Source organism: Gordonia phosphorivorans (assembly GCF_042432625.1).
Taxonomy (GTDB): domain Bacteria; phylum Actinomycetota; class Actinomycetes; order Mycobacteriales; family Mycobacteriaceae; genus Gordonia; species Gordonia phosphorivorans.
Genome location: NZ_JBHLWV010000016.1, coordinates 166,583 through 222,874, shown reverse-complemented (window position 1 = coordinate 222,874; position 56,292 = coordinate 166,583). Strand labels below are relative to the sequence as shown.

The window sequence follows — 56,292 nt, the reverse complement described above, 5'->3', positions numbered from 1 at the left end:
GACGAGAACATCGACGAGTTCACGTCGCTCATCGACGAAGCCGGACCGATCCTGGCGACGCAGAATCGCACCGCCGACGAGATCCGGGCCTGGACCAGCAACTTGACCACGGTCACCGACCAGATCCGGGCGCACAAGGCCAACGTGACCGGCATCCTGCAGAAGGGACCGGGAACGGCCACCGCGGCGGGCAAGCTGTTCGGCGACATGAGCCAGTCGTTCCCGACGGCCGTGTCGAACTTGAGCGTGGACGCGCGCACGATGGCCGTCTATCTGCCGAATCTGCAGCAGACGGTGGTGCTCTACCCCCGCGTGCTGGCGGCGCTCATCACGGCCATCAACAACGGCTCGAGCGCCTACGGTCCGAACGTGAACTTCACGCTCGGCTTCCAGGATCCGCCCACCTGCACCGTCGGCTTCGTGCCGCGTGACCAGTGGCGCTTCCCGAGCGAACAGACTCCGCAGGATCTGCCGCCGGGCCTGCTGTGCCGACTCCCGCAGGACGCGCAGTCCACCGTCCGCGGTGCTCGTAACTTCCCGTGCGTGGAGTACCCGGGACGTCGTGCGCCGACGCCGGCCGAGTGCCGCACCGGCTTCAAGCAGTCGCCGGAGGACAACGTGGCCTTCCCGAATGGTCTGCCGGGTACCGGATTGCCGAGGCAACCCGCAGGTCACGTGGTTCCGGGCAGCCCGACCGCCCATGACCCGACGCCCGCGACCTATGCGACCACGTACGATCCTGTGACAGGGGAATTCATCGGTCCGGACGGCAAGATCTACAACGCCGGACTGGGCGAGCAGGCAGGTTCTAAGAAGACCGAATGGTACGAGCTGATCACGAAGACGGTGCAGTCCTGAATCCGGACGACGAGCCCGGCACGGACGACACCGCAGAGGTAGAGACCGCACAGGTAGACGACGCGGCGGGCGAGCAGCCGACCACCGCGCGTCCACGCACGCCGGTGGTGCGCAAGAGCAGCCCGCTGGGGCGCAAGCCCAAGGCGTCGGCCGCGAAGCGGACGGACCCGGCGACCGACGAGTCGGACGACGACGGGCGCGACGCCGACGCCGCGACCGACGACACCGTGCCGGTCGAGGAGGCCGCAGGCACGACCGGCGGCTACCGCGACAAGCGCATGGCCACCCAGCGTCGTCGAACCGCCCGCGAAGCGGCTGCGGCGGCCAAGAAGAAGCCGGCCAAGAAGGCCCCGGCCCGCACGGCGGGCGGGCGATCGGGCGCGAAGCTCGCCGCGCTGATGTCCGGCGTGGTGGTGCTGATCGTCGGCCTGGTGCTGTCGATATTCTTCGCCATCGGCTACCAGCGCATCGACCGCGACCGCGAATTGCGCGCCGAATACGCGACGTTCGCGCGGCAGGTGGTGGTGCAGATGACCACGCTGGACTCCGAGAACGCCGACAACATGTACAAGCTGGCGATGGAGAAGACCAGCGGGCGTGCCCAGCAGGTGTTCCGGGACAACATGAAGCAGGTCACGGATCTGATCCGTCAGGGTGACGCGGTCACCACCACCACGGTGCTCACCGACGCGGTCAGCAAGGCGACCGAGGACGAGGGCACGGTCCTGATGGTGGTCGGCTGGGAATCGCGGACCAAGGACGGCAAGCAGGAGCCGCTCTTTCAGACCTTCCGGTACAAGGTGGGGCTGACGCGCATCAACGGCGACGTGAAGGTAACCGATCTGGAGTTCGTCTGGTGAGTGTTCGCAGAGTGGCAACGGCCGTGTTCGCGGCGCTGGTGGTGGCCTCGGTGGCCGCAGCGGTGGTCTTCGGCGTCATGTTCGCGCGGGCCAACGCGCAGGAGAAAGCCCGCGACAGCGCCCTGCAGGCGGCGCAGCTGTACGTGCAGAAGATGTTCGCCTGGGATGAGAAGACCATCTCCGACAACATCAACTTCATGATGGCGCACATGACCGGTAAGGCGAAGGAAGAGTACGAGCGCAACGTGATCGGTGAACGGATCGCCGAACTGGTCAAGGAGCAGAAGTCGGTCGCCAAGGTCACCGACCAGGGGTCCGGCGTGGTGACCAACACCGCGGACACGGCGACGGTGCTGCTGTTCATCAACCAGTCGGCCTCGAGCGCGACGTCGGCGGAGATCCAGTCCAATCCGAGCCGGATCCTGTACACCATGGAGCGCCGCAACGGGACCTGGCTGATCAACGACAGCCAGCTGATCGACGATCAGACGCTCAAGGACGTGGTGGCCGAACGCGACGGTACGCCGCCGCCCAGCGAGGGGCTGATTCCGGTGCCCGCGCCGTCGACCTCCAGCGAGCAGGCGCCCACGAGCACCCCCGCTCCGCTCCCGACGGGCTAGCGCGCGGCGACGGGGAAACCGACCCGTAAGACGAGACAGGGGTCGAAGGCACAGTGTGCCTTCGACCCCTGTCGGCGTCGGTGGGTCCGGGTCAGGACGAGTAGCCCATCGGCATCAGGATGGACTTGTGCTCCAGGTACGACTCCAGGCCCTCGCGACCGTTCTCGCGACCGATGCCCGAGGCCTTGTAGCCACCGAACGGCGACGACGGGTCGATGGCGTACCAGTTGATGCCCATGGTGCCGGTGCGCACCTGCTTGGCGATCTCGATCGCGGCCGGCACGTCGGCGCTCCAGACCGAGCCGGCCAGGCCGTAATCGGAGTCGTTGGCGATGTCGATGGCCTCGTCGACGTTGTCGTAGGCGATGACGCTGATGACCGGGCCGAAGATCTCCTCGCGCGCGATCGCCATGTCGTTGGTGACACCGGTGAAGATGGTCGGGCCCACCCAGTTCTCGGTGCCGATGGCCGGACCGGCCACCTCGAGGACGGCGGTGGCGCCGTCGGCCTTGCCCTGGGCGATGTAGTCGGTGACCTTCTGGTGCTGGCGGTCGTTGATCAGGGGACCGATCTTGGTCTCCGGATCCTCGGGCAGGCCCGGGGTGAAGGTGGCGGCGACGTCGACCATGGCGGCGACGATCTCGTCGTGGCGCGACCGCGGGACCAGCACGCGGGTCTGGGCGACGCAGGCCTGGCCGGAGTTCAGGATTCCGGAGAACACCAGCATCGGGGCGGCGGCGGCGATGTCGACGTCCTCGAGGACGATCGCCGCCGACTTGCCGCCCAGCTCCAGCGAGCAGCGCTTGAGGTTCTCGCCGCAGCGCGCGGCGATCGCGCGACCGGCCGCGGTGGAGCCGGTGAAGGTGATCTTGTCGACCTCGGGGTGCTCGACCAGGGCCTGGCCGGTGGCGATACCGCCGGGAACCACGGAGATGACGCCCTCGGGCACGCCGGCCTCGGTGAAGAGTTCGGCCAGCAGGTTGGCGTTGATCGGGGTCTCCGGCGCGGGCTTGAGCACCACGGAGCAGCCCGCGGCCAGGGCCGGGCCGAACTTGTTGCACAGCAGGAACAGCGGCACGTTCCAGGCGATGATGGCGCCGACGACGCCGACGCCCTCGCGCACCACGAGCGTTTCGCCGAACAAGCCGGTGCGCTTCTCTTCCCACTCGTACGCCTCGGCGGCGTCGGCGTACCCGGCGAGCACACCGGTGCCGGCCAGCTGCTGCAGGGTGGCGACATCGCCCGGGGTGGCGCCCATCTCGGCCGAGATCAGACCGCAGATCTGCGCGGAACGCTCGTTGATGAGGTCGGCGGCACGTCGGATCACTGCGGCACGCTCGGCAGGCGGGGTGTTGCGCCAGACGCCGCTGTCGAAGGCGGCGCGCGCCGCGCGCACCGCGGTGTCCACATCGGTGGCGTCGGCACTGGGGACGCTGCCGATCAGTTCACCGGTGGCGGGGGAGAAGACTTCGAGGCGCTCGATGGAATGCGGCGCCACCCAGCGACCGCCGATATACAGCTGATCGGTCTTGATGGGAGTGATGACGGACATGCGTGCTCCTGGTATCGGGGATGTCTTTCCCGATACTAGAACACGTTCTAGTGCCTGGTCAGTACTTGACCGTCCCGAATCAGGACTGGGGGCTCACATCCAGCACGACCTCGAACTCCAGCAGGTCCGCACCGGTGGCGACGGGCTTGCGGTCACCGGAGTGCGCGGCCCGCGCATCGCCGTTGGCCCACGCCTGGAAGCTCTCCTCGTCGGCCCACTGGGTCACCACGAAATAGCGGTCGTCGCCCTTGACCGGGCGGAGCAACTGGAAGCCGAGGAAACCGGGTGCCTGTTCGACGACGCCGGCGCGACCGGCGAAGCGCTTCTCCAGCTCGGCGCCGTGTTCGGCGGGGACGTTGATCGCGTTGATCTTCACAATGGCCATGCCTGCAGCGTACGCGCGCGCAAGTGTCCGGCCTCGGCGCGGCGGGGCCGATACAGTGTGATCCCGTGGAATCGACTCCGAAAGCGCGCGTGCTCGGCGGCCTGCTCGATCATGGCGGCGATGAGGGCGGCTGCGCCGAGCGTGGATTCGGGACCATCGTGCTGCTGCACGGGCTGATGGGCCGGGGGCGCACCTGGCAGCGCCAGATCCCGTGGCTGCGCCGCTACGGGCGGGTGTACACCTACGACGCCGCCTTTCACCGCGGCGCGGACCTGGTGGGTGCGCCGACGGCCGTCGACCTCTCCACCGAACGCTTCGTCGCCGACATCGCCGAGGCTCTCACCTGGATCGATCGCGGCCCGGTGGCGCTGATCGGTCATTCGATGGGCGGACTGCACGCCTGGTGCACGGCGGCGGCCTATCCGGAGCTGGTCGGTGCACTCGTCGTGGAGGACATGGCCCCGGACTTCCGCGGGCAGACCACCGGCACCTGGGCGCCGTGGTTCGAGAGCTGGCCCGAGCGGTTCGGCGATCTGGACGAGGCGGTGGCGCATTTCGGTCCGGTGGCCGGCCGGTACTTCTACGAGGCGTTCGACGACGGGCGCCTGCACGGGTCCATCCCGGTGTGGGCCGCCATCGCCGAGGAATGGGGCGGCCGCGACTTCTGGACCCAGTGGGAATCGGTCAGTGCACCGTCGCTGCTGATCGAGGCCGAATACTCGGTCACCCCGGCGGGTCAGATGCGGCAGATGGCCCAGCGGAATCCGCACGCCGCCTACCTGTCGGTGCCGGGTGCGGGGCACCTGATCCACGACGACGCCCCGGAAGTGTTCCGGGGCGCCGTCGAGGCATTTCTGTCGCGGGTCCGACCCGTCTGAGGGCGGTCGGCCGCGGCCGGGATCAGTGCGGAAGCACCACCGGCTGGTCCGCACTATCGATCTGCACGTCCTCGGCCACCACCTGGGTGATCTTGCGGCGCGGCAGGAAGAAGGCCGGGATGAAGCAGCACGCCACCAGGACGGAAGCCACCAGGAAGGTGGTGCTGAAGCCGTTGGCCGCGTCGACCTTGGCGGCCTCGACCACCGGGGCCGGAATGTCGACGCCGGGCAGGCCGATCGACATCAGGATGCCGCGGGTGTCGGCCAGCAGCAGGCCGGTGAAGATCACCGTGATCACAGCGGTGCCGATCGAGGCGGCGGTCTGCTGCAGGGCGTTGAGCATGGTCGACCCGTCGCTCACGTCATCGCCACGCAGCGAAGCCAGGGCGGCGGACATGATCGGCATCATGGTCATGCCCATACCCAGGCCCTGAATGAACAGGGCGCCGCACAGGTACACGTAGGAGGGCTCCGGCCCCACCGCGATGAACATGGAAACGCCGATGAGGATGAGCACGAGGCCGCCGAGGACGAACTTGCCCGGGCCCATCTTGTCGGTCAACTTGCCCGCGATCGGCATGGTCAGCATGGCGCCGAGACCCTGCGGTGCCAGCAGCAGGCCGGCCATCATCGGGCTCTTCTCGCCGACCATCTGGAAGTACTGCGGGTACAGCAGGCCCGAGCCGAAGAAGGCGACGGCGAAGAAGGCCATGGTGATCACCGAGACGGTGAGCGTGCGGTTGCGGAACAGGCGCAGGTCCAGCAGCGGGTACTTGGCGCGCAGGGCCCAGAACACGAAGGCCAGGATCAGCAGGCCGCCGACGATCATCGAGACATAGACGCGCGGGGCGTTGAACGTGCCCTCCTCGGCCGACGAGGAGACGCCGAACAGGAACAGTGCCAGACCCGGCGAGAGCAGCAGCAGGCCGATGATGTCGAGCTTGCGGCCCGGGGCCTTGTCGTTGGTGGGCAGCACCATCCACGCGTAGACCAGGGCGATCAGGCCCAGCGGGATGTTGATCAGGAAGATCCAGTGCCAGGAGGCGACGTCGATCAGCCAGCCGCCCAGGATCGGGCCGGCGATCGGGCCCAGCAGCATCGGGATACCGAGGATGGCCATCACCGAACCGACCCGGTCGGGTCCGGCCGCGCGGGTCATGATCATCATGCCGATCGGCATGAGCAGACCGCCGCCGAGACCCTGAATCATGCGGAAGGCCACCAGCATGCCGATGTTGGTCGACAGCGCGCACAGCAGCGAGCCGAGCAGGAACAGCACCAGCGAGGCGATGTAGACGTTGCGCGTGCCGAACCGGGAGGCGGCCCAGCCCGCGGTGGGAATCACCGCGGCCAGCGCCAACGTGTAGCCGGTCATCGTCCAGGCGACGGTGGCCGGATTGTCCACGTTGAAGTCTTGCATGAACGGCAGCTGCGCCACCGCCACGACGGTGACGTCCAGAATGGACATGATGGCGCCGAGAACCACGACACCGGCCACGATGAAGACATCGCGACCCAACTTGTCGGGCGCGACGGCCGGGGAGGCCTGGGACATGGGGATTCCTTAACGTCGAAGGGGGTGAAGCGGGGGAAAGCGGGTCAGGCGTGGTGGACCAGCGGCGGCGGCAGGTAGGCGGCGGCCGCGGCCACGGCCTGGTGCAGCCGGTCGCGGACATCGTCGGGGATCGCCTGCAGCGGTGCCCGCACGGAATGGCTGTGCACTCGGAACTGCTCGGTCAGCAGGTCGTGACCGGAGCCGGTGAGGGACAGGCGCTTCACGCGGCGGTCCTGGGCGTCCTCGCGGCGGTCCACGAAGCCGAGGGCCACCAGGCGATCGGCGGCGCGGCCGGCCGCCGGGAGCGACAGGCCCACCTCGTCGGCCACCTCGTGGACCGGGCAGGCCTTGCCGCGGGCCAGGACGAACAGCATGCGCAGCTGGGACACGGTGAGTTCGGTGGCGGCGACGGCCTCGACGGCGGTCAGTTGCGCAGCGCTCAGCAGTCGGTCGATGAAGTCCGCCACGGCGGTGGCGGTCGCTTCGACGGCGGAGGTGGCGGGTGCAGACACCCGGATATGGTTACGCAGGCGCAACTATTGCTGCAACACAACCAATGGTGAGCTTGCTCACTGCACGGCTAGGCTTGTGCACCATGACGCAGAACACGCACGGCATCAAGGACATTCCGGTCACCGCCCTGGACGGCTCGGCGCTCGCGCTGGCCAACTTCCCGGGCCCGTTGCTGATCGTCAACGTCGCCTCCAAGTGCGGCCTCACCCCGCAGTACGCCAAGCTCGAGGAACTGGCGCGCACCTACGGCGACCGCGGTCTCACCGTGGTCGGCATGCCGTGCAATCAGTTCATGGGGCAGGAGCCCGGCACCGCCGACGAGATCGCCACCTTCTGCTCGGTGACCTACGGGGTCACCTTCCCGCTGCTGGCCAAGGCCGATGTGAACGGTGACGACCGGCACCCGCTGTACGCCGAACTCACCCGCGCGGCCGACGCCGACGGCGAGGCCGGCGACATCCAGTGGAACTTCGAGAAGTTCCTCGTCGGTGCCGACGGGCAGGTCCTGGGCCGCTTCCGTCCGCGCACCGAACCCGATGCGCCCGAGGTGATCGCGGCGGTCGAAGCGGCGCTTTAGTCGTCGGCCGGTCCATGCCGGTACAGTGAACGTCGTCGTACGAGCTGTGAGGAGCGGTGCCCAGATGGCGCGTGTAGTGGTCGATGTGATGCCCAAGGCCGAGATCCTGGACCCGCAGGGACAGGCGATCGTCGGTGCCCTCGGGCGCCTCGGATTCTCCGGCGTCGCCGACGTCCGGCAGGGGAAGCGTTTCGAGCTGGAGGTCGACGACTCGGTCGACGACGCCACGCTGGAACGCATCGCCGAAGAAGTGCTCACCAACACGGTGATCGAGAACTTCGCCGTCACCCGTATCGCGGAGTGACGACGATGAGCGCACGTATCGGAGTCATCACCTTTCCGGGCACGCTCGACGACGTCGACGCGGCCCGTGCCGTGCGAGTGGCGGGCGCCGAAGCGGTCAGCCTGTGGCACGGCGACGCCGACCTGAAGGGCGTCGACGCCGTGGTGGTGCCCGGCGGCTTCTCCTACGGCGACTACCTGCGCTGCGGGGCCATCGCCAGCTTCGCGCCGGTCATGGAATCGGTCGTCGAGGCCGCCCGCGGCGGCATGCCGGTCCTGGGCATCTGCAACGGCTTCCAGATCCTGTGCGAGGCCGGTCTGCTGCCCGGCGCGCTGACCCGGAACGAGGGCCTGCACTTCATCTGCCGCGACCAGTGGCTGCGCGTGGAGAACAACTCGTCGGCGTGGACCACCCGTTACGACGCCGGTGCGGAGATCCTGATCCCGCTCAAGTCGGGCGAGGGTCGCTACCAGGCCGACGAGCGCACGCTCGCCGAGCTGCAGGGTGAGGGCCGCATCGTCTTCACCTACGCGGGCGACAATCCCAACGGCAGCCAGCTCGACATCGCCGGCATCGCGAGCGAGAACGGGCGCGTGGTGGGCCTCATGCCGCACCCCGAGCACGCCATCGAGGCCCTGACCGGCCCGAGCGACGACGGCCTCGGCCTGTTCTACTCGGCCATCGACTCGGTGCTCGCGAGCGTCTGAGTCCGCAGAAGATGATCGCCACCTCCGCGAGCGCCGAGGGGCTCGGCGCCTTCATCGACGCGTCGCCGTCGCCCTTCCATGTGGTCGCGCGCGTCGCGGCCGAGCTCGACGCCGCCGGTTACGAGCAGCTGCTCGAGACCGAGCCGTGGGATGCCACCGCGGCCGGTCGTCGCTACGTGATCCGTGGCGGCTCGATCATCGCCTGGAACGGCGGCGCCCTCGCGCCGCTGCGCATCGTCGGCGGTCACACCGACAGCCCCAACCTGCGGGTCAAGCAGCATCCCGACCGGGAGAGCGCGGGCCTGGCGACGGTGGCCCTGGAGCCGTACGGCGGCGCGTGGCTGAACTCCTGGCTGGACCGCGATCTCGGGCTGTCCGGGCGGCTGGCCTACGAGCGCGACGGCCGGGTGGCGCACGCGCTGGTGGCCATCGATGAGCCGGTCCTGCGGGTGCCGCAGCTGGCCATTCACCTGTCCGAGGACCGCAAGGGCGTGCACCTGGATCCGCAGCGACACGTCGACGCGATCCGCGGTGTCGGGTCCGCGCAGCCGCTGATCGAGTGGGTCGGCGAGCGCGCCGGACTGGCCCCGGGCAGCGTCCTCGGCTGGGAACTGATGACCCACGACGTGGCGCCGTCCCGGCTCATCGGCGACGATCGGGACCTCCTGAGCGCGCCGCGCCTGGACAACCAGGGCACCTGTTACGCCGGACTGCGGGCGCTGCTCGACGCCGCTCCGGGCGGCGAGGTGCCCACCGAGAGCACCGCGATGCTCGCCCTCTTCGACCACGAGGAGGTGGGGTCGGGGTCTGAACGGGGTGCGGCGTCGGACTTCCTGGTGACCGTCTGCGAGCGGCTGATCGGCGGCCTGGGCGGCACCCGTGACGACGTCCTGCGGTTGATGGCCGCGAGCTTCCACGTCTCCGGCGACATGGCGCACGCCACCCACCCGAACTACCCCGACCGCCACGAGCCCGGCCACCGCATCGATCTCGGCGGCGGCCCGGTCCTGAAGGTGAACCAGAACCTGCGGTACGCCTCCGATGCCACCGGCGAGGCCGAGTTCGCGCTGGCCTGTCGGGCCGCGGGAGTCCCGCTGCAGCGGTACGTGCACCGTGCCGATCTTCCGTGCGGCTCCACCATCGGGCCGCTCACCGCGGCCCGCACCGGCCTGAAGACCGTCGACGTCGGGGCCCCGCAGCTGGCGATGCACAGCGCCCGCGAGCTGATGGCCGCCGCCGACGTGCCGATGTACTCGGCGGCCCTGCAGGCCTTCCTCACCCGGCACTCGTAGGCCGTTCGCGCTGTCGGACCCGGTTCGCGCTGTCGGACTATTCCGGCCGCGCCGCCGGGATTCGACAGCGGGAACCGCGCGGGCGGCGCGGCGGGGGAACCGGACCCGGCGGCCGGTGCGTCTAAGGGTCATGGACGTACCCGTGGACCGGTATGGCATCCTGCGTCGCACCGCCGTGCTGCGGCACGGCTACACCGACGATCACCTCGCCGCCGAGACCGCGGCCGCCCGGCTGGTGCACCTCGGCTACGGCGCATACCTGCCGTCGACGGCCCTGCCGCCCGGTCCGAGCCGCGGCGACGTCCGCTATCGCTTTCGCTGCCTGGCGTTCGGCACCGCCGGGCTGGGCGACGAACCGCCGGTGCTGTCGCATCAGTCGGCGGCGGCCCTGCACCGGCTGCCGCTCCTGCGGGCCGATCTGGATTCGGTGCACCTGCTCAGCGGACGAGCCGGGGGCGGACACAAACGCGGCCGACGGCACATTCACGCGGGTCTCGCGGGCGAGTCGACGGTGATCGACGGGGTCCGGGTCACCTCGCTCGCGCGGACCGCGGTCGACGTCGCCGCCGCGGGGAACTTCGCCCAGGCCCTGGTGGTGCTCGACGGCGCGCTGCGCGCGGGCGCGACTCCGCGGGAGCTCGCCGACGAACTCGAGGCGCGTCGGCGCGCGGGCATCGCCGTCGCCCGTCGTGCCCTCGCCTGCGCCGACGGGGCGTCGGAATCGGTGGGGGAGTCGTGGAGCCGGGCTCAGTTCATCCTCGCCGAACTGCCCGCGCCGCGCCTGCAGGTGGAGCACCGGTGCCGCACGCAATGCCCACGGGTGGACTTCGACTGGGCGGGTCGCCTGGTCGGCGAGTTCGACGGGTTCGTCAAGTACGGGCGCGAGTTCCTGCGGCCCGGTGAGGCGCCCGCCGACGTCGTGTTCCGGGAGAAGGTCCGCGAGGACGAGCTCCGGGAGAGCGGGCTGATGGTGGTGCGGTGGACGTGGCGCGACCTGGAACGCGACCGCGTGGTGCCGATGATCGGGCGCTGGCTCCGGCGGTGAACTCAGTTCCCGCGGTCGAACTCCGGCCGCGCGGCCGGAATAGTCCGACAGCGCGAGCCGGAGTGGGCAGCGCGAACCGGAGTCGACCGCGTGGGTCGGGGGTCAGGCGGGGCGGAGGACGCTGAGCGAGGTGCCTTGGGTGAGCACCACGTAGCCGCCGACGGCGGAGGCGGTGCCGTTGATGGCGAGGTCCCATGCGAGGGTGCCTGCCGCCGCGTCGTACGCGCTCAGCGTGCTGCGGTTGGCCATCAGCAGCGTCGTGGCCGACGAGCCCACGCAGCGCAGCACGTCGAGGTTGTGGTCGGGGTCGGTGATCGACGGGGCCGGCATGGACCCGAGGGCGGCGCCGTCGCGCAGGTCGTAGAAGCGGCGTGAGCGGTCCTTGAGCGCGAACGCGACGAGGTCGCCGCACGGTCGGGTGTTGCTCTTGGACAGTTCCGGGTCGGCGATCTGCCACAGGCCCGCGCCGGTGGCCGGGTCGATCACCTCGTAGTGGCCGGAGTCGTCCATCATCGCGGACACGCCGGTGCCGGCCAGCACCGGCAGCACCGAGTCCCCGCCGACGACGGTCATGCTGCGTGCGGTGCGCACCGGGGTGGACGCCACGTCGCGCTCGGTGCGCGGATAGACCTGCACCTGCCGCCCGTCGGGGCCGCCGCTCACGGTCAGCACGCCCTGCTCGTAGACGAGCACCTCGCACTGCTCGCAGGCGAGCTGATCGGCGCCGGTGGCCGGATCGAGCACGAAGCCGCGGCCGTCGGCGGTGGTCACCACCAGGAGTCCGCCGCTCACGGTGGCCTTCGCGGCGGCGGCGAAGGTGCGTTCCCACCGCGTGGTCCCGGACGGGCTGCGCAGGGTGACCTGCCGCCCGAACTGGTTGATGCGCAGGAAATCGGCGCCGACGGCGGTCACCTGCACGGTGTCCTCGAGCGGGCCGGCCGGTCGGGGCGTCCCGTCGTCGTCGATCAGATAGAAGCCGTCGGGTCGGTCGCCGAGCTTCACCGCGCAGCCGACGCGGCGGTCGCTGCTGAGCGCGCAGTCGCCGAGCCCGGCGCGCATCGGCGCGGACCAGCGTTGCTCGCCGGTGCGGCCGTCGACGAGGCTGAAGGCGCGACCCAAACCGGACGGGTACGACAGCAACCAGTCGTCGCCGCGCTGGTCGGCCACCGCGATCGGGCCGGACCCGGTGTAGTCCGGCAGCGTCTGGTCGTCGACGCTCCAGGCGACCTCGGGCGCGGCGGAGTAGTCGCGCAGGAGGCCGTCGTCGCCGCGGTACGACGTCTCGGCGGGGCCCCACAGGACCACGCCGGCGATCACCACCAGCAGGAGAGAACCGAGCACGCCGAGCGCGGCGATCCCGGGGCGACGGCGGCGGGAGGAATAGTCCGAACGCGGCATGAGTTCAGTCTTGCACGGCCCATCCGGGCCCACCTTGAGTGTCGTTCGCTCAGGGCGTACGCGGTCGGGAACATCGCCCGGGCATGCGACGTTGACATCCACAGACCCACCGAAGCGAGTCGCTACGGTCGTCGCCGGTGATCTCGCCGTCGCGGTCGGGGTGACGACCACTACAGTGGAGGCAGATGGCTCGCTGCCGGGGCCAGCAACACAAGGAGAACAATGTTCGAACGGTTCACCGACCGCGCGCGCCGGGTCGTCGTCCTGGCGCAAGAAGAAGCGCGGATGCTCAATCACAACTACATCGGCACCGAACACATCCTTCTGGGCTTGATCCACGAGGGTGAGGGTGTCGCGGCCAAGGCTCTCGAGTCGCTGGGCATCTCGCTGGAGGCCGTCCGCAGCCAGGTGGAGGAGATCATCGGACAGGGCCAGCAGGCGCCGTCCGGGCACATCCCCTTCACCCCGCGGGCCAAGAAGGTCCTCGAGCTGAGCCTGCGCGAGGCGCTGCAGCTGGGCCACAACTACATCGGCACCGAGCACATCCTGCTCGGCCTCATTCGCGAGGGCGAGGGCGTCGCCGCCCAGGTCCTGGTGAAGCTGGGCGCCGACCTCAACAGCGTTCGCCAGCAGGTGATTCAGCTACTGTCCGGCTACCAGGGCAAGGAGCCCGAGGCCGCGGGTACCGGCGGGCGTTCGTCCGACGCGGGCACACCGTCGACCTCACTGGTGCTGGACCAGTTCGGTCGCAACCTGACCGCGGCGGCCGGCGAGGGCAAGCTCGACCCGGTGATCGGGCGCGAGAAGGAGATCGAGCGGGTCATGCAGGTGCTGTCCCGCCGCACCAAGAACAACCCGGTGCTGATCGGCGAGCCGGGCGTCGGTAAGACGGCCGTCGTCGAGGGCCTGGCACAGGCGATCGTCGCGGGCGACGTGCCCGAGACGCTCAAGGACAAGCAGCTCTACAGCCTGGACCTGGGTTCGCTCGTGGCCGGTAGCCGTTACCGCGGCGACTTCGAGGAGCGCCTGAAGAAGGTGCTCAAGGAGATCAACACCCGCGGCGACATCATCCTGTTCATCGACGAGCTGCACCAGCTCGTCGGTGCCGGCGCCGCCGAAGGCGCGATCGACGCCGCGTCGATCCTGAAGCCGAAGCTGGCGCGCGGTGAGCTGCAGACCATCGGCGCCACCACGCTCGACGAGTACCGCAAGTACATCGAGAAGGATGCCGCGCTGGAGCGTCGCTTCCAGCCGGTGCAGGTGGGCGAGCCGTCGGTGGAGCACACCATCGAGATCCTCAAGGGTCTGCGCGATCGCTACGAGCAGCACCACAAGGTCTCGATCACCGACTCGGCGCTGGCCGCGGCGGCGACCCTGGCCGACCGGTACATCAACGACCGCTTCCTGCCGGACAAGGCGATCGACCTGATCGACGAGGCGGGCGCGCGCATGCGCATCCGCCGGATGACCGCTCCGCCAGACCTGCGCGAGTTCGACGATCGCATCGCCGACGCGCGCAAGGAGAAGGAGTCGGCGATCGACGCGCAGGACTTCGAGAAGGCCGCCAGCCTCCGGGACAAGGAGAAGCAGCTGATCTCCGAGCGCGCCGAGCGGGAGAAGCAGTGGCGTGCGGGCGACCTGGACGTCGTGGCCGAGGTCGACGACGAAGAGATCGCCGAGGTGCTGGGCAACTGGACCGGTATCCCGGTCTTCAAGCTCACCGAGGAGGAGACCACGCGTCTGCTGCGCATGGAGGACGAGCTGCACAAGCGGATCATCGGCCAGGAGGACGCCGTCAAGGCGGTCTCGCGGGCGATCCGTCGTACGCGTGCCGGTCTGAAGGACCCCAAGCGTCCGTCGGGCTCGTTCATCTTCGCCGGCCCGTCCGGCGTCGGTAAGACCGAGCTGTCCAAGGCGCTGGCGAACTTCCTGTTCGGCGAGGACGACGCGCTCATCCAGATCGACATGGGCGAGTTCCACGACCGCTTCACCGCGACGCGGCTGTTCGGTGCCCCTCCCGGGTACGTCGGCTACGACGAGGGCGGCCAGCTCACCGAGAAGGTGCGGCGCAAGCCGTTCTCGGTGGTCCTGTTCGACGAGATCGAGAAGGCCCACTCGGACATCTACAACACCCTGTTGCAGGTGCTCGAAGACGGTCGCCTGACCGACGGTCAGGGTCGCACGGTGGACTTCAAGAACACGGTGCTGATCTTCACCTCGAACCTCGGAACCCGCGACATCTCCAAGGCCGTGGGCATGGGCTTCAGCAAGGACGACGGCAGCGGCTCGAACTACGAGCGGATGAAGCAGAAGGTCAACGACGAGCTGAAGAAGCACTTCCGCCCGGAGTTCCTGAACCGTATCGACGACGTCATCGTCTTCCACCAGCTGTCGAGGGACGAGATCATCTCGATGGTCGACCTGATGATCGCCCGCGTGGAGCAGCAGCTCAAGGCCAAGGACATGGACCTGGAGCTGACCGAGAAGGCCAAGAGCCTGCTCGCCAAGCGGGGCTTCGATCCGGTGCTGGGTGCGCGGCCGCTGCGTCGCACCATTCAGCGCGAGATCGAGGACCAGCTCTCGGAGAAGATCCTCTTCAACGAGATCGGCGCCGGCCAGATCATTCTGATCGACGTCGAGGGCTGGGACGGCGAGGGCGAGGGCGACGGCGCCAAGTTCGTCTTCTCCGGCACGCCGCGTCCGCGCGAGGTGCCCGACGTGCCCGCCGAGCTGACCGAAGCCGCGGAGGGTGACGCGGGCTGATCCGCACGCACCCGATGACACGACCCGAAGGGCCCGACAGTTCCGCTGTCGGGCCCTTCGGCATCGGTACCCGGCGTGGCGGCGCCCCGATCGCCGTTCGCTGCGGCCGGTCACATTCGCATCGCCCCCGGTCGACGCGAATGCGACCCACCGCAGCGGCCGTCGCCCAGCGACGCGAACAGGGGGATGTGGGTGGCCGGCGGCCCTGTGTGACGGCGCTGCTGCTCATCGTCGGCAGCTTCTTGACCTGGGCTTCGGCAGAGGAGACGACGCTGGAGGAATTCGACCCCGGTGTGCCGCCGATGTCGGTCACGACCTACGCGGCGGTCAGCGGGATGGGCTCGGTGTCCCTGGACCTGGCGGTGACCGGAGCGCCGGAGGGCTTCGGCGACGTCTCGTCGTACCTGGAGCACTCCGCGTCCGACGCCGAGGACGACACCCGGATGTCGGGCCTGTGGACGGTGGCCTGCGGCGTCGTCCTCGCACTCGGCGCCGTGTTGCTGCTGACCGGTCGGTTCGGCCGCGTCGGGGCGGTCCTGGCCGCGCTCGGCGGGCTCGCCGCGCTCATCGCCGCGTCGGTGTTCCTCGCCGATCCGTTGGGCGCGGTGACGGTCGGGACGATCGGCGACAGCGCGTCCGACGACTTCACCGCCGGCGTCGGACTGTGGACGGTGCTGGCCGGTGCCCTCCTGCCGGTGGCGGCCGGCGCGACGAGTGTGGTCCGGACCCGTCGCGGGTAACCACCGAGGATTGCAGTCCTGTTATTCTTGAGACTATTGGTGCCCATGTGACGGGAGTTTTCTGTGCGCTCTGCGATTCGGGTGATGGCCGCGGCGGCCGCGGTGCTGCTCGTCGGGCCGGGCGTGGCCGCTGCCGAGCCGTCGGTCCTCGCGCCGTCGCCCTCGGCGCCCGGGGTGGTCGCGCCGAACGCCGCCGAGCGGCCCTCCCGGATCGTCGCGACCGAGCGGCACACGCCGCAGCAGGAGACCGTCACGGTCTACTCGGCGGCGATGGACCGCAATATTCCGCTCACCGTGCTGCGGCCGCGGAACACCGCCGAGCCCGCTCCGGTGCTCTACCTGCTCAACGGAGCCGGCGGCGGTGAGGACAGCGCCACTTGGCAGGAGAAGACCGACTACGCCCAGTTCTTCGCCGACAAGCATGTGAACGTGGTGACGCCGGTGGGCGGCGCCTTCTCGTACTACACCGACTGGCAGCGGGACGACCCGGTGCTCGGGCGCAACAAGTGGCAGACCTTCCTGACCCGGGAGCTGCCGCCGCTGCTGGATCGCGAATGGGGCACCACCGGGGCCAACGCGCTCGCGGGCATCTCGATGGCCGGGACGTCGGTGCTGAATCTGGCGATCTCGGCGCCGAAGCTGTACCGATCGGTGGCGGCCTACAGCGGTTGCGCGCGGACCAGTGATCCGCTGGGGCAGGCGTACATCCGCACCGTCGTCGAAGATCGCGGCGGCGCCGACGTGACCAACATGTGGGGGCCGCTGGACGGGCCCGGATGGCGGGCCAACGACCCGTACTTCCAGGCCGACAAGCTGCGCGGGACCAAGGTCTATCTCACTGCCGGCACCGGCCTGCCCGGGCAGTACGACAATCTCGGGGCACGGCTGATCCAGGGGGATCCGCTGGTGTTGGCCGATCAGCTCCTGCTTGGCGGGGCGATCGAGGCCACCGTGTTCACCTGCACGCAGCAGATGCGCGAGGCGCTCACCCGCGAGGGCGTCGACACGACGATGCTGCAGCGGCCCGCGGGCACGCATTCCTGGCAGTACTGGGAGGCGGACCTGCACCAGACGTGGCCGTCGATCGCGGCGGACCTGCGTCGCCGCTGACGACTCAGCGTTCGAGCAGCAGTCGGACGGTCTGCGCCATCCGGTTGGTCACGTCGGTGGCCGAGGCGCGGCGGGTGAGCCACTGCACCAGGTTCGACATCCACACGTCGGAGATCACGCGGGCCACGGCCAGCTCGTACTCGGTCGGCTCGCCGGACTCGCGGTCCGGATCCATCATGGCGCCGGCCAGCAGACGGTCGATGATGCCGGCGACGCGGTCCACCTCGCCTGCGGCCGAGGCGTCGGCGAACATGAATGCCCGCGTCATCGCCTCGGTCAGCAGCGGGTCGCGCTGCATCGCGTAGGTGATCATGTCCAGCACGTTGCTGAGTCGCTCGGTGGGTGTGTCGCCGGGCAGGGCGGTCCGGTCGACACGGCCCTCGACGCGTTCGAGTTCGCGGGAGAGGGCGGTGACCAGCAGATGCACCTTGGACGGGAAGTACCGGTACAGGGTGCCGACGGCCACCTCGGCCTTATCGGCGACGGCGCGCATCTGGACGGCGTCGTAGCCGCCCTTGGAGGCCAGGGCGAGCGTGGAGTCGAGAATGCGGCGGCGTCGTTCCCGCTGAGCCGCAGATCCGACCTCCGCGCCCGAGGTCGGCGCGACGACCGGGGGTGCCGGGGTCGTCGCGTCGGCGTCGCTGGAAACGGAAGCAGCCATGCACGCAATCCTTCGCTCGCTGGTATGGGGTGGCGGTTGGCACCACTCTAGATCTTGGTGTACACCCTATCTAAGTAGAACAGGTTCTAATTGTTGGTCACAAGCGCAAATGCGAAGGAAATGCCGTGACAATCGCCACCTCCATTGAACAGCAGGCCGTCATCGAGGCCATCTCCGCCTGGGCTCAGGCGCGGGAAGTGCGCGAGTCGGTGCGCGCCGACGTCGACGAGCCGGCGGCCTCGTGGCGTCTGCTCTGGGAGCAGATCGCCGATCTCGGTGTCTTCGTCGCCGGAGTGTCGGAGGACCACGGTGGTGCGGGCGGCACCTTCGCCGACACCGCCGCCATGCTCACCGCATGCGGCGTGGAACTGGTGCCCGGGCCGTTGGCCGCCTCGGCGGCGGCCGCGGCGGCACTCGCCGAGCAGGGCCTCGAGCCGGCAGAGTCGCTGATGGCCGGGGAGCGGCCTGCCGTGATCCCGGCCTCCGCCGTGGCATCCGGCGCGCCGTTGGCCGTGGTGGACGGCGTCGTGGACCTCGGTGTGGTGCCCGGCTTCGTCCCGGACGCGGTGATCGTGGCGCCCCTGGACCTGACCGGCGGCTGGGCCGTGATCGATCCGACGGCCGGTGCCGTGACGGTGCGCAGCGCCGAGGTCGCCGCGACCGTGGACGGCACCGCGGCGCCGGTGCGCGTGATCCTCGACGGGGTCCGGGCCGACTCGGTGGTCGCTATCGCCGACGGCGACCGGTTGCACGCCCTGCTGATCGGTGCGCTCGCGGCCTATCAGGCGGGCGTGGCGCGCCGCACCCTCGACCTCGCGGTGGACTACGCCAAGGTCCGCACCCAGTTCGGGGCGCCGATCGGTTCCTTCCAGGCCATCAAGCACCTGTGCGCCGACATGCTCTGCCGGGCCGAGCAGCTCGCCGCCGCCGCCTGGGATCTGGCCACCGCGCTGGACGACCGCGACGCGGAGCAGGCGCGGTTGAGCGCACTGGCGACCGCCGCCCTGACCGCGGATCTGTCGGTGGCCAACGCCAAGGACGCCATTCAGATCCTGGGCGGGATCGGCTTCACCTTCGAACACGACGCCCACCTCTACCTGCGGTCGGCGCTGGCCGTGCGCGCGCAGCTGGACGGCGGCACTCCCGCGAAGCGGGCCCTGGCCGAGCTGGGCCGGGCGGGTGCGCGGCGCGAGTTCGCCATCGACTTGGCCGACGTGGAGTCCCGTCGACCGGAGATCGCGGCGCTGGCGGCCGAGGTGGCCGCGGCGGGGCCTGCGGCCTGGCGGTCCGAGCTGGCGCGCACCGGTCTGCTGATGCCGCACTGGGAGGCGCCGTACGGCCTGGCTGCCGATCCGGCGCTGCAGTTGCTCATCGACGCCGAACTCGATCGCGTCGGCGTGCGTCGGCCCGACCTGGTGATCGCCGGGTGGGCGCTGCCGACCATCCTGGAGCACGGCACCGACGACCAGCGCGAACGCTTCATCGCCGCCACGCTGGCCGGCGACATCACCTGGTGCCAGCTGTTCAGTGAGCCCGAGGCCGGCAGCGACCTGGCGGCCCTGCGGACCAAGGCGGTCCGCGTGGACGGCGGCTGGCGGCTGACCGGGCAGAAGATCTGGACCTCGCAGGCGCACGACGCCCAGTGGGCGGTGTGCCTGGCGCGGACCGACACGCAGGCGCCCAAGCACAAGGGGATCACGTACTTCCTGGTGGACATGGCCGCCGCCGGCCTCGACGTGCGGCCGCTGCGGGAGATGACCGGCCGCGCGCTGTTCAACGAAGTCTTCCTCGACGACGTGTTCGTGCCCGACTCCGACGTGGTGGGCGAGGTGAACAACGGCTGGCGCCTGGCGCGCACCACGCTGTCCAATGAGCGGGTCGCGATGGGTGGCGCCGGGCTGGGCAAGGAAGTGGACGCGCTGCTGCGTCAGCTCGACGCCGACCAGACCGTGCTCACCGAGGGCTCGGCCGAGACGCTCGGCGGATTGATCGCCGACGCGCACATCGGCCGCGTCCTCGACGCGCGGGCGCTGAGTCAGCGGCTGTCGGGCACCGATCCGGGCGCGACTTCGAGCGTGCGCAAACTGATCGGTGTGGTGCACCGACAGTCGGTGCCGGAGTTCGCCCTCGACCTGCTCGGCCCGGCTGCGCTGGTGGCGGGAGAGGCCAGCGAGCTGTTCCTGCTCAACCGGTGCCTGTCGATCGCCGGCGGCACCACGCAGATCTTGAAGACGGCGGCCGCGGAACGAATTCTGGGTTTGCCACGGGGATGATCCCCAACCAAGTAGAACCTGTTCTAATATGGAACGTGTTCTTGTTTTGTGCGCGGATGGTGTGAATGGAGGAGCGGGTGGATTTCACCCTGGAAGCGACGGCCGCGGCGGTAGCCGAGGCGACGCAAGAAGTCGTGGGTCGGTTGGCCCCGGACTGGACCGACAAGTTCGACGGTGACGGTTTCGACCGGAACGCGTGGGAGGCGATCACCGGGGCCGGGCTCACGGTGCTCGCCCTGCCGGAGGCTCTCGGCGGTGACGACCTGCCGTTGGATGCGCTGACCCCGCTCGCGACGAGTGCCGGTCGGGCCGCCGTGGTCACCCCGCTCGTCGGGACCCTGGCCGCCTCGGTGGTGCTGGGCCGACACCCGGAGGCCGCCCAGCGGGTGGCCGCCGAGTCCGGTTGGTTCGCGGTGGCGATCGCCGAACGCGGGCGGGCGCTGGGTGCGCCGTCGCGCACCACGCTGCGCGCCGACGACGGTGCTTCGGTGCTCACCGGGGTCAAGACCGGTGTCGCCTTCGCCGAGGGCGCCGCGGCTCTGCTCGTGGTGACCGACGCCGGTGTCGCCGTCGTCGATCCGCGGGCCGAGGGCGTCACGCTGACCAAGACCCCGAGTTCGTCGGGTGCGGCCGAGTACACCGTCGCCTTCGACGCGGTGACGGTCGCAGCCGCCGACGTCCTCGACGACGCAGACCTGCTGGCCGCGGCCTATCGTGCGCTGCTGTCCGCCTACGCTGACGGTCTGCTGGCCGGGGCGATGGCGATGACCGCCGAGCACGTGACGGTCCGCGAGCAATTCGGCAAGCCGATCGCAGCCTTCCAAGCTGTGGGTCAGCAGCTGGCCGACATCTACGTGGTCTCGCGCACGCTCAACCTGATCGCCATCTCGGCGGCCTGGCGTCTGTCCAATGATCTGGACGCCGAGGCCGACCTGGCCACCGCCGACTACTGGTTGGCGTCGGAGCTGCCCAGCGCGCTGCGCACCATGACGCACCTGCACGGCGGGATCGGCGTCGACATCACCTATCCGCTGCACCGCTACTTCTCGCTCGCCAAGGACATGGCGCGGGTGGTCGGCGGTTCCGACGGCGCGCTCGATGTGCTCGCCGACGTCACCGTCGAGGAGGCGGCGTGTTCTTAGATATGACCGACGAGCAGCGGGCGCTGCGCGACGAACTGCGGGACTACTTCTCCCGGCTGATCAGTGCCGAGGACGAGGTCACCATGCGCACCGAGCGCCACGGTGCGGCGTACCGCGGTGTGGTCAAGCAGCTCGGTGACGACGATCGACTCGGCGTCGGCTGGCCGGCCGAATACGGCGGCAAGGGCTTCGGCGAGTTCGAGCAGCAGCTCTTCACCAACGAGGCCGTCCGCGCCGACGTGCCGCTGCCGTCGGTGACGCTGCAGACCGTGGGGCCCACCCTGCAGCGCTACGGCACGCAGGAGCAGAAGGACAAGTTCCTTCCGGGCATCTTGTCCGGCGACGTGCACTTCGCGATCGGCTACACCGAGCCCGACGCCGGCACCGACCTGGCCTCGCTCACCACGCGCGCGGTGCGCGAGGGCGACGAGTACGTGGTGAACGGTCAGAAGATCTTCACCACCGGTGGCCATGACGCCGACTACATCTGGCTCGCGGTGCGCACCGATCCGGAGGCGCCCAAGCACAAGGGCATCTCGATCCTGATCGTCGACACCACCGATCCGGGCTTCTCGTGGACCCCGATCATCACCGCCGACGGCGCCCACCACGTGAACGCCACCTACTACAACGACGTCCGGGTTCCGGCGTCGATGCTGGTGGGCGAGGAGGGTGGCGGCTGGAAGCTGATCACCACCCAGCTCAACCACGAGCGCGTGATGCTCGGACCGGCAGGTCGGATCGGCGGCCTCGCGGACCGGACGCGCGCCTGGGCGTCGAACGCCATGTACGACGGCGGTCGGGTCATCGACCAGCAGCCGGTGCGGCGGGTTCTCGCGCAGATCGGTGCGTACGAGCGGTTGAACGAGCTGCTCAACTGGCAGGTGGCGTCCTCGGGGGAGATCTCGATGGCCGACGCCTCGGCCACCAAGGTGTTCGCGACCGAACGACTCCAGGTGATCTACCGCCTGATCGACGACGTGGTCACCACCTACGGCGACTTCACCGATCCGGCCACCGCGGAGTTCGTGGAATGGCTCGACATGCAGGCCAAGCGCAACGTCGTCATCACCTTCGGTGGCGGCGTGAACGAAGTGATGCGCGACCTGATCGCGACGGCGGGCCTGGGCCTGCCGCGGAACAAGAGGTGACCGGGATGGACCACGACCAGATCCGCGCGGCCGCGGCCGACCTCATGGCGGCCGGTGCCAGCGCGCCGATCGGCGGCCGCGACCCCATCAACCAGCCGATGATCCACAACTGGGTCGAGGCGATGGGGGATGCGAATCCGATCTACGTCGACGCCGACGCCGCACGCGCCGCCGGGCACCCCGGGATCGTCGCGCCGCCGGCGATGGCGCAGGTGTGGACCATGCGTGGTCTGCACGGCGTCCGGGCGGCCGACGACCCGCTGGGGCGGGCGACGGAACTGTTCGACGAGGCGGGCTACACCTCGGTGGTGGCCACCAACTGCGACACGGTCTATCACCGGTACACCCGGCCCGGCGAGGAAGTCACGCTGTCGGCGGAGCTGATCGACGTGACCGGCCCCAAGCAGACGGCACTGGGCGAGGGCTGGTTCTTCACCACTCGCAACACCTGGTCCGTCGGCGACGAGGTGGTCGCCGAGATGGAGTTCCGCATCCTCAAGTTCCGTCCGGCCTCGGCCGCGCAGCCTGCGAGCGAGGCCCCGGAGGGTCTCGAACCGGCCAAGCTGCTGCGGCCGTCGGTGTCGCGCGACACGGCGTTCTTCTGGGAGGGGGTGGCCGCGCACGAACTGCGGATCCAGACCCTCTCCGACGGGTCCCTGCATCACCCGCCGATCCCGGCGACCTGGAAGCCCCGCGGCGACGACGGTCAGTACCCCGGCACCGACTACGTGGTGGCCGCAGGCACCGGCACGGTCTTCAGCTTCGTGGTGCACCACGCGCCCAAGGTGCCCGGTCGTGCGTTGCCCTTCGTGGTGGCGCTCGTCGAACTCGACGAGGGCGTGCGCATGCTCGGCGAGCTGCGCGGCGTGGACCCCGCCGAGGTGAAGATCGGCATGCCGGTGCAGGTGGAGTTCCTCGACTTCGCCGCCACCGACGACGCCCCGGCCTGGACCCTGTACGCATGGAGTGCCCGATGACCGACACCACCGACACCGCCGCGCAGCCCACCGTGGGCACCGCGCTGCCGCCGCTGACCGTCGACGCGACGCCCACCTTCGTCGTCGCGACGGCGCTGGCGACCCGCGATTTCCAGGACGTGCACCACGACCGGGATCTGGCGCATGCGAAGGGGTCCAAGGACATCTTCGTCAACATCCTCACCGACACCGGTCTGGTGGAGCGGTTCGTCACCGACTGGGCCGGACCCCGCGCCCGGATCGGCTCCATCAAGCTCAAGCTCGGTGTGCCCTGGTACGCGTACGACACGCTGACCTTCACCGGTGAGGTGACCGCCGTCGACGGCGACGTCGTCACCGTCGCGGTGACCGGCACCAACTCCCTCGGCAAGCACGTGATGTCGACGGTCACCTTCTCCCTGGAGGCGAATCGATGAGCGACCGCACTCTCTCCGGCAAGGCCGCCATCGCGGGCATCGGCGCCACCGACTTCTCCAAGGACTCCGGTCGCAGCGAGCTGCGGCTGGCCGCCGAGGCGGTCAACGCCGCGCTCGCCGACGCGGGCCTGACTCCCGCCGACGTCGACGGCCTGGTGACCTTCACGATGGACACCAACGCCGAGATCGCGGTGGCCCGCGCCGTCGGGATTCCGGAACTGAAGTACTTCTCCCGCATCCACTACGGCGGTGGAGCCGCGTGCTCCACGGTGCAGCAGGCCGCGATGGCCGTCGCCACCGGCGTGTGCGAGGTGGCGGTGGCCTACCGGGCGTTCAACGAGCGGTCCGGTCTGCGCTTCGGCCAGGTGAACTCGGCCGTGGCCAACCAGGAGAACTCGTCGGGCACCGACAACGCGTTCTCGTACCCGCACGGCCTGTCCACCCCGGCCGCCTTCGTGGCGATGGTGGCGCAGCGGTACATGCACGAGTACGGCGCCACCAGCGAAGACTTCGGTCGGATCGCGGTGGTCGATCGCAAGCATGCGGCCGTCAACCCGAACGCCTTCTTCTACGGCAAGCCGATCACGCTCGAGGATCATCAGGCCAGCCGCTACATCGCCGAGCCGCTGCACCTGCTCGACTGCTGCCAGGAGTCCGACGGCGGCGTGGCCGTGGTGGTGGTCTCCCCGGAGCGGGCCAAGGATCTGGCCCAGCGGCCGGTCACCATCGCCGGTGCCGCGTCGGGCAGCGGCCGCGACCAGTTCATCATGACCAGCTACTACCGGGACGAGCTCGCCGGCCTGGAGGAGATGGGTCTGGTGGGACGGCAGCTGTGGGCACAGGCCGGCATGCGTCCGGGCGACGTCGACCTGGCCATCCTGTACGACCACTTCACCCCGTACACCCTGATGCAGCTCGAGGAACTCGGGTTCTGCGGACGCGGTGAGGCCAAGGACTTCGTCCGGGAGCCGGGCGCCCTCGAAGTGGGCGGCAGGCTGCCGCTGAACACGCACGGCGGCCAGCTCGGCGAGGCCTACATCCACGGCATGAACGGCATCACCGAAGCCGTTCGGCAGTTGCGCGGCGACTCCGTGAACCAGGTCGACGGCGCGGCCGCCGCACTGGTCACCGCCGGAACCGGCGTGCCCACGTCCGGCCTCATCCTCACCGTCGACTAGTCGACGCCACCGTCCACCGTCGACTAGTCCCGGCGCTCGTCGAGCCGCCCCACATCCACCACACCGGCCAGCAGGCCACCCCAGCCTCGCAAGGAGAAGCGCAATGAAGTTCAACCTCGCCACTGTCTTCGAGACCGTCGCCGACGCGGTGCCCGACCGCGACGTGCTGACCTTCGAAGGTCAAGGCATCACCTACGCCGCCATGGACGCGCAGACCAACCAGGTCGCTCACCTGCTGGCCGCGCACGGCGTCGGCCGCGACGACAAGGTGGCGCTGTACCTGAAGAACAGCGTCGAGCATGTGGCGGCGCTGCTCGGCATGCTCAAGATCGGCGCCGTGCCGGTCAACGTCAACTACCGCTACACCGAGCCGGAGCTGGAGTACATCTTCGACAACTCCGATTCGGCGGCGATCATCGTCGAGCTGCCCGAGCACCAGGAGCTGCTGGCCAAGATCGTCGGCAAGCTGCCGGAGCTGCGGGTGATCTTCGTGATCGGCGAGGTCAGCGAGGAACTGCGCGCCGCAGCCGGCGACAGCATCCCGGTGATCGACTTCGCGGACTGGGAGCAGCAGTCGACCGAGCGCGACTTCCCCGAGCGCAACGGCGAAGAGCTGTACCTGATCTACACCGGCGGCACCACGGGCTACCCGAAGGGCGTCATGTGGCACCACGACGACTTCTTCCGGAAGCCGATCTCCGGCGGCAACCCCTACGGACCGGCCCGCGAGAGCTACGAGGAGCTGGGCCGCGAGGTGGCGAACTTCCCGTCGCTGGCCTTCCTCATCGCCGCCCCGCTGATGCACGGCGCCGCGTCGTACTCGCTGTTCACCTTCCTGTCGCTGGGCGGCCGCCTGATCCTGGAGCGCGACTTCGACCCGGTGAAGATCGTCGGCAACATCGAGCGCGATCAGACCCAGATGATCCTCATCGTCGGCGACGCCATGGGCATGCCGCTGGTGGAGGAGATGGAGCGTCGCGAGGGCGAGATCGACCTGTCGTCGCTGTTCATGATCGCCTCCGGCGGCGCCATCTGGAGCCAGAGCGTGCGGGACCGGTTCACCAAGATCAAGCCGGAACTGGTGCTGCGGGACAACTTCGGCGCGTCCGAATCGGGCAACGACGGCGAGATCTCGCTGGATGAGAACGGCAACCTGAAGATGCCGCCGACCGACAAGATGATGGTGGTCGACGAGTCCTTCGAGCGCATCACCACCCCGAACGAGGTCGGCTACATCGCCCGCGTCGGGAACATCCCGCAGGGCTACTACAAGGACCCGGAGAAGACCGCCAAGACCTTCCCGACCATGGCCGACGGCACCCGCATCTCGGTGCTCGGCGACATGGGCTACGTCCACGAGGACGGCAGCACCGTGTTCCTCGGCCGCGGCAGCCAGTGCATCAACACCGGTGGCGAGAAGGTCTACGCCGAAGAGGTCGAGGCCGCACTGCACGGGCACCCGGCCGTCGCCGACGCGCTCGTCGTGCCGGCACCGGACCCCAAGTACGGCCAGCGCGTGGCCGCGGTGGTCCAGATCGCCGAGGGCGCCGAGGAGCCGAGCCTGGAGGACATTCAGGAGTTCTGCCGGCAGAGCCTGGCCCGTTACAAGGTGCCGCGCAGCCTGGTCATCGTCGACGAGGTGCGCCGCACCCCGGCCGGTAAGGCCGACTACCGTTGGGCCAAGGCGGCCGCGGAGGCCGTCGAGGTCTGAGCCCTCGAGGCGGTAGCGCAGGTGTGACGCTCAGCGGCCCTTGATCGTTTCGTAACGGTCGAGGGCCGCGCGTCGTTCGACGGCGTGGTCGACGATGGGCTCCGGATAGCCGGGGACGCTCCGACCGGGCAGATGCACCTGGCCGCCGCTGACCCCGCGCAGTTCGGGCACCCAGCGGCGGACGTAGTCGCCGTCCGGATCGAAGCGGCGGCCCTGGGTGACCGGGTTGAAGACGCGGAAGTACGGTGCCGCGTCGGTGCCCGAGCCTGCCGTCCACTGCCAGCCGTGCTGGTTGGAGGCCAGGTCGCCGTCGACCAGGTGCGTCATGAAATGACGGGCCCCGCGCCACCACGGCAGGTGCAGGTCCTTGGTGAGGAACGAGGCCGTGATCATCCGGACCCTGTTGTGCATCCAGCCCTCGGCGAGGAGCTGACGCATGCCGGCGTCGACGATCGGATAGCCGGTGCGGCCGGTGCACCAGGCGTGGAAGTCGCGGTCGGCGTCGGGCCCGGAGTCGTGCGCGAGGGCGTCGAAACGCGCGTCGTAGTTGCGGCGGGCGGTGTCCGGGCGGTGGTGCAGGACGTCGGCGTAGAAGTCGCGCCAGGCCAGTTCGCTGCGGAAGGTGGCGGCGTCGTCGCCGGAGTCGTCGCGCAGGTCGTGCAGCAGGGTCCGCGGATGGAGACAGCCGAACTTCAGGTAGGCCGACAGTCGGCTCGTCGCATCCTGATCGGGCCGATCGCGCGCGGTGGCGTATCCCTCGGCGTCGGAGTCGGCGAAACCGGCGCGGAACGCGGTCCAGCGGGCCCGGGCGGCGGCCTCCCCGGGCGCGGGCAGGTCGGCGTGGATCTCGGGTGCGGGCAGCGGCGCGCTCGGCGACGGGGGCGACAACCAGTTCAGGGTGCTCGCGTCGGTGGCGGCCGGGGCGCGCCACCCGTGCTCGTACCAGGCGCGACGATAGGCGGTGAACACCCGATAGCCGCCGCCGGAGGAGCTGTGCAGGCGGCCGGGCGCGACAGCGTACGGCGAGCCGGTGGCGATCAGCTCCACACCGGCGTCGGACAGGGCCGCCCCGACGGCCCGGTCGCGGGCGCTGCCGTACGGGCCGTGGTCGGCGCTGAGGTGGACGCTGTCGGCGCCGATCCGCGCGGCCACCTCGGGCACCACGGTGGTCGGGTCGCCGGTCACCACGAGCAGTCGGCCGCCGAGGTCCTCGTCCAGGGCGCGCAGGCAGCCGCTGATGAAGGCGAGGCGGGCCGCACCGGACGGTCGCAGCAGCCTCGGATCGAGGACGAAAAGCGCGAGCGCATCGTCGCCGCGTTCGGCCGCGGACAGCAGCGTCGGAAGGTCGCGGAGCCGTAGATCGCGCCGAAACCAGATCACCGAGGGTGCAGTCATGCACGCCATTGTGCACCCGGTCGGGCGGGCCGAGCGCCCCGGTTCGGGCCGGTACGGCAGGATCGTCGGTTATGACAGGGGCGAGGGCCATTCCGCGTGGGCTGGCGCGGGCGCTTCCGGGGGTGCAGACCCTGCGGGCGTATCGACGCGGCTGGCTGCGCGGCGACGTGGCGGCGGGCATCGCGGTCGGGGCGCTGCTGATCCCGGCCGGCCTGGGTTACGCGGAGGTGGCGGGGCTACCGCCGGTCACCGGCCTGTACGCCACGATGATCCCCATCCTGGTGTATGCGGTTCTCGGGCCGTCGCGCATCCTGGTGCTCGGTCCCGATTCGGCGTTGGCGCCGATCATCGCCGCGGCCGTCATCCCGCTGGCGATCGACGCGGAGCGCCGCGTCGACCTGGCCGGGGTGTTGGCCATCGAGGTGGGCATCGTGCTGGTGTTGGCCGCCGTGCTGCGCCTCGGCTTCGTCACCAGTCTGCTGGCCAAACCGATCCGGATCGGCTATCTGAACGGCATCGCGCTGGTGGTGGTGCTCGGACAGATCCCGGCGCTGCTGGGCTACTCCGGTCAGGGCGACTCGATCGTCGAGGTGCTGACCATGGATCTGCGCGGTGTGATCGACGGCCGCGCGGAGGCGAAGGCCGCCGGGATCGGGCTGGTGTGCCTGGTGGTGATCTTCGCGCTCAAGTGGTGGAAGCGGACCATCCCCGGGGTCTTGGTGGCGGTCGCCGGCGCGATGGTCTTCCTCTGGGCGATGGGGTGGCAGTCCGCGGTCCCGGTGGTCGGGGCGATGCCCGACGGGCTGCCCGCTCCGGCGGTGCCGTCGGCGGCCTGGGACGACTGGGTGTCGCTGATGCTGCCCGCGGTCGGTATCGCCCTGATCGCCTTCGCCGACACCAGCGTGCTCTCGCGCACCTTCGCCGCCCGGGCCGGTTACTCGGTCGACGGCAACCACGAGATGGGTGCGGTGGGCATGTCGAACGTGGCCGCCGGCTTCTTCGGCGGGTTCCCGATCTCGGCGTCGAGCTCGCGGACCGCGGTGGCCGAACAGTCCGGGGCGCGCAGCCAGCTGACCGCGCTGATCGGGGCGGCCCTGCTGGTGCTGGCACTGGTGCTGGTGCCCGGGGTCACCGCATACCTGCCGTCGGCGGCGCTGGCGGCCGTGGTGATCACCGCGGCGCTCGCGTTGGTCGACGTCCGGTCGGTGATCGAACTGTTCCGGATCGATCGGGTCGAGGGTGCGATCAGCGTCGTGGCGTTCGGCGGTGTGGCGATTCTGGGTGTGATGGAAGGCATCCTGGTGGCCATCGGCCTGGCCTTCGTGGCCTTCATCTACGCGGTGTCCCGGCCGTACCGCGCCGAACTGGGTCGGGTACCGGGACTGCGCGGCTTCCACGACAGGTCACGGCACCCCGCCGCCGAGAGCATCCCGCACATTCTGCTGCTGCGGTTCGACGCGCCGCTGTTCTTCGCCAACGGCGCGCGCTTCGACGACTGGGTGCGCGAGGAGTTCCGGTCGGCCCGGTCGGCCGGACGGGAGATCACCGCGGTGGTGCTGGCCTGCGAGCCGATCACCCACATCGACTCCACGGCGATCGACGAGCTGGTGGAGCTCGACGACTACCTGTCCAACCACGGCGTCGATCTGGTCTTCGCCGAGATGAAGGACCCGATCCGCGAGCAGTTGGAGCGCTATCGCCTGAAGGTCGACGGCAAGGCGCGGTTCGGTCCCAGCCACTTCGCGCCCACCCTGTCCGCGATGGTCGACCGGTACGACGACGGCTCGAACTGACCCCCGGCGCTGTCGGCTTGCCCCGTTGATTTCGGTTCGCCCCGTTGATCTAGATCGACGGTGTTCTCGGAAAGTGCCGGTGTGAACCGAAAGTGCCCCGTGAGCGGGCCCGGTTTGTCATGTTTCTGAGGGTACGCTTATATTCTGTTGGTTAGGCAAACCTTGCCTGCCGTCCGGTGGTCTTGCGCGGATGGTGAGAGCACTCGGAAGGCACCACATATGCGCACGTCACTGCTGGGTTCGATGGTGGCCGTCCCGGCGACGCTCCTGCTGGGAGTGGCCGCTCCGGGGATCGCGGGCGCGGAGCCGACGACGCCCGGATCGGCGCGTCAGTCGGCGCCCCCGACGACCTCCCTCATCTCCCCGGCACCCGCGAAGACGGCACCCGGGAAGGCTGCACCCGGGAATACTGCCCCGGGTAAGGCAGCCCCGAGCAAGACGGCCCCGACCACCAGCGCGCCGACCGCTTCGAAGTCGCGGACGCCCGATCGCGCGGCGGCCGACGGGCCGATCGTCGCCTACCGCGACGGAGTGCCCGTCACGCTGCCCAAGAACCTGACCGCCGCGGGCCAGGCCTCCTTCCTCGACGGTCTGCGCGCGCAGCTCACCCAGCAGGGGATGGCGCTGTACCAGCAGCTCATGCAGCTGTTGCCGATGGGCGGTGGCAACGGCCCCGTGCGCGGGACGCCGACGCTCACCGTCACGCCGTCGTCGTCGATCGCGCCCGGCTCCACGGTGACCGTCGCCGGTTCCGGTTACCGGGCAGGCGAGGACCTGTACGTGGTGCAGACGGTGGCCAAGCCGAGTTCCGGGTACCCGTCGACGTACGCCGACGGCGGTGCCAAGCTCACGGTGCGCGGTGACGGCACCTTCACCGCCACCCTGAAGATCCAGCGGGCGTTCAACGGCGTCGACTGCCTCAAGACCAAGTGCTTCGTCGCCAGCATCACCGCGTTCCCCAAGCTCACCGACCGCACCCAGGACGCCTGGGTGCCGATCACGCTCAACGGCGCGGCGGCCGGTACCGCGGCGCCGTCGGGCGCAGGAGGTGCGGGCGCAGGAGCGTCTGGCGCGGGAGGGGCCGGCGCGGGTGGAGCCGGGAATACCGGTGGTGCGCCGACGGCTCCCGCCTCCGGCGGCCCGTCGGTCTCGCTGAGCAAGAGCACCGGACTCAACGCGGCCGGCGACACCGTCACCGTGACCGGCCGTGGCTTCTCCACGTCCGGGCCCGGCGTCTACGTGGGTATCGCGCAGACCGACCAGCACTCGTCCACCGACGCCTCGGCCTTCGGTCCGGGCACGGTGTTCGTGTCCACCGCCAACGGCAAGATGGCCGCCGACGGGTCGTTCGCGGTGGCGCTGCCCGTCTCGGCGCGTTTCGGCAAGGCCGACTGCACCGCCAACGCCTGCGCCGTCTACACCCTGGCCGCGCACGGTTCGTCGGATCGCAGTCAGGACACGTCGACCCGCGTCACCTTCGGCGGCGGTGCCGCCGGCGCAGCGGGGGCGCCCGCGGCATCGCCCGAGGGCGAGGCACCCGGCGCGGCCGGGACGCCGACGGTGAGCCTGTCCACCACCAGCCTGGCGCGCAGCGGTGCCACTCCGATCACGGTGTCCGGCAGGGGGTTCTCCACCGCGGGGCCGGGCGTGTACCTCGGTGTCGCTGAGACCGCGCGATACTCCACCACCGAGGCGTCGGCCTTCGGGGCGGTCACCTATGTGCGGCCCGATCAGATCGGCGACGACGGTTCGTTCACCGTGGCCCTCGACGTCGAGCCGGTCTTCGCGGCGGGCAACTGTCTGGAGAATCCGTGCGCGATCTACACCATGGCGGCGCACGGATCGGACGACCGCAGTCAGGACACCGTGACGCCGTTGACCATCAAGGGTGCTGCGGCGGGCGCCACCACGAAGGTCGCGCAGCCGGGCGCTGAGGCCGCGGCGGCCGACGCCGACAGCGTCCAGGCCGCGGCGGCGGTCTCGTCGGCCGACGACTCGACCGGCCGGTGGGTCTGGGGTGCGGGGACGGCCGCCCTGGTGGTCGCCGCGGCGATCGGCGGCCTGCTGCTCGGACGGCGCACCTCGCGCTGACCCGGCCTACTTCATCTCGCGGAGCCCGGATGATCGTCGTCCCCGCGGAGGGCTGTGTCGAGGGCCTGGAGGATCCGGTCGTGTACTGCTTGGGCGGCACGCTGGTGCCGACTCAATGCGATCCAGTGCTGGTCCAGGGTCGACGTCCGTTCCTCGCGGAGAACGGTGTGCATGCGGGACAAGAGGGCCTGATAGCCGCGCCGCAGCCATTGGTCGGCCAGCGATCGGGCCAGGCTTGGCAGGTCGGTCTCGGTGGGCAGTGGCCACGGATGGGCGGGGTTGGGGGAGGCGATCTCCATGAGGAGATGAGGGAACCTGGCGTCGTGCTCGGTCAGATCGAACGCGGTGACCAGCTCGGCTGCCGACACCCAGGTGCCATCCGCCACCGCGTCCGCGAGGCAACGGAAGACGGTGCCATGGTGGGGCAGAAAGAACAGCGGGGCGTCGGCCGCCAGTCTGTCGGGGCCGATGAGAGCGCGCACGACGGTGGTGGCGATTGCCTGCGGGGCCCAGACCAGTGCGGTGAGGAACTCGCGTTCCAGCGTGATCGTCGCGCCGATCTCGTCGATATCGACCGGAACCCCGAATTCGCCGACGTCGTCGTGGGCGGTCACTGTTTCGAGGTCGGGCTGTGGAGGTGGGCGGTCGTCTGGTGTGGACATGCGGGCCCGGCCGGGTTCGGTCACGTCTGGCCGTGTCGAGCGGCCCAGTCGATCAGCGGGGTCACGGCGCGCCAGTCGGCGCGGACCCGGTCGACGAGGGCGGGGGTGTGGATCGCCTCGTCGAAGCCGTAGCTGCGCATCGCGGTCAGCGACTTGTGGCGCAGCAACTCGATGCGGGGGTGGTCCTTGGCCCAGCCGCGGGGTGCGGTCTTGAGGCGGTCGCCGGCGATCTCCCATCCGGCCCGACGCAGGCGGGCGAGGATCTTCTCGAGTTCGGTGCCGTAGCGGTCGTGGTCGATCGCCGCGCGAATGGCCGCAAGTCGGTCGGCGCTGGCCTCGTAGAACCCGCCGCCCACCCGGAACCCTGGCGCGGCGAGTTCGGCGTAGTAGCCGGTGGCCGGGGCCTTCGCGACGAACGCACCCTGATGGGTCTTGTACGGCGTCTTGTCCTTGGAGAATCGGACGTCCCGATGCGGCCGGAAGATCTTCGCGGCGCCGAACTCTTCGGCCAGTTCATCGGTCAGTGCCGTCATCGGTGCCCGCACGGCCGACTGATATGTCGCCTTGTTGGCCTCCCAGTAGACCTTGGAGTTGTCGATCTCGAGATCGTCGTAGAAGTCGAAGGCCGACTCGGGGAACCCGTCGAAGCTCATGTGTCGAGGCTACTTCCAGCCTCCGCCGATCGCGGTCCGCATGGCGCAGGGCGGGGCTCTTGATCGACTCGGTCCGAGTATTTCCCCAGGTCGGAGCCGCAAAAATCTATCGAAAATATGTGCGACGAACTATTGCGCGAGCGATATGTGAGGCGTATTTTGGAGTTAGGCGAGGCACATGCCATAGCCGCCAACCGAATCGAGTGGCTGCCCGGCCGAGGGTCGGACAGCTCGACCGGTTCGCCGCTGTATCCGATCTCCGCCCGGAGGTGTCCTCATGGACGCAACAGGCTCGACCCGTTTCGTCGAATTCATAGTCGACGACCCCACCGACAAAGACGCCCCTGTCGACGGACCAGCGCGGTTCGTGACGCGAATGTGGCCGCTCCGGTCCGATCCCACTCATCCCCAGTGTCGAGGCCGACCGGTGCAGTGTCGAGACCGACCCGTGCACGCGAATGGGGCTCACTCCGGTGGTGTCGCCCGACGCTGTCGCCCGGTGCTGTGTGAGGCGCCTGCGCGACGTCTGCTCTGGTGAGCGTGAATTCCAGCGGTCGCAGACGTGCTGTCTGCCCGCAACTCTGGCCGTTGGGCGCTAGAGGAAGAACTTTCTTTCAGTGACGTGTCGGGAGCGGTTCCCGGTGCGGTGTGTTGTTTGAGAATTTCATAGTGTGCCTGCCGCCCGGGCGGGCCTGGGCGGTCACGGGGACCGCCCAGGGCCCGCGGTGGTCAGGCGTCCGACGGCTCGACGATCGCCTCGGGGGCGATCACTTCGCGCGGGGCGAACCAGCCGAGGAAGGCGGCGCCGACGATCAGGATGGAGCCCAGGACCAGGCAGGCCTGCTGCATCGGCGGGATGAACGCCTGCTCGGAGCCCAGGCGGATCATCTCGGCCAGTTCGGCCGCGCCCGGCGGGAGCTGTTTGCTCACCTCGACGGCACCGGCCAGGGACCGGGTGATGGCCTCGGCGGCCTCGTCGGCGACGGCAGGGTCGCCGAAGGTCGCGAGCTGGTCGCGGGCGGCGGCCGCGGTGGGTCCGATGCGGTTGGCGTATCCGGCCGCCATGAGGCTGCCGGCCAGGCCGATGCCGATGGCCGCGCCGAGTTCGCGGGCGGTGTCGTTCACCGCCGAGCCGATGCCCTGATTCTCCAGCGGAGTGTTGGACATGATGGCGGTGGTCGACGGTGCGGTCGCCAGACCGATACCCACGGCGCAGACCGCGAGCATGATGGCCAGCTTCCAGTACTGGTCGGGATCGAAGATGCCGATGGACAGGATGCCCAGACCGGCGCACGCGATGCCCGCGGCCAGGACGATTCGCAGGGAGTGGAAGCGCACGGCCACCCAGTTGCCCAGCAGGGCGAAGACACCGACGCCCACCACCATCGGCACCAGTGCGAAGGCCGACTTGAGCGGCGAATAGCCGAAGACCAGCTGCAGCAACAGCAGGATCAAATAGAAGACGCCGAACGAGGCGAAGAACTGCAGGGCCACCGAGAGCGACCCGGAGGCGAAGGCGCGATTGCGGAACAGCCGGACGTCGAGCAGCGGGGAGGTGCGCCGCAGTTCGATCAGCACGAAGATCGCGCCGAGGAGGACGCCGCCGATGAGGGTCACCAGGATCAGCGGGTCGGTCCAGCCGCGCACCGGCGCCTCGAGCAGGCCGAAGACCACACCGGCCACGGCGAGCATCGAGGCGAGCGAGCCGATGATGTCGAAGGCACCGGGGTCGGAGTCCTTGGAGCTGCCGATGGTGAAGGTGAGGGCGAGGGTCGCCAGGGCGGAGACGGCGAAGGTGACGAAGACCGAGTGCCAGCTGAAGAACTCCAGCAGCACGCCGGTGACGAAGAAGCCCAGGATGGCACCCACGCCGGCCACGGCCGCCCAAACACTCACGCCGATGGCGCGCTGCTCGCGCGGGACACCCGCGGTGATGAGGGAGAGGGTGGTGGGCATGATCAACGCCGCACCGATACCGGCGACGAAGCGGGTGGCGATCAGCTCGGTCGGGGTGTTCACCCAGACCGCCGCGAGGGAGGCGGCGCCGAAGATCACCAGGCCGACCATGAGGACGCCTCGGCGGCCGAACCGGTCGCCGATGGCGCCGGCCGGCAGGAGGAGAGCCGCGAGGATCAGCGTGTAGCCGTCGATGATCCAGGTCATCTGAGCGCTGGACGCATTGACGTCCAGGGCGATCTCGGGCAGAGCGGTGTTCAGCGCCGCCATCGCGGCCACGACGAGGCTCACCGCCATGCAGGCGACCAGGATCAGCCAGACGGTGCGGAAGCTCCACCCGACACGCACGTTCCTCATCACACGTAACCTCCGTAACTTGTGTCACAGTGGTTACACGGGCACGCTCCGCCTACCACTGAAAGTGATTCGTCATGGCTTCTCACCAGGTCGCACCTTCTCGAGTCTCCGTCACCGAACTGTCGCGCACCGGAGTGCACATCTGGCGGGTACTGACCCTGCTGGCGGTGCTGGCAGGCGTGCTGGCACTGATTCTGATCATCGTCACCTCAGCCGCCTGACGCCTGCCGTTCGCCGTCAGTTCGCCGACGCGGCGTACGGCTCGATCGCGTCGCCGACGGGAACCAGGGCCTGCGCCACATAGCCCTTGGCCTTGCCGCGCAGGCTCTTGTAGGCCTTGGCCAACGGTGCTGGCGCGCTCTCGGCCTGACGGTCGGTCACCGCCAGCAGCGCCTCGGTCGCCGCATCCTCGTTGGCGGCCAGGTGGGCGCCGAAGGGGGTGCCCGCCGGACGCGAATCCCACAGCGGCGCAAGCGCATCCAGGAAGTCCGGAAGCATCGCTCCGGTGGCCTTGACCACCACGCCGGGCTTGAACTTGTTCGCCGCGGCGTAGGCGGCCTTGACCGCGGTGCCGGACAGGCCCGACTGCGCCTTCACTTGCTGATCGATCACCTCCGCCAGATCGTTGGCGAGTGCGTCGCGCTGGTTGAGAACGGGAGCAAGTGAAGACGACATGCGGCAGCCTCTTTCCGAAGACGGAACGAATTAGACGGTTCGTGCCAGCACCACGTTGCCCAGGGCGGGCGCGTCGTCGCGGTCGGCGACGACCGCGGTCACCAGCAGTCGGGCCCCATCCTCCCAGGCGCGGATCTTCAGGGTCTCACCGGGGAACACGATCCCCGCGAAGCTGGCCCCGTAGCTCGCCACGGCGGTGGCGTCGCCGCCGAGCACCTCGTCGACCAGCGTCCGGCACACGGTGCCGAAGGTGCACAGGCCGTGCAGGATCGGCCGCGGGAAGCCTGCGGCCTCGGCGAACGCCGGATCGCTGTGCAGCGGATTGCGGTCGCCGCACAGGCGGTAGAGCAGGGCCTGCTGCGGCAGGGTCGGTGCGAGGAGCTCGTGATCGGGCGCGCGATCGGGCAGCGCGATGCGGGTCGACGTGCCGCGCTCGCCGCCGAAACCGCCCTCGCCCTTGGCGAAGATCGAGCTGCGGGCGGTCCACAGGGGATTGCCGGACTCGTCGACGGTCTCGGACTCCTGCACGATGACGGCGGCCGAACCCTTGTCCTGCACCTCGGCGATGCGGGTGCGGGTGGTGGCGGTGCCGGTGGCCGGCAGCGGCCGGTGCACGGTGACTTCCTGACTGCCGTGGACCACCTTCGCCAGGTCGATGTCCACGCCCGGGAACGAGACCTTGGGGGCCTCGGTGGCCAGGAACGTGGCCGCGACCGTGGCGAACGACGGCAAGACCTTGGGGTCGACGTCGTCGACGTACTGCAGACCGTTCACGTCCATCGGATCGTGGGCGGCGCCCACGGCGAGGTTGTACAGCGCCACCTCGCGCGGGGTCCACGAGAAGGTGGTGGCACCGAGGTCGGCGCCGACGGCGATTGCAGGATCGATGGGCATGGGTCAGACTCCTGCGGGCTGATCGGTGGTCGACTTGGCCTTGGCGGCGGCGTCGAGGGCGGCGAGGTAACCGAAGACCATGGCGGGGCCGATGGTGGCGCCGGGGCCGGCGTAGGTGTGACCCATCACCGGGGCGCTGGTGTTGCCCGAGGCGTACAGGCCCTCGATCACGCTGCCGTCGGCGCGCAGCGCGCGGCCGGTGGCGTCGGTGGTGATGCCGCCCTTGGTGCCAAGGTCACCGGGGACCATCTTGATGGCGTAGAACGGCGCCTTGTCGACCACACCCAGGTTCGGGTTCGGCTTGTTGGTGGGGTCGCCGTAGTAGTTGTCGTAGCCACTCTTGCCGCGCTGGAAGTCGGTGTCGACACCGGTGCGGGCGAAGCCGTTGAATCGCTCGGTGGTGGCCGTCAGCGCCTCTACGGGCAGACCCGTCTTCTCGGCCAGTTCTGCGATGGTGTTCGCCTTGACCACCACGCCGGACTTGAGCCAGCTCTTGGGCAGCGGCTGGCGGGCCGGAATGCCGGCGAACAGGTAACGGTTGCGGCAGCGCTGATCCATGATCATCCACGCCGGGATGTTGGCGCCGGGTCCCTCGCCCTGGCCGAACTCGCCGCCGTACATCTGGTGTGCGGCCTCGACGTAGGGGAGCGACTCGTTCATGAAGCGCTCACCGCGCTCGTTGACCATGAAGGTGCCGGGGACGTTGCGCTCGGACAGCGCGAACCACGGGCCCTTGGGCAGCGGGATGGTCGGTCCCCACCAGGCGTCGTCCATCAAGGCGACGTCGGCGCCGGCCTTCTGGCCCGCGAGGATGCCGTCGCCGGTGTTCGACGGCGCGCCGGTGGTCCACTCGGTGCCGATCGGGGCGCGCTGGTACTCGGCGCGCATCTCGGCGTTGTGCTCGAAGCCGCCGCTGCCCAGGATGACGCCGTATCGGGCGCGGATCTCGATGGGCTCACCGTCGCGGGTGGCCTTGACGCCCACCACCTTGCCGTCCTCGAGCAGCAGCTCGGTCATCGGCGTGCTCAGACGCAGGTCGACGCCGGCCTGGCGGCAGCCGAGCAGCAGCTCGGCGGCCAGGGCCGCGCCCATGGCGATCATCTTCTTGTTGCGCGACTTGGCCCAGGTGAACCGGCCGGCGACCTTGGCCATCTTGGCGATGCCGCGCCAGTGCCGCATGCCGACGTTCATCCACTTGTAGTCACTCTGCAGGACCACCATGTTCAGCGGCGCCTTGGTGTACTGCGGGTGCAGGGTGGCCAGGTCGTCGCCGAGGCGGCGAGCGTCGAACGGCTTGGGCTCCACCGACCGGCCGCCCACGCGACCGCCGGGAGCCTCCGGGTAGTAATCCGAGTAGCCCTTGACCCACTCCAGCTCCAGCGGGGACTTGGACATCAGGTAGTCCAGCGCCTCGGGGCCGCGGTCGATGTAGGTGTCGATGTTCTCCGCCGGTGCGTGCGCGCCGATGATCGAGTGCACGTAGGTGCGCGCGTCCTCGACGGTGTCGGTCACGCCGTCGCGGCGCAGCACCGAGTTGTTCGGGATCCACACGCCGCCACCCGAGCGTGACGTGGAGCCGCCCCAGTAGGGCGACTTCTCGATGAGGACGGTCTGTAGGCCCTTGGTGGCCGCGGTGAGTGCGGCCGCCAGACCGGCGCCACCGGCACCGACCACTACGACGTCGACGGTCTCGCTGGGAATAGCTGCTTGCGCCATCGGTTTCCCTCCTGGGAGCGGCGGAGTCGCCGCCACTGAAGAACTAGAACACGTTTCAGTGATGAGGATAAACGAGAACGAGTTTCAGTGGTAGCCGGGTGGGGCCCCGAGGCCCGACCCGGCGGCCGTCTCCCCGGTGGCGATCCCTCCGGTCACGCTCCGGCCGTCACATTCCTTCCGGTGCGTGGCCCAGGCAGAGGAGCGCGCCGAACGGATCGGTGATGGTGGCGAGCGTGCCCCAGGGGGTGGTCTCCGGCTCTGCCACGCAGGTGCCGCCGAGTTCGACGGCGCGGGCGACGGCCGCGGCGACATCGTCGACGGTGATGTAGACGCGCCAGTGCGAGGGGGTTTCGGCGGGCAGCATGCCGGTGGCATCCATCAGGGCCGCGTACGCGGTGTCGCCGCTGAAGAGTTGGGTGTAGTTGCCGGGCGCGCCGGGCACCACCTCCGGGCGCATGCCGAAGACCAGCTCGTAGAACGCGGTCGCCGCGGGCTGGCCCAGGGTCAGGCACTCGAACCAGTACGGGGCGCCGTGGACGCCCCACTCGTGGAAACCGGTGTGGGCGGCCGACTGCCAGTAGCCGAACATGGCGCCGGCGGGGTCGACGGCGTAGGCCATGGTGCCCAGGTCGCCGACGGGCATCGGCGGGAACACCTCGATGCCGCCGTGCTCGACCAGCGCGGCCTGTGTGGCGAGCGCATCGTCGGTGCGCAGGTAGATCGACCAGACGTCCGACGGCCCGCCCGCCTCGGCCATGTGCGGGTGCATGCCGGCCACGCGGCGGCCGCCGAGGGTGAAGTTCTGGTAGCCGGCGAAGTCGGGATTGGGGGCCTCGGCCTCCCAACCGAAGAGCGCGCCGTAGAACTCGGCCGCGCGGGCGGGGTCGGAGCTGACGAGGTCGAACCAGACGGGGGCGCCCAGCGGGGCGGAGTATTCGGTCATCCCTCGATTCTGCTCCGTCGCGGCGTCGAACGGAACCGTTCGACCCTCCGCGCGGTGGAGGCGAAACGGCGACGACGCGCCCGGAAGGGGCGCGTCGTCGTGGTCATCGCAGAGTGCCGGCGGTCACCAGTAGCCGTCCGGGTCGGTCATCGGGGACTCGCGGGGCACCAGACCCTCGGAGACCCCGTGATCGATCGACGCCGACAGGCGCGGGCAGGTGGGCAGCAGCGCCGCATTGCCGCCTTCGGCGCGGATCGTGGAGATCTCGTGGCAGCTCTCGAGCGCGTCCGGATTCCACTGCACGCTGGTGTGATGGGGGCTGGTCTTCTTGACCAACACGTTCGCGTGGCAGGTTCGGCACTCAATCGGGGACATGCCGCCGCGCAGGTAATGCTGCTTGTCCCGCGCGGTGGCTGCCGCGATGGCGGCTAGGCGCTCCGGATCTGTGGTGTAGTCCGGAGCTTTCGCCCAGCCTGTTCCGCTGACCGTCGACATCAGACCGACGTGTTCTCGGGCTGCTGTGCGGCCGCTGCTTCCTCGGCCGCCTTCTGCTCGGCCTGCAGTCGCAGATTCTCCTGCACCTCGACGTTCCAGTTCTCCAGCGCCTTGGCGGTGTCGATCTCGTACTCGAAGCGGTCGGTCATCTCGTCGGTGATGTCGTCGACGTCGACGTAGAACTGCTCGTACCAGCGACGGAGCTGGTAGACCGGGCCGTCCTCTTCCACCAGCAGCGGGTTGTCGATGCGGGTCTTGTGCTTCCAGATCTCGACGTCCTGCAGGAAGCCCACCTCGATGCCGCCGGAGATCTTCTTGGCCATCTTGTCGGCCTGCTCGGGGGTGAGGCCCTCGGGGATCTTGGCCATGACGCCGAACATGAGGACGAAGGAGTTCTCGTCGATCGGGTAGTGGCAGTTGGTGAGGATGGTCTCCACCGCGTAGCCGCCGTAGTACTGCACCATCGGGTTCAGCATGTACGAGGGGCCGTAGTACGCGGCGATCGATTCCAGCCGGGTGTCACCGTAGGCCGACGAGATCGCGATGTCGGGGCGGCCGTGGCTGTTCATGTACTGCGCCGCGGTCTCGCCCTCGAAGACGTTCTTGAAGTAGTCCGGCAGGGCGTAGTGCACGTAGAAGAAGTGCGCCATGTCGACCACGTTGTCGATGATCTCGCGGCAATTGGAGCCCTCGATGACCAGCTTGTTCCAGGTCCACTCGGTCCACTGATCGGTGCCGAACTCCTCGAGCTCGGGGATGATCACCTGCTCCGGCGGCGGGTTGCCCTCCGGATCGTTGTAGATGAAGACCTGGCCGTTGCGCTGCATCGTGGGCCAGGTGCGGGTCTTGGCCAGCTTCGGGTTGCGCTTGGCGTACGGCACGCCGGCGCAGCGGCCCTTGCCGTTCCACTGCCACCCGTGGAACGGGCAGGCGATGTTGTCGCCGCGGACCTTGCCCTGGCCGAGGTCGGCGCCCATGTGGCGGCAGAAGGCGTCGAGTGCCTTCACCTCGCCCTTGGTGTCCGCCCAGACCACCAGCTTGGTGCCGAAGATCTCCAGGGAGTGGGGCTTGCCGTCGGTGTACTCGTCCACCAGGCCGATGCAGTGCCAACCGCGGGCAAAGCGGGTGGGCGGTGTGCCGGTGTCAATTTCTCGTACTGCGGTATCGTTCGTCGTCATCGCAGGTCGCCTTCCTTTAACAGCTCTTGCTGACGTCAATAGTAGAACACGTTTCAAAAACAGAATGAGAACGTGTTCTAATATTGAAGTCGAAGACTTAAGTAGCAACGAGATTGGAGATGCCATGGCAGCCCAGCGAAGCGAAGCCGGACAGCAGGTACTGGAGAACATCAACGCACTGCTGCCGGAGCTTGCACAGCGTGCTCAGGCGACGGAAGACGCCCGTCGCGTCCCCGACGAGGTGGCCGACATGCTGGCCGAAGCCGGGTTCTTCAAGCTGATGCAGCCCGAGCAGTGGGGCGGGTACCAGGTGGACCCGGTGACCTTCTACGAGGCCGTGCGTCGTCTGGCGACGGCCTGCGGTTCCACCGGGTGGGTGGCCGGCATCATCGGCATCCACAACTGGCACCTGGCGCTGTTCGATCAGCAGGCGCAGGAAGACGTCTGGGGTAAGGACCCCAACACCCGTATCTCCTCGTCGTACGCCCCGATGGGCGCCGGCGAGGTCGTCGAAGGCGGCTACAAGGTCAACGGTTCGTGGGCCTGGTCCTCGGGCTGCGACATCGCCGACTGGGTGGTCGTGGGCGGTCCGGTGTTCAAGGACGGCAAGCCGGTCGACTTCGTCAGCTTCCTGATCCCGCGCGAGGACTACGTGATCCGCGACGTCTGGAACGTCGTCGGACTGCGCGGCACCGGTTCCAACACCATCGACGTCAAGGACGTCTTCGTCCCGCGTCACCGCATGCTCAGCTTCCGCACCATGAGCATGGGCGAGGCGCCGGGCCTGGAGCGCAACACCGCGCCGGTCTACAAGATGCCGTGGGGCACCATCCACCCGAGCACCATCTCGACCCCGATCGTCGGTATGGCCTACGGCGCGTACGAGGCGCACGTCGAGCACCAGGGCAAGCGCGTGCGCGCGGCCTACGCCGGCGAGCAGTCCAAGGACGACCCGTTCGCCAAGGTGCGCATCGCCGAGGCCGCCAGCGACATCGACGCCGCCTGGCGTCAGCTCTCGGGCAACCTGCAGGCCGAGTACGACCTGATCGTCGCCGGCGAAGAGGTCCCGATGGACGTGCGTCTGGCCGCGCGCCGCGACCAGGTCCGGGCCACCGGCCGCGCCATCTCGGCGATCGACCGTCTCTTCGAGAACTCGGGCGCCCACGCGCTGGAGAACGGCACCCCGATCCAGCGCTTCTGGCGCGACGCCCATGCCGGCCGCGTGCATGCCGCCAACGATCCCGAGCGGGCCTACGTGGCCTTCGGCAACGGTGAGTTCGGCCTGCCCATCGGCGACACGATGGTCTAAGGAGACCGATGAGTCACAACGATCAGGGTCCCATCCGTTCGCTCGGATACATGCGGATCGACGCCACCGACATGGATGCGTGGCGTGAGTACGGTTTGAAGGTCCTCGGCATGGTGGAGGGCAAGGGGAACGTCCCCGGCGCCCTGTACCTGCGGATGGACGATTTCCCGGCGCGCCTGGTGATCGTCCCCTCCGACCGCGACCACCTGGCCTCCTCCGGCTGGGAGTGCGCGAACGCCGCCGGCCTGCAAGAGGTTCGCGACCGGCTCACCGCCGCGGGCGTCGAGTACCGCGAGGGCACGCCGGAGGAGAAGGCAGACCGGGCCGTCGACGGTCTGATCATCTTCGCCGATCCGGACGGCAACGTGCTGGAGGCCTTCCACGGTGTCGCGCTGCAGCACCGCCGAGTGGTCAGCCCGTACGGACACACGTTCGTCACCGGCGAGCAGGGTCTGGGGCACGTGGTGCTCAGCAGCAACGATGACGCTGCCGCGCTCACCTTCTATCGGGATGTGCTGGGCTTCCGGCTGCGCGACTCCATGCGGCTGCCGCCGCAGGTGGTCGGCCGCTCGGAAGGCGACGAGCCGGCCTGGCTGCGGTTCTTCGGGTGCAACCCGCGGCACCACTCGCTGGCCTTCTCGCCGTTCTCCAACGGCACCGGCATCGTGCACCTCATGGTCGAGGTGGCCGAGACCGACGACGTCGGCCTCTGCCACGACCGTGCGCTGCGGCGCAAGGTACCGATGTCGGCCACGCTGGGTCGCCACGTCAACGACCTCATGCTGAGCTTCTACATGAAGACCCCCGGCGGGTTCGACGTGGAGTTCGGTTGCGAGGGGCGGCAGGTGGACGACGGCGACTGGGTCGCCCGCGAGTCGACGGCCGTGAGCCTGTGGGGTCACGACTTCAGCGTCGGATTCAAGGGCTGAGTCGCCATGGCGCCGCTTTCGCCGTACGGCACGCAGGAGTTCGACAGCAGGCAGTTCCGCACCGCGATGGGGCAGTTCTGCACGGGCGTCACCATCATCACCTCGATGGGCGACAACGAACAGCCGGTGGGCTTCGCCTGCCAGTCGTTCACCGCGCTCTCGCTGGATCCGCCGCTGGTGATCTTCTGCCCGCAGAAGACCTCGCGGACCTGGCCCGTCATGGAGGCCCGCGGATCGTTCTGCGTGAACGTGCTGGCCAACCGGCAGCAGGAGGTGAGCGCCAAGTTCGGCGCTCCCGGCGACAACAAGTTCGCCGGGGTGCAGTGGGACCCGTCGCCCCTGGGGCTGCCGGTGATCCGGCACAGCCTCACCTGGGTGGAGTGCACCGTGGAGAACGTGCTCGACGGCGGCGATCACTACATCGTCGTCGGACGGGCGCAGACCCTCGGTGAGGTCCTGCAGGACAAGCCGCTGCTGTTCTACCGCGGCGGTTACCTGTCCACCGAACACCCGCGGGTCACTCCGGCCGCGAATCAGCTCGACGACCTGATCACGTGGTCCGGCGGCGACGAATGGCTGTAGACGATGTGACTGCTCCGCTGCGCGATGCCATCGCCGCAGCGGAGCGTCAGATCGCCTCGGCGGAGTTCATCGACTCCGACGCCGATCTGGCCGAAGGCTACGACTATCTGGCCGGCAGCATCGCGGCCGTGCTGCAGCAGGCCCGCACGCACGACAAGGTGCACCCGGTACTGCACACCTCCACGGGCCCGTACACCAAGATGGGCCTGGACAATCCGGACACGCTCTACTACCACGCGGATGTGGTGCCCGAGGGCACCTATCGGATCCGCGGCATGCGCGGCAGCACCGTCGACCTGAGCTTTCAGGTGCTGCGCGGCGACTACACGCCGAGTGAAGTACCCGGCGGCGACGACGCCTTCGACGACCGGCGGCTGAGCATCGCCGCCGACGGCTCCTACGAGCTCACCTTCGGTCCGCCGATCGCCGATGCGCCGCCGAACTACTTCGTGCTGGGCGACGGTGCCTCGATGCTCGCCATCCGCGAGGTCTACGGCGACTGGAACGCCGAGCGCAAGGGCACGGTGAGCGTCGAACGGCTCGACACCCGGGGCGAGCCGGCACGGCCGCTCGACAGCGCACGCGCGGCGCGCCAGTACGCGACCGCGGCCAAGCTGCTGACCTCCCGGATCCACACCTGGTTCAACTTCCCCAAGTGGTTCTATCTGGACGAGCCGGTCAACACCCTGACCGTACCGCGACCCACGCCGGGCGGACTGAGCACCCAGTTCTCGTCGGTGGGTCACTACGACCTGGCACCCGAAGAGGCGATGGTCATCACGGTGCCGGTCTCGGACTCCCCGTATCAGGGGTTCCAGCTCGGCAGCCTCTGGTACATCTCGCTCGACTACGTGCACCACCAGACCAGCCTGAATTCCGTTCAGGCGCAGCATGATCCGGACGGAATGATCCGCATGGTGATCGCCCACGACAACCCGCGGGTGACCAACTGGGTGGAGACCACCGGGCGCCGTCGGGGCATTCTGCAGTTCCGGTGGCAGCGCAGCGACGCGCCGATCGGCGCGGACCTCGGCCCCACCTGCGAAGTGGTGGACCTGGCGCAGGTGCCGGACCTGCTGCCGTACTACGACCGGAACCGGATCGACGCCGACGGCTGGGCGCAGCGAATCACCGCTCGCCGCCGCGGCTTTGCGGAGAGAATGCTCGGATGACGACCCAGACGCCGATCGACCGTACGGGCCTGCTGGCCGACAAAGTAGTGGTGGTGTCGGGCGTCGGTCCCGGCCTCGGTCGTTCGATCTGTCTGCGGGCCGCCGCCGCGGGTGCGACGGTGGTCCTGGCCGCACGCACCCGCGAGCGCCTGGAGTCCGTCGCCGCCGAGGTGACCGCCCTGGGCGGGCGAGCGCTGGTGGCCCCCACCGACATCACCGACGACGCGGCGGTCACCGCGCTGGCGCAGATCGTGCTCGACGAGTTCGGTCGCGTCGACGCCCTCGTGAACAACGCCTTCTCGGTGCCGTCGATGAAAGCCTTGGGTCGCACCGACTTCGACCAGATCTCCGACAGCCTCGATCTGACGGTCCTCGGCACGCTCCGGGTGATCAAGGCCTTCACGCCCGCGCTCGCTGGGGCCGAGGGGGCGATCGTCAACCTGAGTTCGATGGTGATCCGGCACAGCGAGCCGCGGTACGGCAGCTACAAGATCGCCAAGTCGGCGCTGCTGGCCATGTCCCAGACACTGTCGACCGAGTTGGGCGGGCAGGGCATCCGGATCAACAGCGTGGCGCCCGGCTACATCTGGGACGACCAGCTCAAGTGGTACTTCGGCGAGGTCGCCGAGAAGTACGGCATCACCGTCGATCAGGTCTACGAGCAGACCGCCGCGCGCAGCGACCTCAAGCGGCTGCCCGAACCCGACGAGATCGCCGACGTGATCGTCTTCCTGGCCTCGGACCTGGCGCGGTCGGTGACCGGCCAGACCCTCGATGTGAACTGCGGGGAATACCATGCCTGAGCCGCGCACCCTGGTCGGCACCGTCGAGGATCTGCACGCCTCTGCGGTGCGCACCGTGGGCCTGGACGACTTCGGCGACGACGGATACCTCGAAGGCCTCACCGTGCTGCTGGAGTCGTACTCCCGCGACGCGGGGCTCACCGAACGCGGCAGCAAGATGTTCCGCTACTTCCTCAAGGGTGCGCTGATCGCGCGGTTGCTGAGCGAGGCCGGCTGGAAGGCCAACCCGGGTTACGCGCAGGTGCCGATCGAGCGGCCCATCTTCGTGACCGGCCTGCCGCGCACCGGCACCACCGCGTTGCACCGGTTGCTGGCCGCCGACCCCGCGCACCAGGGCCTGCAGATGTGGCTCACCGAGTTCCCGCAGCCGCGTCCGCCGCGGGAGCAGTGGGCGGACAACCCGGTCTACCGGCAGATCGACGCCGGGCTCTCCCAGCATCGGGTGGAGAACCCGGAGTTCATGGGGTTGCACTACATGAGCGCCGGGGACGTGGAGGAGTGCTGGCAGCTGCTGCGCCAGTCGGTGCAGTCGATCTCCTACGAATCGCTGGCCGCGCTGCCGACCTACTCGGCCTGGTTGGCCGGCCAGGACTGGACGCCGGCCTACTGGCGGCACAAGGCCAACCTGCAGCTGATCGGCCTCAACGATCCGGACAAGCGCTGGGTGCTCAAGAACCCGAGTCACCTGTTCGCCCTCGACGCTCTGATGGCGGTGTACCCGGACGCGCTGGTGGTGCAGACCCACCGGGAGCCGGAGACCATCATCGCGTCCATGTGCAGCCTCGCCGAGCATGCGACGCAGGGCTATTCGACGGTGTTCACCGGTGCGGCCATCGGGCAGGCGCAGTTGGATCTGTGGTCGCGCGGGCTCCGCGAGTTCCGGGCCGCACGCGCTGCGTACGATCCGGCCCAGTTCGTCGACGTGCAGTTCGACGATCTGCGCGCGGACCCGCAGGGCGTCGTCGATCGCATTTACGCGGCGGCGGGCACCGCGCCGAGTGCGCAGGCGCGGGCGGCGATGGCGGCGCTGGACGAGGAGTCCAAGTCCGGTGACCGACGGCCCCAGCACCGCTATCACCTCGACGACTACGGCCTCACCGCCGAGCAGGTCCGCGCCGCTTTCGCTTAGATTTGGTGGGCGACGAGCAAAAGTTCGGTTGACCGAAACTCTGGTGTCGGGCTAGCCTTGCCTCGTGTTGGAGACGTCGAAGAAGTCACGTCCGCCGCGGCTGATGCTGCTCGGTCCGGCGTTCGTCGCCGCGATCGCCTACGTCGATCCGGGCAACGTCGCGGCCAACCTCACCGCCGGGGCCAAGTACGGCTACCTGCTGGTGTGGGTGCTGGTGATGGCCAATGTGATCGCGGTGATGATCCAGTACCAGTCGGCCAAGCTCGGCGTGGTGACCGGCCGGACGCTGCCGCAGACGGTGGCGACCGCGCTGCCGGGTCGGCGCTCGCGCCTGGCCTACTGGGGCCAGGCCGAGGTGGTGGCCGCCGCCACCGACCTCGCCGAAGTGGTGGGCGGAGCGATCGCGCTCAAGCTCCTGTTCGGCCTGCCGCTGTGGATCGGCGGCCTCATCGTCGGCGTGGTGTCCATGCTGATCCTGACGCTTGCCAATCGGCAGCGGCAACGGCATTTCGAGACCGTGGTGATCGGACTGCTGGCCGTCATCGTGGTGGGCTTCCTCAGCGGTCTGGCGGTGAATCCGCCGGAGGTGGGCGGCCTGCTCAACGGCATGATCCCGCGGCTCGACGGCGGGGAGACCGTGCTGCTGGCCGCCTCCATGCTGGGCGCGACGGTCATGCCGCACGCCATTTGCCTGCACTCGGGCCTGGTGATCGATCGGCACGGACGCAGTGACGATCCGAACCGTATCGCGACGCTGCTGCGCAGCACCCGGATCGACGTCGTGGTGGCGCTCATCATCGCCGGCACCGTCAACATCGCGCTGCTGGTGCTGGCCGCGACCAGCCTGATGGGCGTGGAGGGCACCGACACCATCGAAGGCGCGCACGCGGCGGTCGGTGCCGCCCTGGGGCCGGTGGTGGCGGCACTGTTCGCGATCGGTCTGCTCGCCTCGGGCATCGCGTCCACGTCGGTCGGCTCCTACGCGGGCGGCATGATCATGGAGGGCCTGCTGCACGTGCGGATCCCCATGGTGGTGCGGCGCTCGGCGACCCTGATTCCGGCGGTGGTGATCCTCGCGGTGGGGGTGGACCCGACGTGGGCGCTGATCGTCTCGCAGGCGGTCCTCAGCTTCGGCATCCCGTTCGCGCTGATCCCCTTGCGCCGCTTCACCGGCGACCGGCGCCGCATGGGCGCCTACGCCGACGGCCGCGCCCTCCGCGTGGGGTCGGCCGTGGCGGTCGCGCTGGTGGTCGCCCTCAACGCGGCCCTGCTGGTGCTGATGTTCGCCGGCGAGGCCTGAGCCCTCTTGCGTCTCAGGCTTCCTCCGCCGTCAGGTCGGCGAAGGCTTCGGCGAGGCAGGCGGTGAGTTCGGCGGGGTCGTCGACGGCGGCCGGGTCGGCGTTGACACCGATGAAGGCCGATCCGCCGTAGGTGAGCAGCGCGACGTTGATCGCCGCGCCCGACTTCGGCGCGAACGGCACCAGGGTGGTGACCTGGGCGCCGCACATGTACACCGGCACCGGGGATCCGGGGACGTTGGTGGCGGCGACGTCGACACCCTTCATCAGCCCGCCGGCCAGGCGCTCGGTGAGCGGCGCGGGCAGGAGGGCCAGCGCCTTGTAGACCATCTCCGACAGGCCGAGGGCGGGGTCGGTGCGGGCGAGATGGAGCAGGCCCTGCAGGCGGTACAGCCGATCGGTGGGCGTGCTGTCGTCGGTCGGGACGAGGAATCGGGCCGGCACCCAATGATTGCCGGTGGGCGCATCGCCGGGCCGGCGCTGGTCGATCGGCATGTTCACCCGGATGGACTCCAGGTCGTGGCCGTGCCGCCGGTGATAGGCGCCCACGGCGTCGGCGACGGCGGCCATGAACACCACGTTCAGCGTCACGTCGGCGCGGTGGGCGGCGGCCTTCAGGGCGGCCAACGGCACCTGCACGATGGTGAAGTGGCTGGTGAGCGAACGCCCGGTCATCCACTCCGACCGCGGCGGCCCCTGCGGAGCCAGCATGGCGGCTGCGGAGACGGCGGTGCGGCCTGCCGACAGCGCGGTGGACACCGGCCGGGTGGCCACCGCGCGCATGGCGCGCAGTGCGAGCCTGGTGCTGCCGACGACCACCTCCTCGACGGCGCCGAACTCGAAGCGGGTGGCGTGGATGACGCGCTCGAGCAGATCTGCGGGTGCGGCATCGGCCGGCGCGTCGGGCATGGGGCCCAGATCGTCCGGCTGCGCGGACAGGTCGAACAGCGCCGCGCTCATCGCGAGGCCGCCCATGCCGTCGGCGACCGAGTGGTGGATCTTGAAGATCACCGCGGCCTGACCGTCGACCAGGCCGGTGAGGATGGCGATCTCCCAGAGCGGGCGCGCGTGGTCGAAGTCCGATTCGCTGACGCGGGCGGCGTAGTCGAGGGCCGCTTGCATGTCGGCTTCGTCGTCGAGCAGGCGCCGCCAGCGGACGTGGTAGCTGGGATCGAAGTTCGGATCGGTCTCCCAGCGCGGCGGCGCCGGCGAGAACTGATTGCCCACCGCGCGCTGGCGCAGCCGGGGGAAGACACGGGTCAGGCGCTCGACGCGCGCGGCGACCTGGGCGCGATCGGGCGGGCCGTCGAGCACGACGAACGCCACGATGCCCGAACGGAGGAGCGGATCGCCCTCGACGTCGTACATGACCGCATCGAAAGCGCCCATCCGTTCGTCCTTGGCGGCGGGAGCTTTGGAAGTCATGCACTGATTCTGGCGCGGACACCGCAGCGGTGTCGGCAGATCGGCGCCGACACCGCCGAAACTCCTTTGAACGGATGGGCGTCCTCGGCCCTCAGAGGGTGATGAGACCGGCGGCGCGGTGCGGGGCGCCGAACAACTGCGCGTCGGCCTGCGCACGCTTGAAGAACAGGCCGATGTCGTGTTCGGAGGTGATACCGATGCCGCCGTGCAACTGGATGGCGTCACCGGTGACGGCGATGTAGCCCTCCGAGCAGTACACGTGGGCCGCGGCGGCCAGCTCGGCCGCATCGTCGGCGCCGGTGGCGACGGCCTCGACCGCCGCCGCGGAGACCGACCGCATGGTCTCCACCCGCATGTACATGTCGGCCATGGTGTGCTTGAGCGCCTGGAAGCCGGCCAGCGCGCGGCCGAACTGCTTGCGCGAGGTGGTGTGCTCCACGGTCAGTTCCAGGGCGCGCGCGGCACCGCCTACCTGCTCGGCCGACAGCATGGCCCAGGCCAGGGTGCGGAACCGGTCGACGAGGTCGTCCGGCGCCGGCAGGATCTCCGACGGCGTCTGGTCGAATTGCACGCGGGCGAGCGGGCGCGTCGGGTCCAGGACCGGGAGCGGGGTCACGGTGACTCCCGGCGCGGAGGCGGAGACCTCGTGCAGGGTCACCGAACCCGGGCCGGCCAGCACCAGGAAGGTGTCGGCGGTCTCGCCGTCGATCACGTATTCGGCTGTGCCACTGAGCAGTCCGGCCTCGGCGTGCACCCCGGGGGTGTCCCAGCCCGCGGCACCGGCCCAGCACACCGCGGCGGTGATCTCGCCGGCGGCCAGTCCGGGCAGCAGGCGCGCGCTCGCGGCCTCGTCGCCGGAGATCAGCACCGCACCGGTGGCCAGCACGGCGGAGGAGAACATCGGCACCGGTGCCAGGGTCTCGCCGAGGACGGTCAGGACCGCCGCGCTCTCGCGCACGGTCGCGTCGGCGCCGTCGTACTCCTCGCCGATGGCGAGCGCGGCCACACCGATCTGGGTGGCCAGCGTCTGCCACAGCTCGGCGTCGTAGCGTCCGGGCGCGGTGATCGCGGTGCGGACCGCGGCACTGCCGCCGCCGCGGCGGCAGACGTCGCGGACGGCGTCGATGAGGGCGTTCAGCTCGTCCATCAGCGGACCTGCTCGGTGCGCAGGGAGTCCAGGACGCGCTGCCGATGCCAGGCCGGGGTGCCCCACGCCGAACGGAGGGCACGCGCCTTGGTCAGGTACAGCGAGAAGTCGTGCTCGGCGGTGTAGCCGATGGCGCCGAGCACCTGCAGTGCGCGGCGGGCGGCGACGTCGGCGGCCTCGCCGGTGGCGACCTTGGCCGCGGAGACGTCGCGGGAGACGTCGGCGGTGTCGTCGCCGAATCCGTCCAGGCCCACGGCGGCACCCCACACCAGCGGTCGGGCCATCTCCACCGCGATGGCCACGTCGGCCAGGTGGTGCTTGACGGCCTGGAACGAGCCGATCGCGCGGCCGAACTGGTTGCGGGACTTGGCGTACTCGGCGGCGATGTCGAGCATGCCGGCGGCCAGACCGAGCGAGAGCGCGGCCGTGGCCAGCGCGCCCAGGTCGATCGCGGCGCGCGGGTCGATGGACTCGGCCAGCCGCTGGCCCGCGGTCACCGCGGACACGGTTCGGGTCGGGTCGACGGTGGCCTGCGCGGCCTCGGCCTCGCCGCGGAACAGTCCGTCCGCGGTGACCAGGTACAGGTCCGCCGACTCGGGATCGGCGGCCCGCGGAGCCACCGGGGCGCAGGCGACCGAGGCCAGTCGGTCGCCGGAGAGGAGTGCTTCGAGTTCGTCGGTCGCGCCCGCCGCACCCAGCAGGGCCGGGGCCACGGCGAGGGTCTCGGCGGCGGGGCCGGGCAGGGCGACGCGGCCCAACTGCTCCAGCGCCACCACCATCTCCACGGCGCCCGCGCCGCTGCCGCCGAGCGCATCGTCGACCAGCAGGCCGGTGATGCCGCTCTCGGCGAGCTGGCGGTACACGGTCAGACCGGGCTCGCGGTCACCCTCGGACCACGCGCGGGCCACGGCGATACCGCCGGCCCGGCCGGTGACCGCCTCGACGGTCGACGCGAGGTCGGTGTGCATTGAATCGAGAAGGAAGTCCACGGTTATCGGTCCCCACGGGGCAGGCCGAGAAGTCGCTCGGCGATCACGTTGCGTTGAATCTCGTTGGTGCCGGCGTAGATCGGGCCGGACAACGAGAAGAGGTAGCCGTCGAGCCAGGCCGAGTCGAGTTCGGCGTCGACACCCAGCAGGTCCAGGGCGGTCTCGTGGGCGGCGATGTCCCACTGCGACCAGAAGACCTTGTTGATCGACGACTCCAGACCGAGCTGTCCGCCCGCGGCCAGACGACTGACCGTCTGATAGGTGGACAGCTCGTAGGCGCGGGCGCCGATCCAGGCGTCGGCCACTCCGGCGTCGACGTTCGCGGTGGCTGGAGCCTGGTCGCCGCGCTCGCGCCACAGGCGCAGCAGACGATCGGTGGCGGCCAGGAAGCGGCCGGGGGAGCGCAGGGAGAGCCCGCGCTCGTTGGCGGCGGTGCTCATCGCCACCTTCCAGCCGTTGTTCACCTCGCCGATCACGCCGGAGGTGCCGGGGTCGGCGGGATCGTCGGGCACGAAGACGTCTTCGAGGAAGAGCTCGGCGAAACCGGCCTCGCCGTCGAGCTGAGCGATCGGGCGGACGGTCACGCCCGGTGCGCGGAGATCGAACATGAAGTAGGTGATGCCCTTGTGGCGCGCCTGATCCGGGTCGGTGCGGAACAGACCGAAGCCCCAGTCGGCGAAGCTCGACCGCGAACTCCAGGTCTTCTGGCCGTTCAGCAGCCAGCCGCCCTCGGTCCGGGTGGCGGTGGATCGCAGGGAGGCCAGGTCGCTGCCGGCCTCCGGCTCGCTCCACGCCTGGCCCCAGATGTCCTCGGCGGTGGCCATGCGCGGCATGATCCGGGCGAGCTGATCGGGGTTCGCGTGCTCGAACAGGGTCGGCGCCAGCAGGAAGATGCCGTTCTGGCTCACGCGCCCGGGAGCGCCCGAGCGGTAGTACTCCTCCTCGAAGATGATCCAGTGCAGCAGCGGCGCGTCGCGCCCGCCGAACTCCTCCGGCCAGCTCACCACGGACATGCGGTCGGCGGCCATCTCCGCTTCCCACTTGCGGTGCGCCTCAAAGCCTTCCGCGGTGTCCATGGAGGGCAGCGGCTCGGCCGGCACATGCGCTTGGAGCCACGCGCGCACCTCGGCGCGGAAGGCCTTGGCGGCGTCGTCGAACTGCAGATCCATCAGGCGTCACCCTTCTTCTGGGCGGCGTCGCGCATGCTGCGCGCGTCCATGCCGCCGAGCGAGTCGCCGGAATCGGCGTCGTTGGCCGCGTGCGCAAAGTGGTGCCAACCGAACACCGAATCCATCGCGTTGCGCATGCCCATCTGGTCTTCGCAGATGTTCACGGCCTTCTTGCTGAGGAAGAGGCCCTGCATGGGCATCTCCGCCATCTGTGCGCACAGATCGTCGACCTTGGTCTCGAGTTCCGCGCGTGGAACCACGTGGTTGACCATGCCCCAGTCCAGGGCCTGCGCGGCGGTGAACCGCTGGCCGGTGAACAGGATCTCCTTGGCCCGGCGGGTGCCGAGGACGAAGGCGTGGGCGAAGTACTCGACGCCCGGGATGCCCATGCGGGCCACCGGATCGGAGAAGAAGGCGTCGTCGGAGGCGACGATGAAGTCGGCCGCCCAGGCGAGCATGAGGCCGCCGGCGATGCAGGCGCCGTGGACCTGGGCGATGACCGGCTTCGGGATGTCTCGCCAGCGGCGGCACATCCCCATGTAGACCTCGATCTCCCGCGCCAGACGCTGGTTGCTGTCGAGCGGGGCGCCGTCGCCGCGGGTGTGATCCCAGTGCAGGGTCGCGGTGTTGGGGTAGAAGGTGTCGAAGTCGCGCTCGGGGGTGCCGATGTCGTGGCCCGCGGAGAAGTGTTTTCCGTTGGCGCGCAACACGATCACCTTCACGGCCGGATCGTCGACGGCCTTGCCGAAGGCCGCATCCAGCGAATAGGTCATCACCGAGTTCTGCGCGTTGCGGTACTCGGGCCGGTTCAGGGTCACGTAGGCGACCGCGCTGTCGGGGCCGCCGACCTCGTAGGCGACCGGACTGGAATCGGCGGTCAGATCGTCGCGGCCCAGGGGCGGCGGAATGACGGCTTCACTCATGCCCCCGACTCTAACCTAGCAAGTGCTTGGTTGGTAGCTCAGGCGCCGAGCAGGTCGGCGTACGCGGCCCGGTGGTCCGCGGGGATCACGGCGCTGAGCACCAGGGTGCGCTGGGCCGTGATGTATCGCTCCAGGGTCATGGTGCGCTCGAAGTACCAGTGCTTGAGGGCCCACGAGTGCGCCAGGAGCAGCAGGTTGTAGGCCACCAGGTCGAGGTCGTCGGTGGCCAGCAGGCCCGCGGCGACGCCCTCGCGGATGGCCTCGCGGAGCGGCTCGCTGGTGGCCACCTCCAGGAGCTTGATCTTCTCGCGACCCTCCGGGGACAGTGCGTTGCTCTCTCGGTAAGTCAGCACGACCGCGTGGCGGTGGCGGTCGATCACGCGGCAGTAGGCGTCGAAGGCCGCGGCCAGCCGGCGCACGGGATCGTCGCCCGCGGCCTCCATGGCTTCCGGAATATCGGCGGCGAAGGCATCCAGGACGTCGACGATCACCGCGAGCAGCACCTCGTCCTTGCCGCCGAAGTAGCGGTAGATCAGGCCGACGCTCACCCCGGCCTCCTGGGCGAGTGCCTGCATCGAGACCGACTCGGAGCCGCGCTTCTCCATCAGGCGGGCGGCCGCGTCGAGGATCTGGCGCGAGCGCACGGCGGCGCCGGCGGCGCGGGCGGCCTCGGTCGCGCTGGGGGTGGTGGGGCTGCTGGTCATGACACCTTCCTGGGCTGAACTCGCATTCACTTTAGCGCCGATCGGGACTGTGACCCTTGACGCAGGGCCGGAAATGAATATAGATTCATCACAAGTGAACACAGATTCATTCGTTGGAAAGGCGAATCCCATGGCTCAGTTCGAAGACATCACCTACCAGGTCGACGGTCCCGCGGGGATCATCACGATCAACCGCCCGCAGCGCTACAACGCCTTCCGTGCACAGACCGTCGATGAGTTGATCGACGCCTTCCAGCAGGCCTGGACCGACCAGGCGGTGCGCGCGGTGATCCTGACCGGTGCCGGTGAGAAGGCGTTCTGCACGGGCGGCGACGTGAAGCAGCGCGCCGAGACCGGCGACTACGGTCCCAGCGCGCTCGGCCGCTTCCGCATTGGCGACCTGCACAAGCTGATGCGCGACATCCCGAAGCCGGTCATCGCCGCCGTCAACGGCATCGCGATCGGCGGCGGACACGTGCTGCAGGTGCTGGCCGACGTCTCGATCGCCGCCGACACCGCACGCTTCGGTCAGGCCGGTCCCCGCGTCGGCTCGTTCGACGCTGGCTTCGGCTCGGCCTACCTCGCCCGCGTGGTCGGGGAGAAGAAGGCGCGCGAGATCTGGTTCTTCTGCCGCCAGTACACGGCCGATCAGGCCCTGGACATGGGGCTGGTGAACGCGGTGGTGCCGGCCGCCGACCTGCTGACCGAGGCCAAGTCCTGGGTCGACGAGGTCGCCGCGCTCAGCCCGACGGCCATCAAGTTCCTCAAGCAGTCGTTCAACGCCGACACCGATCACCAGCTCGGGTTGTCGAACATGGCGATGACCGCGCTGGACATGTTCGGCGTCTCCGTCGAGGGCATGGAGGGCGCGACCGCCTTCGCCGAGAAGCGCACCCCGGACTTCGGTCCGCACGTGGCCTGGCACTGACCGGTCGACTCACCCACCGCGAATCGGAAGGCATACGCAATGGACTACGGCTTCGACGAAGACCAGGAGGTCTTCCGCACCGAGATGGCCCGCTGGGCGGACAAGGTGCTCGCCCCGCACTACCAAGCCGACGACAAAGCGGCCGAACTGCGCCGCCGGCAGGTGACCGACATGGCCGAGATGGGTCTGACGGGCCTGCGCATCCCGGAGGAATACGGCGGCCAGGACGCCACCGCCGTGATCGCGGGCATCGCGGCCGAAGAGGTCGGCCGCGCCGACTTCAACGCCGGCTACCTGATCATCAACACGGCGCTGATCAGCGACATCATCGT

Annotated in this window: 53 protein-coding genes (2 of these 53 only partly in view); 31 read left to right on the top strand and 22 right to left on the bottom strand. The window is 69.5% G+C overall.

Annotated features, from left to right (window positions below):
* The 3 genes in view from ACFFJD_RS07150 to ACFFJD_RS07140 are tightly spaced (at most 11 nt apart) and all read left to right on the top strand, a layout consistent with a single transcriptional unit that may run on beyond the window.
* On the top strand, positions 1-858 hold the 3' portion of the coding sequence (locus ACFFJD_RS07150; RefSeq protein ID WP_382362575.1) for an MCE family protein. 567 nt of this gene lie to the left of the window's left edge; only the last 858 of its 1,425 coding nucleotides appear in the window; its start codon lies off the left edge, out of view; the stop codon is at positions 856-858.
* Positions 822-1,718 carry an Rv1363c family protein gene (locus ACFFJD_RS07145; protein WP_382362573.1) on the top strand — a complete coding sequence of 299 codons (897 nt, stop codon included), beginning with the start codon at positions 822-824 and terminating at the stop codon, positions 1,716-1,718. Before ACFFJD_RS07150 ends, ACFFJD_RS07145 begins: the two co-directional genes overlap by 37 nt.
* 11 nt (positions 1,719-1,729) lie before the next feature.
* On the top strand, positions 1,730-2,338 hold the full coding sequence (locus tag ACFFJD_RS07140; RefSeq protein WP_382362571.1) for a hypothetical protein: 609 nt from the start codon (positions 1,730-1,732) through the stop codon (positions 2,336-2,338).
* Positions 2,339-2,429: 91 nt separating this feature from the next.
* On the opposite strand, the gene ACFFJD_RS07135 is transcribed toward ACFFJD_RS07140, so the two are convergent.
* Together ACFFJD_RS07135 and ACFFJD_RS07130 are read right to left on the bottom strand one after the other, a co-directional pair.
* A complete protein-coding gene (locus tag ACFFJD_RS07135; protein ID WP_382362569.1) occupies positions 2,430-3,890 on the bottom strand; it encodes an aldehyde dehydrogenase in 1,461 nt (486 codons plus the stop codon).
* A 79-nt stretch (positions 3,891-3,969) separates the two neighbouring features.
* Positions 3,970-4,275 carry an antibiotic biosynthesis monooxygenase family protein gene (locus ACFFJD_RS07130; RefSeq protein ID WP_382362567.1) on the bottom strand — a complete coding sequence of 102 codons (306 nt, stop codon included), beginning with the start codon at positions 4,273-4,275 and terminating at the stop codon, positions 3,970-3,972.
* A 65-nt stretch (positions 4,276-4,340) separates the two neighbouring features.
* Between ACFFJD_RS07130 and ACFFJD_RS07125 the strand changes: the two genes are divergently transcribed.
* On the top strand, positions 4,341-5,153 hold the full coding sequence (locus tag ACFFJD_RS07125) for an alpha/beta fold hydrolase (protein WP_382362565.1): 813 nt from the start codon (positions 4,341-4,343) through the stop codon (positions 5,151-5,153).
* 22 nt (positions 5,154-5,175) lie between these two features.
* Here the strand turns inward: ACFFJD_RS07125 and ACFFJD_RS07120 are convergent, their stop codons facing one another.
* Positions 5,176-6,708: a DHA2 family efflux MFS transporter permease subunit gene (locus ACFFJD_RS07120; RefSeq protein ID WP_382362563.1), complete on the bottom strand. Its 1,533-nt coding sequence runs from the start codon at positions 6,706-6,708 to the stop codon at positions 5,176-5,178.
* 44 nt (positions 6,709-6,752) lie between these two features.
* Positions 6,753-7,220, bottom strand: coding sequence for a MarR family winged helix-turn-helix transcriptional regulator (locus tag ACFFJD_RS07115; protein WP_246993867.1), 468 nt, complete (start codon positions 7,218-7,220; stop codon positions 6,753-6,755).
* Between the two features lie 83 nt (positions 7,221-7,303).
* Here ACFFJD_RS07115 and ACFFJD_RS07110 point away from each other — a divergent pair, with 83 nt between their 5' ends.
* The 5 genes from ACFFJD_RS07110 to ACFFJD_RS07090 all read left to right on the top strand — a co-directional run bounded on the left by ACFFJD_RS07110 (position 7,304) and on the right by ACFFJD_RS07090 (position 11,125).
* Positions 7,304-7,798: a glutathione peroxidase gene (locus ACFFJD_RS07110; protein ID WP_382362562.1), complete on the top strand. Its 495-nt coding sequence runs from the start codon at positions 7,304-7,306 to the stop codon at positions 7,796-7,798.
* Positions 7,799-7,862: 64 nt separating this feature from the next.
* Complete coding sequence (purS, locus tag ACFFJD_RS07105) at positions 7,863-8,102, top strand: phosphoribosylformylglycinamidine synthase subunit PurS (RefSeq protein ID WP_345312059.1); 240 nt, start codon at positions 7,863-7,865, stop codon at positions 8,100-8,102.
* 5 nt (positions 8,103-8,107) lie between these two features.
* Positions 8,108-8,788, top strand: coding sequence for a phosphoribosylformylglycinamidine synthase subunit PurQ (gene purQ, locus ACFFJD_RS07100; protein WP_345312060.1), 681 nt, complete (start codon positions 8,108-8,110; stop codon positions 8,786-8,788).
* 11 nt (positions 8,789-8,799) lie between these two features.
* The gene (locus tag ACFFJD_RS07095; protein WP_382362559.1) at positions 8,800-10,080 is read left to right on the top strand and encodes a M18 family aminopeptidase; all 1,281 of its coding nucleotides are present in this window, start codon (positions 8,800-8,802) and stop codon (positions 10,078-10,080) included.
* A 130-nt stretch (positions 10,081-10,210) separates the two neighbouring features.
* Positions 10,211-11,125: a hypothetical protein gene (locus tag ACFFJD_RS07090; RefSeq protein WP_382362557.1), complete on the top strand. Its 915-nt coding sequence runs from the start codon at positions 10,211-10,213 to the stop codon at positions 11,123-11,125.
* A 102-nt stretch (positions 11,126-11,227) separates the two neighbouring features.
* Here the strand turns inward: ACFFJD_RS07090 and ACFFJD_RS07085 are convergent, their stop codons facing one another.
* Positions 11,228-12,523, bottom strand: coding sequence for an outer membrane protein assembly factor BamB family protein (locus tag ACFFJD_RS07085; protein WP_382362555.1), 1,296 nt, complete (start codon positions 12,521-12,523; stop codon positions 11,228-11,230).
* Between the two features lie 222 nt (positions 12,524-12,745).
* Here ACFFJD_RS07085 and ACFFJD_RS07080 point away from each other — a divergent pair, with 222 nt between their 5' ends.
* The 3 genes from ACFFJD_RS07080 to ACFFJD_RS07070 all read left to right on the top strand — a co-directional run bounded on the left by ACFFJD_RS07080 (position 12,746) and on the right by ACFFJD_RS07070 (position 17,136).
* The gene (locus tag ACFFJD_RS07080; protein ID WP_382362553.1) at positions 12,746-15,286 is read left to right on the top strand and encodes an ATP-dependent Clp protease ATP-binding subunit; all 2,541 of its coding nucleotides are present in this window, start codon (positions 12,746-12,748) and stop codon (positions 15,284-15,286) included.
* Positions 15,287-15,495: 209 nt separating this feature from the next.
* Positions 15,496-16,026 carry a hypothetical protein gene (locus ACFFJD_RS07075; protein ID WP_382362551.1) on the top strand — a complete coding sequence of 177 codons (531 nt, stop codon included), beginning with the start codon at positions 15,496-15,498 and terminating at the stop codon, positions 16,024-16,026.
* Between the two features lie 84 nt (positions 16,027-16,110).
* On the top strand, positions 16,111-17,136 hold the full coding sequence (locus ACFFJD_RS07070; protein WP_382362967.1) for an alpha/beta hydrolase: 1,026 nt from the start codon (positions 16,111-16,113) through the stop codon (positions 17,134-17,136).
* 4 nt (positions 17,137-17,140) lie between these two features.
* Here ACFFJD_RS07070 and kstR read toward each other — a convergent pair whose 3' ends face one another.
* A complete protein-coding gene (kstR, locus tag ACFFJD_RS07065) occupies positions 17,141-17,797 on the bottom strand; it encodes a cholesterol catabolism transcriptional regulator KstR (protein ID WP_382362549.1) in 657 nt (218 codons plus the stop codon).
* 125 nt (positions 17,798-17,922) lie between these two features.
* Between kstR and ACFFJD_RS07060 the strand changes: the two genes are divergently transcribed.
* The 7 genes from ACFFJD_RS07060 (at position 17,923) to ACFFJD_RS07030 (ending at position 26,645) form a co-directional block, all read left to right on the top strand.
* Complete coding sequence (locus tag ACFFJD_RS07060) at positions 17,923-20,070, top strand: acyl-CoA dehydrogenase family protein (protein ID WP_382362547.1); 2,148 nt, start codon at positions 17,923-17,925, stop codon at positions 20,068-20,070.
* A gap of 77 nt (positions 20,071-20,147) precedes the next feature.
* Positions 20,148-21,212, top strand: coding sequence for an acyl-CoA dehydrogenase family protein (locus ACFFJD_RS07055; protein WP_382362545.1), 1,065 nt, complete (start codon positions 20,148-20,150; stop codon positions 21,210-21,212).
* Positions 21,203-22,363, top strand: coding sequence for an acyl-CoA dehydrogenase family protein (locus tag ACFFJD_RS07050; RefSeq protein WP_382362543.1), 1,161 nt, complete (start codon positions 21,203-21,205; stop codon positions 22,361-22,363). Before ACFFJD_RS07055 ends, ACFFJD_RS07050 begins: the two co-directional genes overlap by 10 nt.
* A 5-nt stretch (positions 22,364-22,368) precedes the next feature.
* A complete protein-coding gene (locus ACFFJD_RS07045; protein WP_382362541.1) occupies positions 22,369-23,340 on the top strand; it encodes a bifunctional MaoC family dehydratase N-terminal/OB-fold nucleic acid binding domain-containing protein in 972 nt (323 codons plus the stop codon).
* The gene (locus tag ACFFJD_RS07040) at positions 23,337-23,756 is read left to right on the top strand and encodes a MaoC family dehydratase (protein ID WP_382362539.1); all 420 of its coding nucleotides are present in this window, start codon (positions 23,337-23,339) and stop codon (positions 23,754-23,756) included. Before ACFFJD_RS07045 ends, ACFFJD_RS07040 begins: the two co-directional genes overlap by 4 nt.
* Complete coding sequence (locus tag ACFFJD_RS07035; RefSeq protein ID WP_382362537.1) at positions 23,753-24,934, top strand: lipid-transfer protein; 1,182 nt, start codon at positions 23,753-23,755, stop codon at positions 24,932-24,934. Before ACFFJD_RS07040 ends, ACFFJD_RS07035 begins: the two co-directional genes overlap by 4 nt.
* 103 nt (positions 24,935-25,037) lie before the next feature.
* Entirely contained in the window at positions 25,038-26,645 is a 1,608-nt protein-coding gene (locus ACFFJD_RS07030; protein WP_382362535.1) for an AMP-binding protein, read from the top strand.
* 30 nt (positions 26,646-26,675) lie between these two features.
* On the opposite strand, the gene ACFFJD_RS07025 is transcribed toward ACFFJD_RS07030, so the two are convergent.
* Positions 26,676-28,040, bottom strand: a complete 1,365-nt coding sequence (locus ACFFJD_RS07025; protein ID WP_382362533.1) for a cryptochrome/photolyase family protein — start codon at positions 28,038-28,040, stop codon at positions 26,676-26,678.
* 71 nt (positions 28,041-28,111) lie between these two features.
* On the opposite strand from ACFFJD_RS07025, the gene ACFFJD_RS07020 reads away from it, so the two are divergent.
* Both ACFFJD_RS07020 and ACFFJD_RS07015 read left to right on the top strand, forming a co-directional pair.
* Positions 28,112-29,833, top strand: coding sequence for a SulP family inorganic anion transporter (locus ACFFJD_RS07020; protein WP_382362531.1), 1,722 nt, complete (start codon positions 28,112-28,114; stop codon positions 29,831-29,833).
* Positions 29,834-30,052: 219 nt separating this feature from the next.
* The gene (locus ACFFJD_RS07015) at positions 30,053-31,924 is read left to right on the top strand and encodes a neocarzinostatin apoprotein domain-containing protein (RefSeq protein ID WP_382362529.1); all 1,872 of its coding nucleotides are present in this window, start codon (positions 30,053-30,055) and stop codon (positions 31,922-31,924) included.
* Positions 31,925-31,935: 11 nt separating this feature from the next.
* Here ACFFJD_RS07015 and ACFFJD_RS07010 read toward each other — a convergent pair whose 3' ends face one another.
* From ACFFJD_RS07010 to ACFFJD_RS07000, 3 genes are all read right to left on the bottom strand, one after another.
* On the bottom strand, positions 31,936-32,610 hold the full coding sequence (locus ACFFJD_RS07010) for a hypothetical protein (protein ID WP_382362527.1): 675 nt from the start codon (positions 32,608-32,610) through the stop codon (positions 31,936-31,938).
* The gene (locus tag ACFFJD_RS07005) at positions 32,607-33,239 is read right to left on the bottom strand and encodes a DUF2461 domain-containing protein (protein WP_382362525.1); all 633 of its coding nucleotides are present in this window, start codon (positions 33,237-33,239) and stop codon (positions 32,607-32,609) included. The genes ACFFJD_RS07010 and ACFFJD_RS07005 overlap by 4 nt, the downstream gene beginning before the upstream one ends.
* Before the next feature lie 729 nt (positions 33,240-33,968).
* Entirely contained in the window at positions 33,969-35,552 is a 1,584-nt protein-coding gene (locus ACFFJD_RS07000; protein ID WP_382362523.1) for an MFS transporter, read from the bottom strand.
* Between the two features lie 74 nt (positions 35,553-35,626).
* Between ACFFJD_RS07000 and ACFFJD_RS06995 the strand changes: the two genes are divergently transcribed.
* Positions 35,627-35,773 carry a hypothetical protein gene (locus ACFFJD_RS06995; protein WP_382362521.1) on the top strand — a complete coding sequence of 49 codons (147 nt, stop codon included), beginning with the start codon at positions 35,627-35,629 and terminating at the stop codon, positions 35,771-35,773.
* Positions 35,774-35,789: 16 nt separating this feature from the next.
* Here the strand turns inward: ACFFJD_RS06995 and ACFFJD_RS06990 are convergent, their stop codons facing one another.
* The 6 genes from ACFFJD_RS06990 to ACFFJD_RS06965 form a co-directional block, all read right to left on the bottom strand.
* Positions 35,790-36,227 carry a DUF6918 family protein gene (locus ACFFJD_RS06990; protein WP_382362519.1) on the bottom strand — a complete coding sequence of 146 codons (438 nt, stop codon included), beginning with the start codon at positions 36,225-36,227 and terminating at the stop codon, positions 35,790-35,792.
* Positions 36,228-36,257: 30 nt separating this feature from the next.
* Entirely contained in the window at positions 36,258-37,121 is an 864-nt protein-coding gene (gene chsH3 / locus ACFFJD_RS06985) for an enoyl-CoA hydratase ChsH3 (protein ID WP_382362517.1), read from the bottom strand.
* A gap of 3 nt (positions 37,122-37,124) precedes the next feature.
* Positions 37,125-38,837, bottom strand: coding sequence for a 3-oxosteroid 1-dehydrogenase (kstD, locus tag ACFFJD_RS06980; protein WP_382362515.1), 1,713 nt, complete (start codon positions 38,835-38,837; stop codon positions 37,125-37,127).
* A gap of 166 nt (positions 38,838-39,003) precedes the next feature.
* The gene (locus ACFFJD_RS06975; protein WP_382362513.1) at positions 39,004-39,780 is read right to left on the bottom strand and encodes a VOC family protein; all 777 of its coding nucleotides are present in this window, start codon (positions 39,778-39,780) and stop codon (positions 39,004-39,006) included.
* Positions 39,781-39,903: 123 nt separating this feature from the next.
* Positions 39,904-40,275 carry a hypothetical protein gene (locus ACFFJD_RS06970; RefSeq protein ID WP_382362511.1) on the bottom strand — a complete coding sequence of 124 codons (372 nt, stop codon included), beginning with the start codon at positions 40,273-40,275 and terminating at the stop codon, positions 39,904-39,906.
* Complete coding sequence (locus ACFFJD_RS06965) at positions 40,275-41,453, bottom strand: 3-ketosteroid-9-alpha-monooxygenase, oxygenase component (protein ID WP_382362509.1); 1,179 nt, start codon at positions 41,451-41,453, stop codon at positions 40,275-40,277. The genes ACFFJD_RS06970 and ACFFJD_RS06965 overlap by 1 nt, the downstream gene beginning before the upstream one ends.
* Positions 41,454-41,577: 124 nt before the next feature.
* On the opposite strand from ACFFJD_RS06965, the gene hsaA reads away from it, so the two are divergent.
* From hsaA to ACFFJD_RS06930, 7 genes are all read left to right on the top strand, one after another.
* Entirely contained in the window at positions 41,578-42,762 is a 1,185-nt protein-coding gene (hsaA, locus tag ACFFJD_RS06960) for a 3-hydroxy-9,10-secoandrosta-1,3,5(10)-triene-9,17-dione monooxygenase oxygenase subunit (protein ID WP_382362507.1), read from the top strand.
* Positions 42,763-42,770: 8 nt separating this feature from the next.
* Positions 42,771-43,691, top strand: coding sequence for an iron-dependent extradiol dioxygenase HsaC (hsaC, locus tag ACFFJD_RS06955; protein WP_382362505.1), 921 nt, complete (start codon positions 42,771-42,773; stop codon positions 43,689-43,691).
* A 6-nt stretch (positions 43,692-43,697) separates the two neighbouring features.
* The gene (gene hsaB / locus ACFFJD_RS06950) at positions 43,698-44,273 is read left to right on the top strand and encodes a 3-hydroxy-9,10-secoandrosta-1,3,5(10)-triene-9,17-dione monooxygenase reductase subunit (protein WP_382362503.1); all 576 of its coding nucleotides are present in this window, start codon (positions 43,698-43,700) and stop codon (positions 44,271-44,273) included.
* A complete protein-coding gene (locus tag ACFFJD_RS06945) occupies positions 44,264-45,445 on the top strand; it encodes a hypothetical protein (RefSeq protein ID WP_382362501.1) in 1,182 nt (393 codons plus the stop codon). Before hsaB ends, ACFFJD_RS06945 begins: the two co-directional genes overlap by 10 nt.
* Positions 45,442-46,248 carry an SDR family oxidoreductase gene (locus ACFFJD_RS06940; protein WP_382362499.1) on the top strand — a complete coding sequence of 269 codons (807 nt, stop codon included), beginning with the start codon at positions 45,442-45,444 and terminating at the stop codon, positions 46,246-46,248. Before ACFFJD_RS06945 ends, ACFFJD_RS06940 begins: the two co-directional genes overlap by 4 nt.
* Positions 46,241-47,377 (top strand): sulfotransferase family protein, encoded by a 1,137-nt coding sequence (locus ACFFJD_RS06935; protein WP_382362497.1) that lies wholly within the window; start codon positions 46,241-46,243, stop codon positions 47,375-47,377. Before ACFFJD_RS06940 ends, ACFFJD_RS06935 begins: the two co-directional genes overlap by 8 nt.
* Positions 47,378-47,441: 64 nt before the next feature.
* Positions 47,442-48,677, top strand: coding sequence for an Nramp family divalent metal transporter (locus ACFFJD_RS06930; protein ID WP_382362495.1), 1,236 nt, complete (start codon positions 47,442-47,444; stop codon positions 48,675-48,677).
* A gap of 13 nt (positions 48,678-48,690) precedes the next feature.
* On the opposite strand, the gene ACFFJD_RS06925 is transcribed toward ACFFJD_RS06930, so the two are convergent.
* The 6 genes from ACFFJD_RS06925 to ACFFJD_RS06900 form a co-directional block, all read right to left on the bottom strand.
* On the bottom strand, positions 48,691-50,100 hold the full coding sequence (locus ACFFJD_RS06925; protein WP_382362493.1) for a wax ester/triacylglycerol synthase domain-containing protein: 1,410 nt from the start codon (positions 50,098-50,100) through the stop codon (positions 48,691-48,693).
* Positions 50,101-50,191: 91 nt separating this feature from the next.
* Entirely contained in the window at positions 50,192-51,247 is a 1,056-nt protein-coding gene (locus ACFFJD_RS06920) for an acyl-CoA dehydrogenase family protein (protein ID WP_382362491.1), read from the bottom strand.
* Entirely contained in the window at positions 51,247-52,236 is a 990-nt protein-coding gene (locus ACFFJD_RS06915) for an acyl-CoA dehydrogenase family protein (protein ID WP_382362489.1), read from the bottom strand. The genes ACFFJD_RS06920 and ACFFJD_RS06915 overlap by 1 nt, the downstream gene beginning before the upstream one ends.
* Positions 52,237-52,238: 2 nt before the next feature.
* On the bottom strand, positions 52,239-53,405 hold the full coding sequence (locus ACFFJD_RS06910) for an acyl-CoA dehydrogenase family protein (RefSeq protein WP_382362487.1): 1,167 nt from the start codon (positions 53,403-53,405) through the stop codon (positions 52,239-52,241).
* Entirely contained in the window at positions 53,405-54,328 is a 924-nt protein-coding gene (locus tag ACFFJD_RS06905) for an enoyl-CoA hydratase (RefSeq protein WP_382362485.1), read from the bottom strand. Before ACFFJD_RS06905 ends, ACFFJD_RS06910 begins: the two co-directional genes overlap by 1 nt.
* A 38-nt stretch (positions 54,329-54,366) precedes the next feature.
* Positions 54,367-55,032: a TetR/AcrR family transcriptional regulator gene (locus ACFFJD_RS06900; protein ID WP_382362483.1), complete on the bottom strand. Its 666-nt coding sequence runs from the start codon at positions 55,030-55,032 to the stop codon at positions 54,367-54,369.
* A gap of 130 nt (positions 55,033-55,162) precedes the next feature.
* Between ACFFJD_RS06900 and ACFFJD_RS06895 the strand changes: the two genes are divergently transcribed.
* On the top strand, positions 55,163-55,960 hold the full coding sequence (locus ACFFJD_RS06895; RefSeq protein WP_382362481.1) for an enoyl-CoA hydratase-related protein: 798 nt from the start codon (positions 55,163-55,165) through the stop codon (positions 55,958-55,960).
* Between the two features lie 39 nt (positions 55,961-55,999).
* A protein-coding gene (locus ACFFJD_RS06890) for an acyl-CoA dehydrogenase family protein (protein WP_382362479.1) crosses the window boundary here: on the top strand, positions 56,000-56,292 show its start. It continues 853 nt past the right edge of the window; 293 of the gene's 1,146 nt are visible here — the first part of the coding sequence; the start codon lies at positions 56,000-56,002; its stop codon lies beyond the right edge, outside the window.

Bases quoted from the DNA above. Each gene is read 5' to 3' on its own strand.
- ACFFJD_RS07085 (WP_382362555.1), bottom strand. From the start codon at position 12,523: ATGCCGCGTTCGGACTATTCCTCCCGCCGCCGTCGCCCCGGGATCGCC.
- ACFFJD_RS06925 (WP_382362493.1), bottom strand. From the start codon at position 50,100: ATGACTTCCAAAGCTCCCGCCGCCAAGGACGAACGGATGGGCGCTTTC.
- ACFFJD_RS06900 (WP_382362483.1), bottom strand. From the start codon at position 55,032: ATGACCAGCAGCCCCACCACCCCCAGCGCGACCGAGGCCGCCCGCGCC.
- ACFFJD_RS07080 (WP_382362553.1), top strand. From the start codon at position 12,746: ATGTTCGAACGGTTCACCGACCGCGCGCGCCGGGTCGTCGTCCTGGCG.
- hsaA (WP_382362507.1), top strand. From the start codon at position 41,578: ATGGCAGCCCAGCGAAGCGAAGCCGGACAGCAGGTACTGGAGAACATC.
- ACFFJD_RS06935 (WP_382362497.1), top strand. From the start codon at position 46,241: ATGCCTGAGCCGCGCACCCTGGTCGGCACCGTCGAGGATCTGCACGCC.
- ACFFJD_RS07035 (WP_382362537.1), top strand. From the start codon at position 23,753: ATGAGCGACCGCACTCTCTCCGGCAAGGCCGCCATCGCGGGCATCGGC.
- ACFFJD_RS07005 (WP_382362525.1), bottom strand. From the start codon at position 33,239: ATGAGCTTCGACGGGTTCCCCGAGTCGGCCTTCGACTTCTACGACGAT.
- ACFFJD_RS06895 (WP_382362481.1), top strand. From the start codon at position 55,163: ATGGCTCAGTTCGAAGACATCACCTACCAGGTCGACGGTCCCGCGGGG.
- purS (WP_345312059.1), top strand. From the start codon at position 7,863: ATGGCGCGTGTAGTGGTCGATGTGATGCCCAAGGCCGAGATCCTGGAC.
- ACFFJD_RS06975 (WP_382362513.1), bottom strand. From the start codon at position 39,780: ATGACCGAATACTCCGCCCCGCTGGGCGCCCCCGTCTGGTTCGACCTC.
- chsH3 (WP_382362517.1), bottom strand. From the start codon at position 37,121: ATGCCCATCGATCCTGCAATCGCCGTCGGCGCCGACCTCGGTGCCACC.
- ACFFJD_RS07135 (WP_382362569.1), bottom strand. From the start codon at position 3,890: ATGTCCGTCATCACTCCCATCAAGACCGATCAGCTGTATATCGGCGGT.
- ACFFJD_RS07015 (WP_382362529.1), top strand. From the start codon at position 30,053: ATGCGCACGTCACTGCTGGGTTCGATGGTGGCCGTCCCGGCGACGCTC.
- ACFFJD_RS07000 (WP_382362523.1), bottom strand. From the start codon at position 35,552: ATGAGGAACGTGCGTGTCGGGTGGAGCTTCCGCACCGTCTGGCTGATC.
- ACFFJD_RS07130 (WP_382362567.1), bottom strand. From the start codon at position 4,275: ATGGCCATTGTGAAGATCAACGCGATCAACGTCCCCGCCGAACACGGC.
- ACFFJD_RS07030 (WP_382362535.1), top strand. From the start codon at position 25,038: ATGAAGTTCAACCTCGCCACTGTCTTCGAGACCGTCGCCGACGCGGTG.
- kstR (WP_382362549.1), bottom strand. From the start codon at position 17,797: ATGGCTGCTTCCGTTTCCAGCGACGCCGACGCGACGACCCCGGCACCC.
- ACFFJD_RS07025 (WP_382362533.1), bottom strand. From the start codon at position 28,040: ATGACTGCACCCTCGGTGATCTGGTTTCGGCGCGATCTACGGCTCCGC.
- ACFFJD_RS07070 (WP_382362967.1), top strand. From the start codon at position 16,111: ATGGCCGCGGCGGCCGCGGTGCTGCTCGTCGGGCCGGGCGTGGCCGCT.
- ACFFJD_RS06970 (WP_382362511.1), bottom strand. From the start codon at position 40,275: ATGTCGACGGTCAGCGGAACAGGCTGGGCGAAAGCTCCGGACTACACC.
- ACFFJD_RS07090 (WP_382362557.1), top strand. From the start codon at position 10,211: ATGGACGTACCCGTGGACCGGTATGGCATCCTGCGTCGCACCGCCGTG.
- ACFFJD_RS07120 (WP_382362563.1), bottom strand. From the start codon at position 6,708: ATGTCCCAGGCCTCCCCGGCCGTCGCGCCCGACAAGTTGGGTCGCGAT.
- ACFFJD_RS06945 (WP_382362501.1), top strand. From the start codon at position 44,264: ATGGCTGTAGACGATGTGACTGCTCCGCTGCGCGATGCCATCGCCGCA.
- ACFFJD_RS07040 (WP_382362539.1), top strand. From the start codon at position 23,337: ATGACCGACACCACCGACACCGCCGCGCAGCCCACCGTGGGCACCGCG.
- ACFFJD_RS06905 (WP_382362485.1), bottom strand. From the start codon at position 54,328: ATGAGTGAAGCCGTCATTCCGCCGCCCCTGGGCCGCGACGATCTGACC.
- ACFFJD_RS07020 (WP_382362531.1), top strand. From the start codon at position 28,112: ATGACAGGGGCGAGGGCCATTCCGCGTGGGCTGGCGCGGGCGCTTCCG.
- hsaB (WP_382362503.1), top strand. From the start codon at position 43,698: ATGGCGCCGCTTTCGCCGTACGGCACGCAGGAGTTCGACAGCAGGCAG.
- ACFFJD_RS07095 (WP_382362559.1), top strand. From the start codon at position 8,800: ATGATCGCCACCTCCGCGAGCGCCGAGGGGCTCGGCGCCTTCATCGAC.
- kstD (WP_382362515.1), bottom strand. From the start codon at position 38,837: ATGGCGCAAGCAGCTATTCCCAGCGAGACCGTCGACGTCGTAGTGGTC.
- ACFFJD_RS06990 (WP_382362519.1), bottom strand. From the start codon at position 36,227: ATGTCGTCTTCACTTGCTCCCGTTCTCAACCAGCGCGACGCACTCGCC.
- purQ (WP_345312060.1), top strand. From the start codon at position 8,108: ATGAGCGCACGTATCGGAGTCATCACCTTTCCGGGCACGCTCGACGAC.
- ACFFJD_RS06920 (WP_382362491.1), bottom strand. From the start codon at position 51,247: ATGGACGAGCTGAACGCCCTCATCGACGCCGTCCGCGACGTCTGCCGC.
- ACFFJD_RS07045 (WP_382362541.1), top strand. From the start codon at position 22,369: ATGGACCACGACCAGATCCGCGCGGCCGCGGCCGACCTCATGGCGGCC.
- ACFFJD_RS06910 (WP_382362487.1), bottom strand. From the start codon at position 53,405: ATGGATCTGCAGTTCGACGACGCCGCCAAGGCCTTCCGCGCCGAGGTG.
- ACFFJD_RS07145 (WP_382362573.1), top strand. From the start codon at position 822: ATGGTACGAGCTGATCACGAAGACGGTGCAGTCCTGAATCCGGACGAC.
- ACFFJD_RS06995 (WP_382362521.1), top strand. From the start codon at position 35,627: ATGGCTTCTCACCAGGTCGCACCTTCTCGAGTCTCCGTCACCGAACTG.
- ACFFJD_RS07110 (WP_382362562.1), top strand. From the start codon at position 7,304: ATGACGCAGAACACGCACGGCATCAAGGACATTCCGGTCACCGCCCTG.
- ACFFJD_RS06965 (WP_382362509.1), bottom strand. From the start codon at position 41,453: ATGACGACGAACGATACCGCAGTACGAGAAATTGACACCGGCACACCG.
- hsaC (WP_382362505.1), top strand. From the start codon at position 42,771: ATGAGTCACAACGATCAGGGTCCCATCCGTTCGCTCGGATACATGCGG.
- ACFFJD_RS06940 (WP_382362499.1), top strand. From the start codon at position 45,442: ATGACGACCCAGACGCCGATCGACCGTACGGGCCTGCTGGCCGACAAA.